Here is a 57,671-nt window from a genome sequence, read left to right as displayed (position 1 = left end):
AAGATCTTGCTGTAACGCTTTTACATTCACCCTATAGATGTAACGATAATCAACAGGAGAATAAATGACAAGACTCAATGTGCTCAAATTGGTCTACCTTGGCCACTCACCTCAACTGGGGCATCATTTTGATATCTTCGTCGATAACCAGCAGTTATTAACGTTATTGAGTGACTTTGAGCATCAATATGACCCGATCATTAATGGCGCCTATGTATCGGCAATCAATCAACAGGCACTGAACAGTAATTTGACTTCTTGGGGGGCAATATTCGCGCTGTTTGTGTGTAACTGTGGCGATATTGACTGTTGGCAATGTACGGTCAATATTGAGTGTTACAACGATATCGTCTGTTGGCATAACTGGGATAACCCTAGCAGAGATTGGGACTACCGCCTTTTTCCAGCACTTAGCTTTGATAGACCCCAATACCTTCATGAGTGTGAACAAGCCTTGGCCTTCCTTAACAAACCCAACCCTGTAGAGAGATAATCGGTTTAAATAGCCCCATCACATATTCTCATTTCGCTCTTCAATACATTCTGGTGAGGCCATTTCAAACTCACGACATAAAAAAGGTCTCACTTCGTAGATTGAACACATCAAGGTATCCCGATCTAATGCCGCGCACCATCCATCCTCTGATCGCTGCATCACCTCTCCTCCCCACTCATCAATGGCGATAAAATTTTCAGGTACACCAGTCTCTGTAATTAAGATCACTTCAAGGCGGCAGCAGCAAGCCTCACAGTTAGAGCACGTGATTTCAGGTTCGGTGATTGTGGTGACTTCAATATTCATGGTTAGCAGTATGATGGTGGACTCGTGGCTATTCTAACACTGAGTTGGATATTGTCTTCCTTCTATTGCTGTTTTTTGACATTATAAACAGATACCAAGCCCTGAGGTTTCTACGTGCAATATTTAAAGATTAAAGAGACAATTTTAGAGCAAATTGAGGCTGGATTACTGATCGCGGGTCAGAAATTGCCTTCAGAACGTTCACTTTCTGAAACCTTTGACACCACAAGAGTCACATTACGAGAAGCTCTCTCTCTGCTTGAAGCCGAAGCTAAAGTATTTCGCGAAGACCGACGAGGTTGGTTTATCTCACCCGACCCTTTGAAATATGATCCTTCAACCACTACAAACTTTGATACGCTGGCCACCAACCAAGGTCGTGTAGGCCGTTCGGAGTTGATCAGTGCGAAGTTGATCCCCGCTGACCGTCAAGCGATCACCCTACTTAACGTGCCCGCACTCTCAAACATCATCAATATTCAACGAGTGAGATATCTCGATGGAAGGCCTGTAGCATTTGTTTCAACGCTAATACGCCCCGAAAAAATGCCCAAGTTATTACACCATGATGTGACAACTTCTTTAACCGATACCTATAAACATCACTACGGTATTATCTACTCAACAACCCGCTATAGAATGAGTTCTACTTCACTACTAGGCTCAACGGCTCAGCATTTACGCGCAACCACGGGAACACCTGCTATGCTCATTGAACGTTTGAATATGGATCAAAATGGACAGATAATCGATTGCCAGCTTGAATTTTGGCGCCACGATGCCATCTGTATCGAATCCAACATTGAACTGAAACTCGATTAAATACTTATCGCTTTAGACAAATCATATTCCCTAAAGAGGTCACTGTGCGCCAACTCTGGTATCTACTCGCTCTACTGCTCGCCATCTTTCTATTGTGGGACTTCCCCCTATTTTACCCGCTCAAGATTTTAGTAGTTTTTTTCCATGAATCGAGTCATGCCCTAGCAACTCTACTTACCGGAGGATCGGTGAAAGAGATGGTCATTCAACCTCAAGCCGGGGGACACGTTATCTCCTTGGGTGGAAACCGTGCCATCACTCTTACCGCAGGTTATCTTGGTTCTCTCCTATGGGGAGTTTGCATCTACTTACTGGCCATCACCAGTAATCGGGATAGAGGTATTATGATGAGCTTAGGTGGTGTACTCATCGTAATCACTCTTATCTATATCAGTAACTCTTTTGCGTTCTTTTTTGGTTTAATCACAGGCGCAGTAATGATAGCGAGTGGCAAATGGTTAAGTATGAAAATCAATGACTTTATTCTACGAGTCATAGGCTTAACCAGCATGATGTATGTTCCACTAGACATATATAGTGATACCATTTTGCGTTCTCACCTTCGCTCAGATGCCAGAATGTTTGCAGAAGAGTTCGGAGGAGCAACCGTTATTTGGGGGACAATTTGGATTGCTATTAGTCTGTTGGTTATTTACAGGTGTCTCAAATGGAGCCTAAAGCGACAATAAACATTTAGTTGCAATTGAGAATCATTTTTGTTTAGATCTAGAGAAGTTATTCAATAGGACTTCGAAGATGGATTTACAACAGAGTTGGACCAAGTTTTTGCATGGCGAACAGCTAATGGACAGTGGGCACTGGCAACAAGCCTGCTGTATTTTCCAAGAGGTAATCACTGAACTTCCTATCCATTTTGAAGTGGCAGCTCAAAGTGACGAGGTTAAGCCTTGTCAGTTACACTGCATCTTGAAAGGATTCTCAGATTCAGCCATCTACCAATCTGAGATATTAAATAAGTTTGGTCGCCAATCTCTAGCCTATGACGCTCTAAATACGGCTTATGGTCACTGTCAATTTTGGAAATATAACTCCGATTTTCAACACATACTGTGCGCCCTTAATAACAACGCCAACCACCTATTCCAGCACATCGAACAGCTCTGTCAAGCGCAGCTCAACGTATCGTCACCTGAAACCCTCTGGAAAAACCGACTATACGATGCTCAGCAAGCCCATAAAAACTTCAATTTGATGCACACCGTTCACCACTATCCTGGCAGCCAACGATCAAGTCATATGGCCAGTTAATCCAATTACCCTACACGGAAGTCAATTATCATGTCACATCACGACGCACCACTTTTAGATGTCTCTAACCTTAATGTCAGCTTTACCACTAATGATGGAATTGTCGATGCGGTAAAACAGGTTAACTTTCAACTGTTCAAATCCGAAACACTTGCCATTGTGGGTGAGTCCGGTTCCGGTAAGTCTGTCTCTACCAATGCGATTATGCGCTTATTGCCTGATAATTCGATCGTTAACCCACAAGCCAAAATCAGTTTCGAAGGGCAATCCATTTTGGATCTTAGTGAAAAACAGATGCAGTCTATACGTGGTGATCGTATAGGGATGATTTTTCAAGAACCAATGACCTCTTTGAATCCATTTATGCGGGTCGGTCAGCAAGTTGCAGAAGCCATTCTTTGCCACCAGAAAATCACTAAGTCTAATGCAAAAAAAAGGGTTCTGGAGCTTTTTAACCTTGTTCACCTCCCGCAGATCGAAGCGGCTTACAGTAAGTTCCCTCACGAGTTTTCGGGCGGTCAGCTGCAACGGATTATGATAGCCATGGCACTGATTAACGAGCCTGACATATTAATCGCCGATGAACCTACCACTGCATTAGATGTGACTGTTCAAGCTGAAGTGCTCAATTTAATTAAGGAGATACAACAGAAAATGGGCATGGCCATTTTATTCATTACTCATGATCTCGGAGTGGTAAAACATCTTGCAGACCGAGTCATTGTAATGAAAAAAGGAGAGATTGTTGAAATCGGTGAAGGTGAAGCACTCTTCGCCAACCCTCAGCATGAATACACAAAAATGCTGATTAACTCCGTACCTCGCGGCAGCAAATTACCCACTCCAGAGTCTGCTCCCACACTGGTTGATGCTAAGGATGTATGGGTTCGTTATCTCATTAAAAGCAGTTTCTTTGGTCACAAACATGAGTATTTCGATGCAGTCAAAGGGATCAGCTTAACCTTAAAACAGGGAGAAACCTTAGGTATCGTTGGAGAATCTGGCTCAGGAAAATCAACCCTTGGACGGGCCATTATGGGCTTGTTACCTTCTGACGGCGAAATTCGAATTAAGAACCAACAAATCAGCACCTTGTCTGAGAAAGAGAAACGATCCTTAAAACGAGATATTCAAATGGTTTTCCAAGACCCATACGGATCGCTCTCACCTCGCATGACTGTCGGTGAGATCATCTCAGAGGGGTTAACCGTTCACTACCCTAAAATGAAAGCACCTGAACGTTTGAAAAGAGCTCGTATCGCCTTAGAAGAGGTGCGTCTTGAACCCAGTGCTATCAATCGTTATCCCCATGAATTTTCAGGCGGTCAACGACAACGTATTGCCATTGCTCGTGCTTTGATTTTAGAACCCTCATTTATCTTACTGGATGAGCCAACTTCTGCCCTAGATCGCTCGGTTCAACTTACGGTCATTGATCTGCTAAAAGATATTCAGCAACGACGAAATATCGGTTACCTGTTTATCAGTCATGATTTAAGTGTAGTGAAAGCACTCTCTGACAGGGTAATGGTGATGCAAGATGGCGAAGTGGTTGAACAAGGGAGTGCTGAACAGATCTTCCATCACCCGAAAAACGGCTACACCAAAAAATTAATTGCTGCCTCTTTTGAATTAGACGAGGATGCTGCTTAATGAATCACAATGAGTGGCCATAAAGGTCGCTCATTTTTATCGTTTAATCACTCGGTGTTGAATCAACTCTGCCCAACGCTCAATAATCTCCTCCACGACCCAATGCAATACCTTGCCTTTATTGGAACTTCGCCAACCAATATAAAATTGCGTCTTTCTCGGTTTATAATCCATTTTTAATTCGACCAACTCACCGCTCTCTAACAGATGTTTTACTCGATATTTGGGCACATTGCCCACCCCGACTCCATGACAGTGCGCCTCGATTTTGTCAGACATCGTTGGCACTCGAATAATTGTCTGGCTGATAGGCAGCCCAACATTAAGGTGCGCTAAATTCTTCGCGCTATCTCTAGCAATTACTGAGCGGAACTGCTGTAATTGTTCAAAAGCAATTGGGGCATCAAGTTGAGTCGCAGGATGAGTGGCAGCCGCAACCATAATGCTTTCTACCTCGATCAGAGGCTGCGCAGTGATCCCTTTGTTCGATGGAGGTAAATCCGGGGCGCCGATCACCAAATCAACACTGCCTTCGATCAACGAATCCCAACAACCGGCCAGCACTTCTTCAAAAATATTGAATTCAATATCCGCGTAAACTTGATAAAAGTCATTCAGCACCGGATACACTGACGACACAGGAAAAAAAGTCTCTACGGCAATGTTTAATCTAGGTTCCCAGCCACTGTCTACTCTTTTTGCACTTTCGGCGAGTGCTGTGGTTGCTTCTAAAATCCGACGTCCTTCATTCAAAATCTCAAGACCGGCTGGGGTTAATAGTGAACGCCTTCCATCACGTTTAAACAATGTGATGCCTAAATCTTGTTCTAACTTTTGAACGGTATAGGTGATTGCAGAAGGCACACGATAGAGTTCAGCTGCCGCGGATGCAAAACTGCCCTTTCTATCGATTGCATCAATCACCTCTAATGATTCGATGGTGATAACTTGTCTCATATTCGTCCCTCCTCGGTGGTATTTTAATTATTCATATATATTGAACAATAACATCATTTTTTTCTGATTTTTATTCAATTTAACCTCGCTACACTTAACGTATTCAAATAATTAAGGTGACGTTATGACTGCATTGAATTTGGTAAGAAGTATTTCAGATGTTTTTACCGCTCGTGATAGCCACGATGGCGATGGCGTAAAGTTAAAACGCGTCTTCTCGTTTCAGCCACACACCACTTCAGCGTCTCTAGACCCTTTTTTGTTGCTTGATGAGTTCTCCTCTGATAATCCCAATGATTATATTGGCGGATTCCCCGAGCACCCTCACCGCGGTTTTGAAACGGTCACCTACATGATTGAAGGCTTAATGGAGCACAGAGATCATCTAGGGAATATTGGACGGTTAACACCGGGAAGTGTTCAATGGATGACCGCTGGAAAAGGGGTTCTTCATTCGGAGATGCCGAAACAAGAAGCTGGGCTTTTAAGAGGCCTGCAACTGTGGGTCAACTTACCCGCAGAGCGTAAAATGCAGCCCGCGGCCTATCAAGAATTCTCTGCTGAAGAGATGCCACTGACTACGTTAAACAATGGCACTTCAGTTAAGGCGATTGCAGGAAACACCGTCATTAACCAGCAGGAAATCGAAGGTGTCGTCACCCAAATTGCTACCCAAGCTCTCTATCTTGATATGGCTATCCCTATAAATCAGCAGGTTACCATCGACGTACCAGCCAGCCATACCGTGCTCACATATCTGCTCGAAGGTGAGTATCAGAGCCCAGAAGGCAAGGTCCTTCAGGCACATCAAATGGCGAAATGGAAAGATGGCGACCAGGTGACAATCACAGCGACAGAGCACGGAGCTAGGCTCATCTTTCTATCTGGTGAGCCAATTAATGAACCCGTTGTTCACTACGGGCCTTTTGTTATGAATACCTCGCGCGAGATAGATCAAGCCATCAGTGACTTTCAAAACGGCACATTAACCGATTAAGGAGAAATAAAATGGGACTTTTAATAGATGGAAAATGGGCAGATCAATGGTATGACACCAAATCTAACGATGGCAAATTCGTTCGAAGTGAAGCGCAGTTTCGCCATTGGGTAACCCATGATGGTCGTGCAGGTCCAACTGGTGATGCTGGCTTTAACGCCGAGGCTGGGCGCTATCACCTCTATGTCTCCTTGGCTTGCCCATGGGCTCACCGCACCTTACTATTCCGATCACTAAAAGGATTAGAGTCGATGATCACGATCTCAGTGGTGAATGCCTATATGGGAGAGCAAGGTTGGACATTCACCCCCGGTGACGGCGTCATTGAGGATTCCCTTTTTCACAGTAACCACCTTCATCAGATCTATACCCAAGCCGATCCCAACTACTCTGGCCGAGTGACAGTACCTGTACTTTGGGACAAAAAACGCAACACCATTGTTAGCAACGAATCTGCTGATATAATTCGAATGCTAAACAGTGCTTTTGATCATCTTGGGGCTAAAGCAGGCGATTTCTACCCAGAAGCACATCGAGAAGCGATCAATAAGGTTAATGATTATGTCTATCCAAACATCAACAATGGCGTATACCGAGCGGGCTTTGCCACCACACAAACTGCCTATAATGAGGCTGTGACCGAGCTGTTTAATGCATTAGACACTCTTGAGCAGCAGCTATCCATCAGTCGTTATTTAGTGGGTGATACCATTACCGAAGCCGATTGGCGATTTTTTACCACTTTAGTCCGTTTTGATGCCGTTTATGTCGGTCACTTCAAATGCAACCTTAAACGTATTGTCGACTACCCCAATTTATGGGGATACTTACGCGATCTTTATCAGCAAGATGGCGTAGCAAGTACCGTAGACATTGACTATACCAAAGCACACTACTACGGCAGCCATACTATGATTAACCCAACTGGGGTGATTCCTCGTGGACCAGTGATTGATTTTTTGACTCCACATCTACGAAGCTAGTGCTAACGGCTTGAAGGCGATAGCTTTCAAGCCAATAAAAAGGTAGAGTTTGGCTAAGAATATGGAGATCAACTGTTTATGCCGACCACCTTAACCACAGCAGTGAACAACCTTACCCGACTTATTCTCGCGGCCAGTTTAGCTTACCTCGGATACAGCATTATCCACATTAGCCAACAAGTCAGTAAGCTAGAGCCCATCATCAAAGAAGTGAATGATGTTCAACTGCAAATCCCACAAATATTACAACGTGTCGACAATATCACCGCTGAAATCCCGTTAATTTTAGCCCAAGTAGAGTCGGTAGTGACTCAGGTTGACCCTATCCTACAACGCGTTGATGACATCACCGAGCAAGTTCCTCTATTGCTGGAACAGATCCATGCTGTGGAACAGCAGATCACCCCGATCCTTGTTGAGAGCAAACAGATCCGAAAAGCGATTCCGCCTGTATTGAAGCAGGTCGATAGTACTAACAAATCCGTACAGCAAGTATCTAAACAAATCCCAGCCATTCTCAAAGAGAGTGCAGCCCTTCGAGCAGACACACCAAAAGTCATCGCAGAAGCACAGCTATTAGTGGATAACGTAAAAGAAGCGGGTAAAGAGGCATCAGAAGGAGTGGTATCTGGCGTATTAAGTGGCATTTTAAAAGCACCACTTTCAGTATTACCAAGTATTACCACCCTATTTTCAGGTGTCGACCTTAGTGATAAAGACCAACAATTAATGAATGAAGCGGTTCTCAGTACCCTCGTTAATAATAAGATTGGAGAAAAGAACTCTTGGTTTAATAGCAAAACGAATATAGCCGGAGAAGTCACTCTTCTACCAGCCAAACAAAATAGCTCTACCTGCCGAACATTACAGATTGAACTTAAAAAAGCACGTCGAACCATTAATAGTGAAAAAATCGAAGTGTGCCAAGATAGTAATGGAAAATGGGAAGTATAATAAAATAATCAAAGAGTTAAAATATCTGCTTATCTATCCTTTCACATCTGCGCGTGTCTCATAAATAACACATATTTTCAAATGAGATACGCACCCCAAATCATAATAAAAAAACAGAGTCATATTAGGTGACATCCCTATATCATTCATATACTAAATGACATATCCATGACATATGCCTTATTTGTATAACATATGATTCATGAAACCTGCGTTATGATAATACTAAAGGTATAAATGCATTACTTTAAATTCTCTGTATTCTCAATTCTATTATTGCTCTCGTGTTCAAAAACGACATACGCCTCAATTATGGCTCATGATGAGTGGAAAAACGCATTTAACCTTCTTAGAACCTCCAACAAAAATGAAGCGATCGCTATGCTCTCCGAGCACTACTTAACTCTTTCACCTGGTGCTGAACGTATCTTTGTTTCCATGCATTTACACGCAATCTCATCAAAAAAAGACCCCTTAAGATTTGCACCAAGTTCATACCTTCCTAATAGCTATGAAACAATCGAATCTGAAATGAGCCAAGTCATGTACTTTGAAGATCATGGCCAGAATCTCTATGCCGCCCAGCTGACCAAAAGGCAGCTCGATAAAGCCATTCGAATAAAAGACGATGACCTAGTTGCATTACTCTCGTTACAGTATTGCAAAAACAACATTGAGTTACAGCGTCACCAAGTGGCGCAGGAATATTGTGAAGATGTACTGGAATTATTACAAAGTAGTGGCAAGCACTTTCTCGATATCCGCTGGGTCTATCACCTTTTAGCCATCAGTTATCAAAAATCTGGCGAGATTGATAATGCCCTGCTGGTAAATAGAATGATTGCGAAGTATGCCTCGGTAGCCTCCGATGAATATCCGTATCACCCTAAAAGTAACCACCTCGTTAATCTTGATGATAGAAGCACTGTAGAAAATTATCTTCAACAATCTTTAGAGCATGAGATCGAACGATTAAGAGCAGAGCAGATCCAACATCTACAAACCACTGAATTAATAACCCTGCGCCAAGATGAACTCTTATACCGCTTAGCACTATCAACCTTGCTCATTTTAGTTGTTATTATCCTTGCTTCACGCTTTAGACTGAAATACATCTCAGAAAAAGATCAATTAACAGGCTTGTATAATCGAAAAACGGCTTTTGAAAAAATCTTAAAATTCAGTGCATCTACCGGAAAAACCCACACTTTAGTCCTGTTCGATTTAGACCATTTTAAGTCAATTAATGACACTTACGGCCACCCTACTGGTGATATCGCCCTCAAACATATTGCTAAAGTTCTGGGTGAGCCGATGATGAAAAATGACTTTATTGGAAGAATTGGTGGCGAGGAGTTCTTCATCTTTTTGAATGGTTGCGGTAAAGATCTTGCTCGAGAACGCGTCGAATCCTTACGAGCACGACTGGAAAAAAGTTCTTTTACTTCACATGAAGGGAAGAAACTAAAGATAACAGCCAGTTTCGCCTATATTACCTCAAACACCATTAATCATGACTTTCAAAGCGCTTATCACATTCTGGATGAGGCGTTATATCATGCTAAGCGTACCGGAAGAAACTGCGTGATTGACGCCATTAACGACCCAATCACTGCAGCTAGGACCAAAGATCGCCCTATTGAACACACATTAGTCGCCGAGGTGGAATAATATCTGCTCTACCTAAAACTACTTTTTGCTTTGGTGGTAATCCATTATCGTTGTCCGATACAGTGCCAATAACGTCTCTGAATCGACAGCCACACCCACTTGCTGTGAACGGCGCTCGGCCCAGTCATCAATTGGGAACTTCTGTTGTTCGAATTTTTGCAGTGTTAACCCTTCTGCCGGACCATCAGTCACCACTCTGACCGGGCCATTACGGGTCGTAAATAGCTCAGGGTTAATCACGTACGCAATGGCCGATGGATCATGAACATGACACCCTTCATAACCTAACCGATTAGCATAAAACCTGAGATAGTAGCGGCTAACATCCCAGATAAACAAACCAGCCTCTCCGGCCTTATCTTTCAAATCATCGAGATAACTCGCCGTAAACACACTTTGCTGAGTTACATCAAGGCCAATAATCACCACGGGCCAATCTGCGCCAAACACAATATCCGCCGCATGAGGATCATCGTGAATATTAGCTTCAGCATACGGAGTTACATTCCCACGGTGACCATTCTCACCAAATGCACCGCCCATCACCACCACCTGTTTCACTAATGATGTTATCGAAGGATCAGCTTGCAACGCCAACGCCAGATTAGTCAGTGGCCCAATGGCAACCAACGTGATCTCCCCTGGATTCGCATGAATCGTATCAATCATGTATTGAAATGCAGGACGCGGGTCTACAATAGCGTGTTTTGGTTCTGGCACATTCAAATCACCAAAACCAGATTCTCCGTGTACAAATACTGTTGGCCCAACAGGCGGTCGAACCAATGGCTTGTCCGTTCCCATAGCAACATCATACTTGCAATCGAACTTCTCTTTCAAATAGAGCGCATTGCGCGTGCCGTTTGCAATGGTGGCGTTGCCATATACCGTCGTCAATGCCACAAGAGTGATATCCGGACTGGTCTCGGCAAACAAAATCGCCATCGCATCATCAATACCCGGATCCGTGTCTAAAATAATCTTATTGGTCATTGGCTGGCTACCCTGTTAAACGATAGGAATGAGAATGAAAGATTATAACGCTATTCCTTCAACGTTCAGTGAGGGACATCCACAAACGCCCCCAAAAACACCAAATGATGAGAGTAAACTCCTTGTAAGGACAGACACCTCAAACACTAAGAACATCATGTGTCTGTCCCTTCAAATTATGCCTTCAAATTAATAATTACTAGTAACCGAACGGTTCAATTTCTGAAACAACCAACCCAGAGCCATGAGAGATGCCCCTAACCCTAAAAAGCTAATGGCACGCCAGAATCCGTCCAGTGTTCGCACATCCCATAGGAATACTTTCAGGGCTACACAGGCCAAAACGATAAGGCCAATGCGCTGTACCGTTAGAGCTTTTCGGGTTACGCCGCCCCACGTCAGTACCCCGCCAACAACCAAACCTGCTACCGAGTAACTGAACAGTTCAGCCATACTGGTTGGCACCCTCATTGTCATCGACACAGGTTGCCAGAACTGACGAATCGACATCCCAAGCCAAACCGCACCGAGTGTGAAACCTAACCCTGCCACTACATAGTGAGGGATGCGCAGGGTATTCCAACCCCTCACTACAGTGGCGATCAAGACCGCTGCAGGCAGCAACCAACCCAGCGTTAGCATGTTAAAAATAGGCATCGCTTCTGCGGACACATTCGATACCAACAGTGGCGACTCAAACGTATTGAGCGCGACAACTTGTAGGGAAAACGCACACCACAATAGATAGCTGTAACCTTGATACACAGATTTAAGCTTCTGCGCAAACTGGCTGCGGTAGCTGTATACCAAGCCCATCACTAAGGCTTGGTTGGCAAACACCACCATCGAGGTGAAATCAAAGTAATCTAGATAGCCATAGTCCCCCGTCAACCAGTAATTGGTTTGGGTAAATAGCACCATTAGAAACACATGCAAAAAGGCCCCTTCGAACCAATTAGCCAGCTCGCCATCCGCTCGCTGCATTATCGAACGAGCGTAAGCCAAAATCATCAACGAAGGTAAGTAACTGATCATCACCCACGCCCAATGCCCCGCCACCATCGGCTGCCAATCTGGAATAAACGGTAACAAAGTCAGACGTATCACCAATATGATCATCGCTACTTTGATGGCCCAATTCGCAGGGAGGAATAATCTATGTTGTGCTTGTAGTGCCATCATCGCCACTTGCGCCGAAATAATCGTAGTGAGCCATACATCGCTTAACCAAACCAATGAGATCCCTGCCACCATGGCGTGCACAATAGCAGAACACGCTTGCGACAAGTCTTTCAATCGTAAACCAAGGTAACCATAGCAACCTGCAACTAATGCAGTAAATAGAGTCCAAACCCATACATAACTTTCGATACACTCATGAGCGTACATCAGCATGCTTAATGTCATAACAGGTGCAAGCACCAGCAGATAAAGGCAGGTGAGCCGTGTTCGATCACCACCTTGTACTTGGCTCAAGGTTCGCCAACCGATCAGGCCGATACTCATCGCTAACGCAGTCAATATTAATGATGGGCTGTTCGTCATGGAGAAGGTATCAAGCGCAATCGAGAGCAACACTACCGATACAGAGGAGGCAACCATTGCTGGCAGAAATGGCCTCAACGACCACCCTTTCCGCAGTGCTGGGAGCCATACGATCGCTAATAAAACCGCGTACAGATACGCCAGTTCCAGTGTAGAAACCTCTTCCAACCTCTCCACAGCGGCAAACATCAACACCACCACCATCAACGAAGTAGCAATGGGAAGATGAGTCCATTTTCCTTGGCAGTGACGATAACGAAGCAACAACTGCCAGCCCAGTCTAGGCACCGCATAAATAAGGTATACAGTGAGTGAGAGGAATATGGCTAACCAAGGAAATAGGGACTCCCTTGGCATACTCTCAATCATAATCAGCATCCACAACACATGTGGTAGCGCGATACTTGGCGCTAACCATGCTCGGCGCACCCTTTGCATTAATACCGTAGCCGCCAAGGAAATTGCGCTGAAGTACCCTGCCAGTAAGAGGTAATTCGGTTCAGTTCCCCCAATCCATAATGGTGCGGTATACCCTCCCACTAAGCCAAGTATTGCCATCAAAGGCCCTTGGCGTAAAGAGAGCCCCAAACTAGAAAACGCCGCCACCGCCAAAATCAGTAACGACAAAGTCGGAGACAGCAGCTGATAAAACACAAACGCGAAAATGACTGTGCAATAAATTCCCGTTAATCCTGTACTCGTAATCGCAGCTGGAACATAAGTAAACCCTTGAGCCCGCTTCGAACGCTCTGGATCTTTCTGCTCTCTACGATGGAACCAAACCCCTGCCATCAGTGTGACAAGAGAGAGTACAAAAGCGATGGTCACGCGCACTATTGGAGAGAATTCGATATGGCTACCAATCACTTGCACCAAATAACCACCACCCACTAGCATGGCTAACGCCCCCACCCAAACCAACCAGTTCTCTTGCAAACTGGTAAGCAGTTTATTAGGTTTTCGTTCAGCGCTTAGATTAGGTTTTTGAGACGCACGAGGGGGCTCGCTACTTTTGACACTCATCGGATGAACCATCGGAGGTGCTGGAAGGCCTACCTCGGCCTGGGCCTCATGTTGACTATCCTGTTCCACAGCTGGTTGGCCAAAATCTGATAACATCAGCCTTCGCATGTCTGACAGTTCATCATGCAGCTGAGCAATCTTATCTTCAAGCTTCGAAATCCGCCCGGCCGATTTCAGTACGACTATGACCGCGATAACCGCCACAACTATTGCCAATTCATTAAACAACCGCTTTCTCCCTATCCATGGTGGTGTTTCTTACTGGGACATATATGGTCACCTCGCTAAATGCAAGGCAATGTTCTTTTTCTTAATCACTGTTGATGTCTACATATTGTCGGCCATTGTTGTGGGTAAACAGCAGTGGTTCACGGTCTTGCGACATATATCCGGCGTCTTTATGGCATTCATTTTACCGCGCCCTAATGAGATACAAATTGACGTCTTATCCTCCTATACAGACGCATGGTTTTGATAACCGCTGTCCCTACCAGGTTTTGAATAAGACAAACCGTTTAATTCATCACTGTTATACCGTTWAAAAAAGTGTTGAGTATTKCGCTAWTTAGCGCAAGCTAATTTGCCATCATAAGGTGTTTGTTTCGAGAGTACCGCCCAGATAATTCGGGCCAGTTTATTCGCCAATGCAACCGTAAGCTTACARTCATGTGTTCGTTTTTTTAATTGTTGAAGCCACTTACTCAGTGGRTCATTYTTTCTGTCACACCAGTTTATTACCGTTCTGGCACCTTGTATAAGAAGCTTTCGTAACGTGGCATTGCCCCGTTTGGTTATTTTACCCAAACGATTGTGYTCTCCACTGCTGTATTGRGATGGCGTTAATCCRAGCCATGCGGAGAGTTGGCGACCATTTTTAAATTCATTGATGCTGTTTATAGAGCCTAAAACATTGGATGCGATAATCGGTCCAACACCCGGAATATCTGATAGAAGTTGATAATCACTATGCTGACTTGCGCAGCTTACCATCTGCTCAGTAACGTCTTTAATTTCTGTGGTTAACTGTTTTTGACGTTCGTAAAGCCTGTGAATGAATGATCGAGCAACGCTCGATAACTCATTATCAGGCTCTTYAAGACAATAAGGAATGGCAGCCATTAAATTTGCTTTAGTCTTTCCAGTAACGACGCCGTACTCTGCTAAAAGCCCCCTCAGTTGGTTTAAGTTAGCGGTACTTTGTTTGATCAGCTGCTCTCTAATTCGTTGAAGAGATTGAATATCTTGCTGCTCAATCGTTTTTACGGCGACAAAGTGAATCTTGGGACGTTGTGAAGCTTCAGCGATGGCAAGGGCGTCATTAGCATCATTTTTGTTTCCGATTAAGAAGGCTTTGACCAGCCTTGCCGGAATTAATTTGACGGTATGCCCCAGTTTTTCAATTGCTCTTCCCCAGTGATTAGAGCTGTAGCAAGCTTCCATCACAACTAAGGTTGGGCTAAATTGTCTTAAGGTATGAAGGAGCTTGTTTCTAGAGACTTTTTTATTAGAAACCAGCGTATTTTKTTGATCTAATAAGGCAATTTGAAAGACATTTTTTGCCAAATCAATACTAATGAGCTTATATTTCATAGTGGTCACCTCTGTTGTTGATTCTGTCGAACCTTAATCATGGCACATTGCGATGCCGAGACAGAGGTGACCATCTCATCAGACACCTTAAGCACCTACATCAATATTACAACTTCAGTGTTTTCATTAATTACACACCAAACTCTCACTGACTCGCATCCATTGTTAATGCCACTATACCTAGCCAGTTTTCACATTACACTTCTAAAATATTGAAACTTTACAGGACTCACAATAAATGACGGTTCCAAGAAGCCAGCTTATCTGCTCTGAAGCCACACCTTATTACCACATTGTATCGCGGTGTGTGAGGCGCAGTTATTTGTGTGGTGTAGACGCAGTCACGCAACAAAGCTTTGAACACAGACGTCGTTGGATTGAAGATAAACTCAAAGAGCTCAGTACCGTTTTTTGCATTGATATCTGCGCTTACGCCATCATGAACAACCACTACCATTTAGTGTTGAATATTGATGCTGATAGCGCGAAAACCTTACCTGAAAAAGAGGTCGTTGAGCGTTGGTGCGCGCTGCATGAGATGCCCGTTTTGATACAACGCTATATATCACAGCAACACACTTGTACCGCGACAATTGAAGTGTGCCAGCACATCATTGCAGAGTGGCGTGAACGATTATCGAGTATTAGTTGGTTCATGAAAATTCTCAATCAAACTATTGCGCGTCAAGCCAACGAAGAAGATGACTGCACTGGGCATTTCTGGGAGGGACGATTCAAAAGCCAGGCGCTGCTGGATGAAAAAGCACTGCTAACGGCCATGGCTTATGTCGATTTGAACCCCATTCGAGCCACTATGGCGGACTCGCTTGATACCTCTGATTACACCTCAGTCAAAGAGAGGCTTGCTGCACTTAAGGCCAATCAACTAACACCACCCTGTTTGCACCCTTTTATTGGAAATCCAACTAACGAGATGATTAAAGGCATCCCCTTTCGGTTGGATGATTACCTTGAATTGGTAGATTGGAGTGGCAAACAGATAAGACCCAACAAACGAGGGGAGATTGATGCCTCTGCTCCACCCGTTTTACAACAATTGAACGTTGAACAAAAAGAGTGGCTCAAGCTCTGTACTACACTTGAGCAAAACCGAGCCAGTATCGTAGGAGAGGTAAAATCATACTCTCACGCCATTCATAAATTGAAACGAAAACGAACCACCGGGCTTAAAATCACCACTGCTGCATAACGAAACTTCGCAACACACGATAAACTCACCTGAAAACCAAGAACAGACGTTTTTTACGTAAAATTCACGCTATTTCGATGCTTTTAAGAACCAAACTCCCACCGATAACATAAAAATTGGTAGGGTGTTATCGGATGGGTTTGCGCTTCGCTGTGAGTTTTACTTTTTTATAGGGTGCCTGTCCCTGAAGAGAAGAGAAAAGAGAAAAAAATACCCAGCACTTGGCTGGGTATCTTATCTCTTTATTTAAAGATGGCTTACTCTTGGAAAGTCACCACCTGCTTTTCAAGCTCAATCACTTCAGGTTCTGGAATATTCTCATCTGGGTAGGCCGCTCTGACTTTATCGCTCAGTGCTTTCGGGAACACTTGATAAAGCACTCGAGTCGAAACGGTTAATGGGTATGTCACCTCAGTTGGCAGTTCATATTTTTCATGGCGAGTTTCACCCGATTTGATACGGGTATCTTGCCCAATTTTCACATAACGCCAGAACTTCAGACCGACAGGTTTACCTTCTTCGTCGACACCAATTTTAATGAATCGACGTGCTTCTTTTGGAATAAACCCATCTTTCATTACCCCAGACTCAAACACACGCTTCCCATCCATATCGGTAGCAATGATCTCTAACCACACTTGTCTGCGAGCACCGCCCGGCATGTCATGGCCTGAGTTAACATTGGTCACATTGGCAGTAAAGGTACTCCCTTGTTTTTCGACTGACAGGGTTAATGCCGTACGCAGAATATCGATACTCATCTTCTTATGTTCTGGATTTCGCATTCCGGTAAAGAAGTAATTTCCCCCGACAAAATGGTGTGACCTCATGTCTTTTTTAATGGGCCCGTTATCGGTAGATTGTCCATCAACACGATTATCAAAATCCGTCACATCTTGAGTCATGTGGCAGTCGATACAAGTTTTGGTCTTACTTGGATCTTGTGGATTATTAAAGGGTGATGCCAACCACTCTCCATAGTTATCATTAATTTTAGCGCCAGGCCCCGTGGTAAACTCATTATGGCACGTGGCGCAATAGAGTGAGTCTTGATAGAGATCGGGCTTTGAATACGACGCTTTATGCGGTTCAGGAAATGCATTAATCTGTTTCTGCTCTAACCATTTCAGCATCGCAACTTTGGTATCTTCAAAGATGTAACCTTCTCGATCCTTCAAGTTAATGGTCATGTCAGTATTACCACCCGCATTCTCTGCTTTGGTGACTCGATGGCAGAATACACAACCAGTACCGCGTTCATCGACCGATTTTCCGTGAGCATAGGCCTCTTTTAGTGACGCACCATTTTTTTCCCACATGTCGCCATAATCATCGAGGCTTTTGTTGGTGATTTGATCATTGATGATCGCTTGCGGTGCATGACAACCCCGGCAAAGTGTTCTGAACTCTTCCCCTTCCTCTTTTGCAGCAAAATCCTCTTGGAAACGGTAATAAGGGTGGTCCATGTTCATGCCATGGTTAGAATCTGCCCACTGGTCGTAGATAGTCGCATGACAGTCAGCGCACTCAGCAGAATTTAACCACTGATCAGGGTGCGTATATTTGCTTTTTTTGTCATCAAGACGCAGCCAAGTTGAGAGGTATGGCAAGTTATGCGGTTCTTTAATGTATTCGTTCAGTGCCATCATCTGCTTGGCTACCTCAACAGGTGGGTTATAGACATCTACCATTACGGGCTTGCCATCACGCGGATCACCTCCCATGCCACCTTGTGTTTTTTGAATCATATCGATATAAGCAGCGACCGGATCACCCGCTATCATTTTGATGGGATCAACGTGCCCTGTGATAGCATTTTCAAATCGATCTTTTGCTTCGTTGCCATCTTTCATCAAGAAGCGGTTGGTAAAATTAAAACCATCTAGGTGACAAGAGTTACAACTCATCCAAAAATCACCAGCAATGGGGTATTCACCGCCCTCTGTGGTATTGGCTGAATTAAACAGTCGTTTACCCTCACGGATAAGAGGAGCAATGGGATCATTACTCACTAACGATGCAAATCTCTCTTGGGTCAATTTCACCTTACTGAAGGGTCCAGGTTTACCAATATCGAAGGTTGAAATATCCAGTGAAATTGCTTTTTGAACAAACAACTCCTGGCCAGAAATTAACAGTGCTTTGGGATTATCACCAGGGACATTACGATATATTTGTGTCGCTTTAACTCCACCTTGGAACTTTTTACGACGGTGGCGCTTTTTATTGGTTTTCCCCTGCCTTGAAAGATCAAACACCAGCAGGTCTTCTGATCCAGACAACGAGAAAATGACTTTTTTACCATCTTCACTGAACGCCCCATCATGTGGGTTAGAGATAATTCTTAACTGGTTGCCACTCTCAATAATGTTGATCTGTTTGAATAGTTGTTTACGCTCTTGTTCGCGCTCTTTCTCTTGACCTTTTTCGAGGTCAATAATCGAGATGGTGGGAAACACCGTAGATTGAAATTGGAAATCGTGACCAAAAGACCAGAGTACGTGAGGCAACCACACTTCACTGCCATCGGGTGAAATGATGATGTTATCCAACAAGCGCGGCTTACCTTGCGGAACCGATTTAGTCTCATTTTCAGGGCTATCAGCTAACTGGATGATCTTGTCTAATTGAGGTTGAGCACCGGTCACATCATAAATTGACATTTGGCCTGTCATGGAATGAGTAACCAGTAAACGGCCGTCGTCGGTAATGGCTAATCCACGTGGGGTTGGCCCGGTATCTAGCTGTTCAATGAGGTCACCGTCAGCACTCAATACTAATAACTTATCCTGTTCAAAAGAGGTGGCGTAAAACTGATCGGTCTGCTGATTATAAATAACGCCGAATGGACGAGAAGGCGTAGGAATTCGTTTTAGCACTTCTAAACTTTTTGCATCCAACAGTAGAAGTTGCTCTCCTAGATAGTCTGAGGCCAGTAACTTATCTTCTTTACCATTGAGCGCAATTCTACGAATATCTTGTCCGACGAAAGATTCGCGCACTCTTTCACCTGATGCTTTATCGATGATAGAGATTGAACCAGTATCAAAGTTAGCACTTACTATCTGTTTCGCATCGTGAGTAAAAACCATTGAACTGCTTTTTACTGATGCCATTACATTATGACTGAATGCGATAAACGCAAGGGACAAACAGACAGACCATAAATTCAACTTACTGCTCAACATAACTCGCCTTACTTCTTATTCTGGTTGTTATTGATAGGGTTAACCACAGGCTCATAAACGGCATAGAGAAACAAACTTCTCTCTGCTGGAAACCTGGCCATGAACGACGCTTTTAAATGGTAAATACGTTCCTTTAAAGGGCTTGAGGAAATACGCCACACACTCGCCCCTTGCTTGGCATTTGCTAACAGTTGCGCTTCACTACTCGAGTAATACATATCATAAACCGACAACTGCTTAAGCTGATTACGCAGCAGATTCACACTGTAGTTGGTACCCACTACCTGCCGGTTCTCAGCTGACAGCTTGATATAATCAACGGCCTGCTGTATCGGAGTATCTCGGCTCACAACTGTTGAAAATGGCCCTATGCTGCTGATCACTAATGTCAGTGTAATGGTAATGATTAGCATCCGTCTTTTTATTTCGGATAAGTTTACCAGATAAAGCTGCTGATAAAAAATGACCAAAGACAATAAAAGGACAGGCACCAGATGTCGAACATTCTCAGGGTTTTGGGCAACCAAGATATATGCTGCGTAACTCAGAGCTAACCAGCCACACTGCTGCACTTTATGATGACGAATAAAAGGGGCACTGCACATGGCTGCTACCATCACTACTGAGACTAGCATGCCAAAACTGCTGCGTGCTTGATGCGTCCAACTCATCAGTGCCGAGCTATCCCCCGCACTCGTATTGCCCCAAATATCAAAATGGCCTTGGGTAAAACGGACGCCTTCATCAAAGTACGCCATGCCATCACGATTGAGTAAAAATAGCGCGCTAATACCCCCAATGATCAGAATAGGGGTTGCAGCCTCAACAAACGCGCGACCACGATATTGATAACTCACTAGCAGAGGTAAAAATGCCAGCGCTAAAGGGAGATAAGAGGGACGCGTCGCCAGCATGAGCCCAAGAAAAAGGCCCACAGACCAGCTTCTTTGGGTGGGATAGAAGTGGCAGACCAGCGCCATGAAAAAGAACATCATGGCGGGCGCATCAGTTAATCCACTAAGTGCCTGTCCCGCTAATACGGGCTGCGAAATTGTCGTGAGCATTACCGACATCGCGACCCATAGTGAACCTGATAGTTGATAGCCTATCACCGCGAGCAGAATGGGAATAATTGCTGTGGCCGCCACACTAACAGCAATAATGGCTTGAACATCACTGGCCGTGAAAAATCGGCTTACGCAACTCAACAGATAAAAACCGGGATAGCCGGGAAAATGTGGGCGAAACTCTAATACACTGTAATGCTCAAGTGCTTGGGAGAAGTGAAACGCATCATCGCTGTTTAGCTGCCATCGAAATTGAGCCATCCATAACAACCAACTCCCCACTACAAACAATGAAAAGAGAGCCACAAGAGTTTGTGGCTGTCTCGTTGTGATGCTCCACATTACTGTTTAAATTGAGCCAAGGCTTGCAATAATTTGCTTCGTTCAGATTGAAACATCGTAGGATCTGCAGGCGCTTGTCCTACGCCAAACACTCCTGGGTTACCAATGGATTTAAGCAGACCCGAAATCGCTTCACTTGATTGTAAGCGCAATTCACCTGAGAGGTTTGGTGATAACAGGTCTAAAAACAGCTTACTCTTTACCACAAGTACTTTAGCCACTTGGTAATCATTTAAGTTGCCTTGCGCACCATCTAAACGACGGACAATCTCTTCGTAAACGGCGGTATCCAATAAAGCGGAAATGGCATTCGCATCTTTTGCCACAATCGCACGTTCAAAAGCACTTTGCAGATCAACGTTATGCTCTTTCTTCAAGTAATCGAGCTCGTCGCTCAGTTTATTTACCTCACTGGTAACTTGTGTGTAATCTTGAGCTGATAATGCTATTAAGATCGCTTCTCGGCCATCAATGACAGGCTCTTTCCCTGCAGCAGCATACGAGTAAGCATTGCCATTTATGCTGACCAAGGTGAGCAATAATCCAATAACGGTATTGATGAATGTCTTCATTGTGTTCTACCTTATGCCACACTCTGGTTTTCAATCACGGTCTTTTCATTTCTAAAATCAAATATTTCTCGGCGGCGATCCACCCCATCCGTAACGGATTGAGCTGCCATCATTCCCATCTCCATGGCCGTATCAGTGAAGATATAGCGGAAAGTGCCTTGTCGGCCAGACATAATTAAATTATCAAACTGACATAAGTGAGTGATGGCTTTCTCTCTTTTTGCCTGATAAGTCATGTCCATTAGCGGATAAGCATGTTCAGTATAAGCGGTAAAGAACTCGCCACTGTTGAGCTTAGGATCCACGCCTAAGCTGTCTAAATCGTCTAATACTCGCTGTTGCAATTTTTGACCTTCCATGTTCCAAATTTCATCATCCTTATTACACGGAATTTCAATCATTACTGACGTCTCCCCCTCTGGTGCCATAAACGATGAACGGCGTTTAGGTTCTTGCAGACGGGTGCCAAGAATGTGCGGATCCGAGAGGTATTGCCAGGTATTATCAGAGATATTCTCGGTTGCCATCGGCATATTCATAAACCGCAACGATCGGTACTCTAATCCAGAATCAAAGCCAGTCAGTTTACAGACATGTGAGATAGGAATAGTGGCAATGACATGATCACACTCAATACTGTCACTGACGCCGTCTTGCATGTATTGCACAGCGCTGATCCGCTGCTGCAAGTCACGCTTATCAATATTGAATCCAGAGACGTCTGACTCTAAACGAATCTCAACGCCTTTCGCCTCAAGCTCTTCAGCAAGACGGGTGTAAAGCTGGCCAAAACCCCACTTTGGATAACGATATTGACGGGCGTAAGTACGTGGTGTGTCGCCTTTTTGTGGCAACAGTCGACGCACTACATCCTTTAAATTCATCAAACTAATACGCTGTGACGCCCAATCACCCGACAGATTTTTCGGATCAATACCCCATAGTTTTGCGGTATACCCTTCGAAAAAATTCTTGTATAAGGTTTTGCCAAATCGACTCTCAATCCATTCAGCAAAACTCACTTCGGAACGATCCTGTGGCTTACTTCTTGCCAGCTGCTTCAGAAGGTCGAATCCGCCACCGATCAGTAGCGATAACGGCGCATTTTTGAGTAGATCTTTAATCGCTAATGGATAAGCATAGATTCGACCACGATAGCGAATCACACTTTTTCGTTGAGAGTAGAGCAATTCATCGCCCATTAATTTATCAACAAAATTCAATAAATCTGGATTTTTGGTAATAAAACGGTGACCGCCAAAGTCGAAGAGATATTCCCCTTTTTCACCTTGAAAAGTCTGGGTCGCACACATACCACCCACTTTGTCATCTCTGTCTAATAGGGTGACTTTATATCCCGCTTCAGACAGATCCCATGCCGCCATTAAACCCGCTGGTCCCGCACCTAAAACGACGACGTGTTTCTGTTCTGTTTGTTTTGTATTGCTCACTTTCCATAGCTCCGATTCCACATCACTGAAAATAGCGACATATACACTACCCACGTCGATAATTGCAGCAAACTCGGTGACGAGTTATAACCAAACAACGCTCTTAAAAAGGTTCCAAACACGCCTCGATCATCCAAGATGTGTGAAATATTAAATACCTGTGCGTGTACAATAGGCAGTAACTCTCCCGCCTGTAACATATTGATGGCCGATGATAGCAAGCCAGCGGCAATAATGATGATCAACAAACTGGTCCAACGGAAAAACTGCGCCAATGGCACTTTCCTCGCCCCTTTAAGCATCATCCAAACTAACAAGACCGATAACAGCAAACCAATCACACCGCCAATGATCGCCTCTTCAGCAGAAAAATCGCCCATGCCGGAATACATGAGAGCAGAAAAGAACAGAATGGTTTCAAACCCTTCTCTTAGCACCGCCAATGTTGCCAAAAAAACCAAACCGACGACATTACCAGTGCTGACCATCACATCTAGGTTTTTCTGTACATCTGCAACTTGCTGTTTGGCTTGATTTTGCATCCAGATTGCCATATAGGTCAACACGATAGTGGCAAAAATCAGGATACCTGCCATCAAGTAATTACGATAAAGATCAGTACTGAATTGATCAATGACAAACTGAAAAATCACCGCGATCACTAACGAGAGCAGCAGGCCAACCGTTGCACCAAGGTAGATATATTTATGGTACTGACGAGCATTCAGCTTGGTTAAATATGAGAGGGCAATTCCTACAATCAGAAAAGCTTCAAGCCCCTCTCTAAACGTAATTAAAAAACTGGGAAACATAAAAACTCTACTTGTTAGACAGATAACGGCGAAAATTAACAACACTCCAACGAAGTGCATGGGCAAACACAAGAGGAACGAGTAACCATGAGGTGTAAAAATGGACATTGTGCATGAACCACCCAAGTTGATTACCATTGTCTCCATAGAAAAAAAGATAGAAACCAGTCACAGAGCACAACACCAGTAACCACTCAATCAGTGTTCCTGTTTGGCGTAAAAATCGTTTCTTACTTTGAGTAAGCAAATTGCGATGACTAGACCAAAATGCACCTACAATGACAGTAAATAGAGAGACACCAACCACCATGTGTAGCAACAGCATCACTCGCTTTATCTGCCACGACACATCCAGTTGACCCCATAGCAGTAATCCACTGAAAAACATCATGTAGAGCATCATCTCTGCCCACTTATGGTGATAAGCCAATGTTGTCCACCAGCGGGTAAACTGGTTACGCAGTCCTTTCATCGCTGAGTTGTCTGCTGCCGTTATATCGATAACTGCCATCACGCACCTATTCATAGAGGTTAAGAATGGATAAAAACTCTTTTCAAACACGGATTTATTTGAAAATGGTTCYTTTTCTCATTTAAAAATAATAGAAACAACAAAGGCAGCCAACGCTGCCTTTGTATATTTTAATGGTTAAGCATTACTTAACGCTGACCTTATTAGCCATGGTCATTGCTGTGCCGTGTTTACCACCGCCTGCAATGATTTGAGGGACACCATCTTCATCAGTATCAGTGCTTTTGCTGCCTTTGATTAGGTTTTCACCTGAATCACCAACCCACTCAGATTGCTGCATGCCGCCATTGATCACGGTTTTAAACCAAGAAGTGTAACGCTCAGTCAGCAGTTGCAGCTCAAGTGCTGGAACATTTTCGCCCTCTTCATTTTTCAGATGAAGAATTGCTTCACGAAGTCCGCCTGAAATTGCGGCTGCTGTGTAAGGCGTGTGAATAGTGGCTTTACCCGGAGATTGCGCCCAAGTATTGATACCTTTATCAAACATGTTTTTCTCTACTGCAACGTAGATAGAGCGCGCTGAAGCTTTGTAGCTCTCATCGCCGGTTGCTAAGAAAGCAGCAACTAAACCACGGATAGCAGAAAACTGCGCATCCAGTGACGTATTGCTATCGACTTTGCCGCCAATCGTTAATCCGTCTACCACTAAACCTTGCTTGTTAACCAGCTTGTTCACAATGAAGTCTGCCTGAGCTTTGATCATGGCTAGCGCTTCTTTGCCTTGTGCTGATTTAAAGTTAACATCACCACCGTCTGCAGACGCGTAACCTACAGGTAGAGCATCTTGCGCACGCTGGTAGATTGAAAGTGCAACGATTGAGTAAGCTGAATCAAAAGTGCTTACCTTGTTACCTTGCTTACCGTTGTGGTATTCAGTAACAAAAGTGCCCTCTTTCTTGTTAAAGTGCAGGGCTGCAATGTTCTTAAACAGTAGGTTCGAAATGTTGCTTGCTAGAGAGAATGCATCATCACCAGCAACATCATTACTTGTTTTAGCATCTACGTTTGCTTTTGGTGCTGCTGCAAACGGTGCGCCATCAAAGACGGATAGGAAGGCAGGGTTTTGCGCCGTATTAGCGGTGCGTTGATCAGTAAATGCGTAGAACTCACTCACAGGCCAGAGTGTTAACCAGGTATCTTCCAACGTTGATGAACCATCAGTCACTTTCAGGCTCTTAATAGACGTTACGCCGTTTTTCTCGCCTTCAGTAACCGCAACTTTATGAGCAAACCAAATTGGGTCTTTCGCTGGGTTGTAGTCTGGTCCAAAAGTAACGCCCAATTTCTTACCGTTATAACCAAGTTGCTCCTGCATAATTAGCAGTTTATCAATTGATAGCTCCGTCAGAACCATACCGTTAAAGCCATCTGCAGCTGACACGCCTAAGCTGTGCTTGCCATCTTGATCCATGGTTGATGAGTCAGCTTCTACTTCTTCATCAGATTCAGTGACGTGCATACCACCTAAGAAATCTTGTGACCACATCACTTCTTTTAGAAGAATGGCACCAAGGCTTGCTGGGTTAATGGATTTGTCGAACGTTTCAGGGTTCCAAGCTAGTGACTTATAATCGCGGAAATAAGCCGGAACAACCGCTTGAATAGTTTCACTCTTGCCTTTAGCCGTTAACACTTGAATTTCATCACCGTTCACAGTGGTGGTGTCTGGTTTCTGTGCAAACTCAGGAGAGCCTGCATAATACGGCACTGAGATTGGGTACATGTTTTGTGGGATTTCAGTCGCTGGGAAACCGACTGCTTTTGCCATTTCAACAAAACGCATACCAAGGGTTTCCATCTTACCGCCACGCTTGGCGTTAATTGGACCATTAACCAAGTGAGGACCCATTTGTGACTGATAGTTAAGCGCATACATCGCTTCTTCAGAATATTCGTAGCTCTCAATACCTGCTGCAAAGTCAAACGCAGTAGGTTGGTTTGCTTGAGCAGGGTCGAGAACATCAAGATCAAGTCCTAGCGATTCAGCAAGTGGCTCACCCGACAGTTCAAATTCAGTATAAGCAAGAAAGTTTCCGGCAGGCATCAGAGTTTTATCTAATACTTTAACTTCTACAGCTTGCGCTGCGACAGAAGTTAGGATTGCAGCTGATACGGCTGCGCAAATCGCTGTTTTTTTCACTTTTCAGTCCTTTTAAAATGTTTCAACTTGTTAACCCAGTTAACAAGACAATAACCTAAGTACAAACGAGAACGATTTGTATTATACATATCATTACGGGCAATGGAAACATTCTGAAATATATTTGTGTGAGCGTATTAACAGATTAAAAAATTGCAAAAAAAAACGAGACCACTACGTGGTCTCGTTTTTTAATCAACCTAGCCAGTTGACGTTATTAGTAACCGTTTATCTCATCAAACAGTTCTGGTAAGAACAGTGATATCTGCGGTACATAGGTAATAAGTATCAAGAAGAACAATAATAGGCTCAACCACGGCAGTGCCGCTTTAATCGCCCAACCTAAACTCTCCCCGGTGATCCCTGCGGTAACAAACAAGTTTAACCCCACCGGCGGTGTCAACATACCAATCTCCATATTCACCACCATAATGATACCGAGATGGATCGGATCAATACCTAACTGGGTGGCAATTGGGAACAAGATCGGCGCCATAATAAGCAGAATCGCCGATGGTTCCATAAAGTTGCCAGCAATCAACAGTAAGATATTCACAACAATCAAGAAACCCCATGCCGGCAATCCCCACTCAATGATCGTTTCGGCAATGGCATGTGGAATACGTTCAGACGTTAATACATGAGCAAACAGCATGGCATTAGCAATAATAAACAACAACATGATGCTGACTTTAGCCGCGTCTTTAACTACGTGACGAACTTCATCATTGACCGCTGACTTAATCATAACCATTGGCAGTAACAGTAGGTTTCGAATCACAGATACTGGTGCTGATTCACCCTCTTTTCTCCATGCTGCTCCCTTAATTGGACCAATGTCACGGTAACCCCACACACTCACTAACCATGCATAAACAGCCGCTGCGGATGCTGCTTCTGTTGGGCTGGCTACACCACCATAAATCGAACCCAATACGATGAATACCAACATCAGACCACCCATGGCTTTACTGCCAGAGATGATCAGTTGCTTACAACCTGGGAACGGCTGTGATGGTAGACCTTTGATACGTGCAACAATATAGATAGCAATCATTAAAATGCCACCCATCATGATGCCCGGAATAACCCCTGCCATGAACATGCGAGACGCAGACACTTCTGTTGCTGCGGCATACACCAACATAACAATAGAAGGTGGAATCAAAATACCTAATGTACCTGCATTGGCAATCACACCAGCAGCAAAGGCTTTCGGGTAACCCGCTTTTACCATACCAACAATAACAATCGACCCAATGGCTGCTACTGTGGCTGGCGACGATCCTGAAATAGCGGCAAACAACATACAAGCCAGTACCGATGCCATTGCCAATCCACCGCGAATATGGCCAACGGAATCAATAGCAAAGTTAATCAATCTTTTGGCAACACCACCCGTTGATAGAAATGCAGAAGATAAGATAAAAAATGGGATCGCTAACAGTGTGTAGTGTTCACTGGTGGCTTCGAACATTTTCAAAGCAATGGAAGCCAATGAATCATTCGAAAACACCAAAATGGTGGTAATACTGGAAAGGCCCAACGCAATCGCAATTGGCATCCCCATAAACATACATATAAACAGCAGTGCAAACAGTAATAGAGTCGTCATTATTTGCGGTCCTCATCCTTGGTGATAGTTAAATCTTCCGCTTTAACTTGATCCGCTAAATGCATACTGTCTTTTGCTTCATCGGCAAAACCAAAACCTATGCGCGTTCCTTTTAAAACTTGTGAACCGATCACTAACAGGCGAAATCCAGTTAAACCGAAACCAAAAATCAGACAGCTCATTGCCATCCACTTCTCTATCGGAAGATCATCCATCTCGATGGCAATCATCTTCATTTTGCTTAAATAAACCCAACTGCCATATAAAAACAGACCGCAGTACACTAAACACAGAGCAATAGACAATAGCGTTACTACTCGTTGACTCTTTTTAGGAAGCAGTTTCACCACCGCGTCCACGCCAATGTGGGTCCCTTCTCTTACACCCCATGATGCGCCCATCAATACCATCCATGCCGCTAAATAGAGGGTTACCTCTTGCGCCCATAACAGACCAGTATTGAAAACAAATCGCATAATGACTTCAATGAAAACCAGCAAGGTAATCGAAACTAACAGCAGACTGATTGCGTTCTCTTCAAACCGATGCAAGCTTTTTACTAAACGATTCGACATTATTTCCCCTTAAAATAACCTGCCCTAATAGACAGAAGATGGTGCCTATTCATCCTCTGTCATCTACATAGAGCAAGTTAAAATCACAACAATAAAAACAATAAATTACATGTTAGATTTAACAGCAGCGTCGATCAGATCTTTACCGATTTCGCCTTCAAACTGATTCCATACAGGTTTCATTGCTTCCACCCAAAGCGCGCGCTCGGCATCTGTTAGGTTCACAATCGTAGAGCGTTTAGAGTCGATAATCGCTTGTTTATCCACGTTGGCTTTTTCTAATGCAATACTGTTACCGTAAGCAATCGCTTCATCCAGCGCTTTTTTTACTTGTGGACGAAGATCAGCGTCTAAGCCCATCCAAAACTCTTTAGAGGTAACGACGAAATAATCCAATACACCATGATTAGACTCGGTAATGTATGGTTGAACTTCGAAGAATTTTTTCGAGTAGATGTTTGACCAAGTATTCTCTTGTCCATCAATTGCTCGAGTTTGCAGTAGGGTAAATACTTCAGAAAATGGTTTTTTAAGAGGGACAGCATCTACCGCTTCAAACTGAGCAGCCAGTACATCAGATGACATAATACGGAATTTCTTACCTTTCACGTCGCTTGGTACTTTAATTGGATTACTCGCTGATAACTGCTTCATGCCGTTATGCAAATAACCTAACCCGACTAAACCTTTTTTATCCAATGCATTTAACAAACTTTGACCTGCTGGCCCTTGTTGGAAACGGTCAACTGCTGCCATATCTTTGAAAAGGAAAGGAAGATCAAACACCTGCAGTTGTTTGGTGTATTTATTAAACTTCGAGAGTGACGGAGCCGCAATTTCAACATCCCCAAGCAACATCGCTTCCAGCACCTTATTATCACCAAACAGCTGTGCGTTAGGGTAGACATTCACTTCTACTTTACCTTTCAAGCGCTCATCCACTAGCTGCTTAAATTTAAGCGCCATTTGACCTTTTGGCGTATTTTCAGCTACTACGTGTGAAAACTTAATTTCAACTGGAGCAGAAAATGCGGCTGCTGATGTCATGCCTATTGCTAATGCTAATCCAGTCAGTGTTGTCTTTAACTTATTCATTTCTAAACATCCTTTTATTAGCCCTTCAAGGGAGTTTGGTCACTTGTGTGCATAATTACACTCAATGTTAACTACAGGTTAAATATAGCGAGTAAATGTTAATTTAAAAGAGAGGGAAGGGTTAAATACAACGTGCACTTTTGAAAATGCGAACTGAATAAATAAAAATGGGTAGGATCTGACACATTGAAAATTAACCATAGTAATCTTTATGTGATTTTTGTTAATAATTAACAATAAATCGTTAAAGGATTTATCATTCAGGCCGAATTGATAAGTTCCACAATAAGAGAGTTTTTTCGTACTACACTGAAGTAAGGCTTTTACTTTCAGGAAAATACACAAGAGGTGTTCCATGAAGTTTAATCACAAGGTTGTTGCCAGCTCTTCCATTATCGTATTTGCGGCAATGACTATTATGTCAGTTTGGCAATCGATGCAGGTCTCTAACCACATCGAACAGATAGTGCAAAAGAGTACCGATGAAATCATATATGGTCTACAAAGTACCATTGATGTACAGCTAAAAGAGAAAGCCCATATGGCAGATTACGCCAGTAAGCTAATCTCAGATGATTTTTCACAAGAGAGCGCCAGCAAAATCATTAATAAATCTAATATTAAAGAGTCCTATCTACTTGTAGGTATCGGGATTGATGCTGATGGTTCTAACTTTAGTAATGATTCCACATGGGATCCAGGCTCTTCGTGGGACCCACGAGTAAGACCTTGGTACATTGATGCAAAAGCGGCGGGAAAGACCGTGGTAACCGCACCCTATGCCGACTCAATGACCAAAGAGATTTTAATCTCTGTCGCCTCTCCCCTTTTGGATAACGGTACTTTTTTTGGGGCGATGTTTTTTGATGTTAGTTTGGCGGATTTAGGGGAGAAGATGAAACAAGTCTCTCTATTTGATGCCGGTTACGCATTTTTAGTCGACTCAAAAGGCACTATCATTACCCATCCGCAGAAAGAGCTGTTGGGCAAAAATATGAGTGAGTTTTTAGGTGACAATAAAATTGAGTCTGATACTCGACTTGTGACATTGAACGGTAAAGAGACTCTATTAACCTTCAAACAAACTAATACCCAAGATTGGTATGTAGGTGTAGTCATTGATTATGATATTGCCTATCAGTCAATTAGTGATCTGAGAGATGGTTCTATCATCTTTACCTCGCTGGCTGTTATCGCCTCTCTGTTCCTATTAATGTTTATATTAAAAACATTAATGCGACCATTGACCGTGCTAAACGACGCCATGTTAGATGCAGCTTCCGGACAAGGAGACTTAACTCGTCGTCTGGATACTAATACCGACGAAGAGTTCTCTGTATTAGCCACTAACTTCAATTTGTTCACCGAAAAGTTGCAAACCTTAATCACAGAAACCAAAGCGATCAGTTCTGACATACGCCAAAGTACTGAAAAAACCGCCCAAGATTCTGAGTTATCTGCCACCGACATCGCTAACCAGTTAGCCGAGGTTGAGCAGTTAGCGACAGCCATGAATGAGATGGCGACCACCTCATCGGATGTAGCTGGCAACGCACAAGGGGCAGCAACTGCCGCTCAAGAAGCCGATACCGCTGCCGCTGAAGGCGTAGAAGTCGTGGTACAAACCACCAATGTTATTGATTCACTATCAGGTCAAATTGACCAAGCTGTGGATGTGGTACAAGAGCTTGCTAATGCGACCGACAACATCGAATCGATTCTATCGGTCATTACCGGAATTGCCGATCAAACCAACCTACTAGCCCTTAATGCTGCCATCGAAGCAGCGCGTGCTGGTGAGTCTGGTCGTGGTTTTGCGGTGGTTGCTGATGAGGTGAGAACTTTAGCTCAGCGAACCCAAGAGTCGACCACTCAAATTCGTAATATGATTGAGCAACTGCAAACGGGTGCGTCACAAGCTGCCAGTGTGATGAAGCAATCTAAGTCACTGGCGGCTGAAACCGTTGAAAAAGCGACTGAAGCTGATTCATCACTGAATAAAATCCGCGATGCCATTATTGCCATCAACGACATGAACCTACAGATCGCCTCTGCCGCCGAGCAACAGAGTCAGGTTGCCGAAGAGATCAATACCAACACCTTTAACATTCGAGACCTTTCTGAACAGGTATCTGGACGTGCTCTAGAGTCCGCAACCGAGATGCAAACTCAAGTGTCAAGAGTGCAGCAACAGGGTGATATATTAAATAAATTCATCGTATAACGTTAGATAAACAGCCACAAAAAAGCCCCAGAAAGAGACTTAGTTACGTTCTCTCTGGGGCTTATTTTTAATCGTCTTCTACCACATCAAATCATCCGGGATCTGGAAGTCGGCGTATGGGTCATCTTCATCCACTTCTGTTGCAACCGTTTCGTTATTTAAGACAATAATCGACTCATCACGCTGGGCAATTTTGTCCGCAACTACTGCTGGGATCACTTCATAACCGTCATTAAAATGGACTATCGCTAAGAGACCAGCCACTAATTGTGCTTGAGTCATCTTGTCTACATAGATCTTCTTAACCGTGTTCTCATCCGTAAAGTTGTAACCAATGTCACCCTCTTTACGATCAATCAAGTTCATCTCAATAAGCTGCTTAATTTGGTAAGCGACGGCTTTTTGCGCCGCATCACTATCGCGCTGACGGTTTAACTCTTTATCTCGCTCCAGCTGCGCGGTTTTATTCGCCTCAACTGCCGCTTTTGCCTCTTTGGCTTGAGTACGCGATTTTTTAGATGATTTAGCAGTTTTCTTTAATTTTTTCTGATTCACAAGACCCGCTTTTAACAGCTGCTCTTGTAGGCTTAACTTGGCCATGTTGACTCCGAGGTAAATGTCACGATGAGTGCGATAACGACTCTGTTTTATGGCTGAATAATGACATTTATCCCACACCATTTTCAAGAGAAGAGTGCAATTTTCTCTTGAAGTGTATAAGTTAATGACATTAAGCAGAGCAGGGATGAATTATGCCACAGGGAAACCGCAGAGAAGTTGCTTTAATTGAGGATGATGAAATCGTCCGCACCGCCACCACTCAATGGTTGCAGCTTGCCGATTATCACGTCACCGCTTTTGCAGATGGTAACAGCGCATTAGAAACACTGTCACCCAGCTTTCAAGGTATTATCATCAGTGATATTCGCCTTCCCGATATAGATGGTTTGCAGCTGATGCCTAAGCTGTTAGCAAAATTCCCCCACATTCCGATCATTTTGATCACCGGTCATGGCGACATCGATATGGCGGTGCAAGCGTTACAAGATGGGGCATTCGATTTCTTTGAAAAGCCATTTGACCCTGATCGCTTATTGGTAAGTGTCTCACGAGCTCATGATGCATTAACACTGCAAGATGACTCAAAAGATCGCAGTGAATACCTACAACAAATAAGCGGACTCGAAAAAATCGTTGTCGGTCGCAGTCAAGCTATGAACACCCTACGAGAACAGATAGTAAAAATTGCCGCCATTGACACCAATGTCATCATCTATGGTGAAACAGGCTGTGGTAAAGACTTGGTTGCCACCTGTCTGCATCAATTTAGTCAGCGTTCAGCGGGAGAGTATGTGCCTATTAACTGCGCCGCTATTCCAGAGCAGCTGTTTGAGAGTGAACTTTTTGGTCATGAATCAGGGGCATTTACAGGGGCGACCAAAAGACGAATTGGCAAACTTGAATATTCCGATAAAGGAACGCTATTCCTTGATGAAATTGAGAGTATGCCTGTTAACATGCAAGTAAAAGTGTTACGTGCCCTACAAGAAAACAGTGTCGAGCGATTAGGGGGCAATCAAGCGATTCCACTTGATCTCACTGTTGTTGCTGCAGCCAAAGAGAACCTACTTAACCACCTTACCTTTCGACAAGATCTTTTTTATCGCCTAAACATTGCGCAACTCTATCTGCCGCCTTTGCGAGAGCGCCAAGAGGATATCCTGCTGTTGTTTGATTACTATTTACAAAAAACCAACAGCGCATACCGCGCCGTTAGCCCTAGCGATCAGCAAATCTTACTGTCCTACTCTTGGCCTGGTAATGTGCGAGAGCTAAAAAACATTGCCGTTCGATATGCTCTCGATGATGAGCTTACGGTGGGTGAGATCCTAGCGACCAAACCATCTACGGCCACCGATGTTCACCACACTCAGCTCTCTCTTGCTACTCAAGTGCAAAACTTTGAGCGCAAGGTGATTGCCGAAGCACTGAATCGCTTTAACGGCAGTATCATCGATGTCATGAAAGAACTCGATTTACCGCGCCGTACGCTAAATCAGAAAATGGTCAAATACGGCATTAACCGTTCGGACTACGTAAAAATACCATAAGCCATTTTTTGCCGATGGCCGCTTTTTCGCCTTTTTTTACAGAACAAGCATTGACGGTGATCACACAAACATCACCGCAACAATTTATTTACGTATAAAAAACATAAAACTCACAACCAATCGGCTGTTTTTTGCTTATCAAATCCAGCGTAAATAGGCCATTTTTTTCTCACTGATAGTAGCAAAGATTAAAAATCCCATATTTTACAACGTGTTAATTTATGGCATTACGCTTGCAATACTCATTGTGAAGGTACAAATTTGCTATCAACAAGGAGATTGAGATGTTTAATCGCACCATAGTTAAATCATTAGCACTAGCAACTGCCATTGTGGCCTCTTTTGGTTCACAGGTTCACGCCGCTGAAAAAACCAGTTACATTCTGGCGACTGCATCTACTGGGGGTACTTACTACCCAGTTGGGGTTGCACTTGCTACATTAAGTAAAATTAAACTGGAGCCTAAACAGCACTTCTCTCTATCTGCAATCAGTTCTGCGGGATCGGGTGAGAACGTCAAGCTATTAAGAGAGAACGAAGCACAATTTGCGATTTTACAAGGCTTGTATGGCGCATGGGCATGGAACGGTGAAGGCAAAGTCAAAAGCTCCGGTCCACAAAAGCACCTACGTTCAGTGACAATGCTGTGGCAAAATGTTGAGCACTTTGTCGTTCGTTCTGAATTAGCAAAATCAGGCACTGTGTCTGATCTGAATAACTTAGACTCTAAGAAGTTCTCAATCGGTAAGAAAAACTCTGGGACAGAAGGTTCTGGTCGTCAAATCATGTCTGGCCTAGGGGTAAAGCCTGACAACTTTAACCTAGCCTATCTAGGTTATGGCGCCAGTGCTGATGCGTTACAAAATGGGGCCATTCAAGGGATGAATACCCCAGCAGGTGTTCCTGTGAGTGCGGTTACTCGTGCTTATGCGGCTCTTGGTGATAAAATTACTGTGCTCAACTTTACCGACGAGCAGATCAAGCAAGCGAACAATGGTTACCAACTTTGGACTAAGTATGAGATCCCAGCAAACACATACCCTGGTCAAACTAAACCTATCAATACCATTGCTCAACCAAACTTCTTAGCCGTACGTGACGACATCAGCGAGCAAGACGTTTATATGCTAACTAAAACAGTCTATGAAAACCTACCGTTCTTGAATGGCATCCATAAAGCAACCAAAACCATGGCCATTGAAAACGCCATTGCAGGTTTGCCAGTACCGCTACACCCAGGTGCAGCTAAGTACTACCAAGAAGTTGGCGTTAAGATCCCATCTCACCTTATCGTGAAATAGATCTCTATTGTACGACCATTGAGCGCTCTCTTGTGATCAGAGAGCGCCCATTCAAAAAAACATACGATTTCGACTTACCCATTCAATTACCTATACAACACTAAATGAGTTATTAAACGCTGCTTTTATGTCGTTTACTCAGGAGTTATCATGGCTGATACCCACTCTACCGCAGACAAGCCCGAACCGTCTGAATTAGATCTACAACAATTTGAACTGCCACAACGAACCGACTTTCCGTGGTTAACCACTCTCATCTCAGTGACAGGAGTGATTCTTGCTACCCTGCATATCTGGTTTAATACCTTTGCCACCTTACCTGAATTGTGGGTTTCTGCGACGCACTTTGCGGGCTTCTCTGTTATTTGTGCCCTATGGTATCCAGCACATCGTTCATTCAAAAACAGCAAGTGGGCACTGGCTTTTGACATTTTATTGGCCGTTATTGCCATCGCTTGCCTTATCTATATTACTCAAGCGGAAGATGCCTTATATGAGCGAGGAGTGAAGTTTGTCACCAGCGATTGGGTCTTCTCTATTTTGGCCATCATCGTGGTACTTGAACTTATTCGCCGTACGACAGGCTGGTTCATTCCTGTTTTGATTATTATTTCATTAAGCTATGTGGTGCTTTGGGGGAGTTGGGTCAGTGGTATGTTCCACTTCCCTGGCCTCACCGCCGAAACCTTGCTCTATCGAAGTTTTTACAGCTCTGAAGGCATGTTTGGCCCCATTTCGCGAATAAGCTGGAGTTATGTCTTCATGTTTATTCTTTTTGGCGCCTTTTTAGTTCGCTCTGGTGCGGGAGATTACATCATTGATGTGTCGCGCGCTGCTGCCGGAAAAATTACTGGTGGTCCCGGTTTTGTTGCGGTACTTGGCTCAGGTTTAATGGGGTCAGTGTCCGGTTCCAGTGTCGCCAACACAGTATCGACTGGGGTGATCACCATTCCTTTGATGCAAAAAGCAGGCTTTCCTGCACGATTTGCCGCTGGGGTTGAAGCTGCAGCCTCAACCGGTGGTCAGTTGATGCCTCCGGTTATGGGTGCTGGCGCATTTATTATGGCCTCTTATACGCAAATCCCCTATGTGGATATCATCGCCGTCTCTATTGTTCCTGCAGTTATTTACTTTCTGTCGGTGGCTTTCTTTGTTCGTATCGAAGCAATGAGAAGCAATGTGCATCAGATAAAAATTGCCTCCGTTCCAGTCTTTAAAACATTGATTTCTGGCTGGCACTACCTGATCCCCTTGGTTGTACTGGTCAGCTTGTTAGTCTCTGGCTTCACACCAACCTACGCCGCAGGTATTGCTATTATTTCAGTGGTGGTTGCTTCTTGGTTATCCCCTAACAAAATGGGACCTAAAGCAATATTTGAAGCGATGGCACAAGGCGCGAGAAACATGGCCACGACTGCCCTGCTGCTTACCGGCATTGGGTTAATCGTTAACGTCATCGGTACTACCGGTATTGGTAATACGTTCTCATTAATGATCAGTGAATGGTCAAATGGCAGCTTATGGATGATGATGCTATTGATCGCCTTAGCCTCTCTGATTTTAGGTATGGGGTTACCGGTTACGGCCGCTTATATTGTACTGGGCACGTTATCTGCGCCTGCTTTGTACCAACTAATTGCCGAAGAGCAACTGCTGCAACTGATCGTGAATGGTGAACTGCCCGAACAAGCAAGGTCCATTTTCATGCTTGCCGCCCCCGACAAGATGGATGCTCTTGCAGCACCAATGGCATTGGCGGATGCTCAACACCTACTGACTCTAGTACCGAGTGACTTTATGGGTACGCTGCTTGAACAAGGGATTGGATTAGAACAGGTTGGTCTGGCACTGCTGGCTGCCCACCTCATTATCTTCTGGTTATCTCAAGACAGTAACGTCACACCACCTGTCTGTTTAACGGCCTTTGCTGCGGCAACCATTGCCAAAACACCACCAATGCGCACCGGATTAACCGCGTGGAAGATTGCAAAAGGACTCTACTTAGTGCCGGTATTAATGGCTTATACCGCTCTGATCAGTTGGGATATCACTACAGTACTTACCATCGGTTTCTTTGCTGTATTTGGTACTTATGCCTTGATTGCGGCAATGGAAGGGTATTTAGAGAGTGCATTAAATATTGGGTTACGTGCCCTATCGTTGGTCTCGGCTATTCTGCTCTTATGGCCTGATATGCCGTTGCTAGTACGAGTGGTTGGGTTGGTTATCTTCTTATCACTGTTTTTCTACAGTCGTAAAAACGAAGTGGCCATTAATAACCTAACGGCGAATAGTCATTAAATAAAAAAGCAATTAAGCCACTTTAAATAGTAGGGAGAAGGTCATGCCGCCACCGGTGTGATTATTTCTCCCGCTAATCGTTCCATACATCTCTTTCACGTTGTTCAGCGTTATTGCCAAACCAAGTCCCAAACCATCACCTGACTGTTTTTTGGTATAAAAAGGTTCAAACAGGTGTTGCAACGTATCACTGTCTACTCCACAACCGTTATCGATAATCTCAAGCTTTACCTCTGTATCTGAGTGCTGTGTTGCTGAAATAGTCAAGCAGGGGTCGGTGACACTAGACAACGCATCCACTGCATTGACGATCAAATTACCCAGCACTTGCGATAAGCGTCGATTATTGCCTTGGATCGCCGGAAGTTGGCTTGGCATTCGAACACGAACATCCACATTCTCAAGCGGTTGTTGGTGAATACGTAACGTCTCTTGCAACACATCAGCAATAGAGATCGCCATTAAGGTTTCGGGCTGATTATAGGCAAACACTTTGAGTTGGCTGGTCATGCCCGCCATTCTGTCCACTAAGCGGTTAACCAAACTCATATTAGAGAGCAACAAATCCGTTTTATCTCGCTCAATCAACAACGCACTGCTTGAGAGTAGTGTTTTGATGCCCGTCAGTGGCTGGTTCAACTCATGAGTAATCACACTCGACATCTTACCCAGTGCCGTCATTTTGCTGTTTTGTACCAATTCATCTTGTGCGGCTTCTAACGCAGAGGTACGCTCTAGCACTCGAAGCTCTAACTCACTATTGGCCCTTTTTAGTGCATTTTCCGCTTTTTTTCGTTTACTAATATCCAAAATGGTGACAATGAATCCAATTTCGGTCTGCTTAGGCAGTAATGTCATGGAAAACAACACAGGGAAGCGCGAACCATCACTGCGCATTGCCATCGCTTCGACATCAGTAATATCAATAATATCTCGATGTTTGGGCAACTCTTTTAACAGCGTCATTACAGCGCTGTTACCACTGAAGGTTTCAAACAACTGCCACGCATAAATGTCACTGGCTAACGCATCAGACAACGAAAAATAGCGCAATCCCGTCGGGTTGATGTAGCTGATTTTCCCCGTTTGGTTAAGTAGCAACAGACCGACATTGGTTTTACTGAATACCCCTCTCAATCTATCTTCAGATTCAGCAATCAATGTTTGAATCTGCTGTTTCGATTTCAACTTCTGCTGCCGCTCATACATAAACAGCGCCATAACAAATAGCAGTGCTAACACAATCACACTGGCAAAGCCGACCCAATTCACCATCTGACTGACACGCTTAAGGGGCGTTAAATAGTAAATGTGCCATTTCAGATCATCAAATTGCACAATCTGCACTAAGAAAGCATCGTTATTGACTGTGAGGGCTTGAGTTTGGGTACCATCGTAGAAACTCAGCGGTGAGAATATCACCGATTCTGACTGATTCAATAACGCTGGGGTTAAGGTTTTACTGCTAGAGAGGAAGAACTTGTTGCTGTCATCACTGATCAATACCCGCTCGTTAGAAGCCAACCATGAATCTGACAGTTTATCTAGATCGACCCTTGCCACCGCAATACCTATCAACTTAGAGTCGGTATAAATAGGGGCCGCCAAATAGTACCTTGCTTCCGTTTCCGCTAGATAGTTAAAGGTGATGATCTCCCCATCGGTATTAGAGACTAATTGCGCAATCGCGAGACCGTCCTTAGGATCCCACTCCAGCTTGTCTCGGCTTGACGCTTGTAACTTCCCTTGTAAGTCGAGTAAGAACCACCCCTTAGTATTGGCGGCTTTATCGAGTTGTGTGAGGTATTCGTCTACACTCTTTTTCACGCTACTATCGCCTTGGATAAGACGTAAACTCGATTGATGTTCGGCAATTAGGTACGGGAGGTGGTGAAAGCGAGATAAGGTTTGTCGAATGTCCCCAACATAAGTGAGCAGTCGGTCGGCGCCCTGTTCGTGAGCCTGTTCTAGGAGCAAAGTACGGGTGATGAACCGAGTGGTAAACATGCCTATAGTCACACACAATACCACCACCATCAGACCTAACACTCTTTTCATTGTTAACGACATATCCTTGTCCTTAATGCACGCTTGCTATGATCTACTTATATGATTTACTCACTGCAATCATCGTTATAAGTGAGAGTGTAACTACGAGACAGATCCGCACTCTGTCTTGGTTGATACTTCACAAAACAGCGGCTTGGTACCCCCTCTTCATGCAGCTTATCATTTGAACCTTTAATGATGAAATAACTCATCCCATCAAAAATTTTCATTTCAAAATTGTCTGCGGTGATTGGCATTTTACCAATGCCGTCAGCGTTTATGGTTGGGGTTCCGTAGGTGATCTCAATCCCTTCTAAAAAGATCGGATCTCGACCCGTAACATTGGCGCTTTTCTCTAACCCATGGATTACTGACTTGGCATAAACCTGATCGACACTGGCTTTAAGGTTAGCATTAAGCAGCTGTACAGCGCTGCTAAGTGCATCATTGTGAACCACTAAAAAACGAGGAATAGCGATAATACAAAGAATACCGATCACGATAATGGCAGCAAAAAGCTCAATGCGATCCGATCTTACTCGCTTTTTCATTTATCTCTCCATACAACATTTAGAGATGCAATACGCATGTCATCTACTCTTGATACCACTGTTGCTGTTGTTCTTCATCTAAGAAAGTCCAAGCAACAAAACGACTGATTTTTTGGCCTTGTGCCATCTCATACGTTTTGATCGTGACGGCTCCCAATTTGTGGAGTAACGTTTTAAAGCTACTCACATTCTCTTTTTTCGAGATCAGCGTGGTAAACCACAAACAGTGCGTTGCAAAATCGACACTCTCTTTCGCCATATCACTGATGAATTTCATTTCACCACCTTCACACCACAACTCCGCTTTTTGTCCACCGAAATTGAGCGTTGGTTTATGGCCTTTTTGCATCATCGCTGCATTTTTACTGCCGCGTTTGCTTCTATTGTCTGCGAGATTATCCAGCTTTCTTTGTGTACCTGCGTTCGCCTCTTCTTCTGATTTATGAAAGGGTGGGTTACACATAGTGAAATCGTAAAACTCTTTTTTGCCAATAATATGTTTAAAGAAGTGCTCTGGCTTTTTTTGCCATTGACACTCGATCGCTTTTTTCAACGATGGATTATTATTAGCAATAAAGCTGGCCATTTTAATCGCAACAGGGTCGATATCAGAACCAACAAAACTCCAACCATAATCACGGTGGCCAATAATGGGATAAACGCAGTTGGCACCGATACCAATATCAAGTCCTCTAACGCCTTTACCTGTAGGAATCACGTCATCACATGAAGAAGCCAATAGATCTGCTATATTATGAATATAATCTGCACGACCAGGAATCGGTGGACATAAATAGCCCTCGGGAAGATCCCAATGTGGAACTTGATAGAAATGTGCTAACAGTGCTCGATTCAGGGTTTTAACGGCTTGGGGATCAGAGAAGTTAATTGATGGATTACCATAATCATTAACAGCCACAAATTTCGCTAGATCGGGGCAAGCTTGAGTCAATTTATCAAAGTCATATTGGCCGTGATGTCGGTTTCTTGGGTGCAATTTCGAACTATTTTTAGACATAGGAGAGAACTATTAGCGAAAGAAGCCAAAATTATAGCAAATCTGTTACCGCAACGCAGCCTGTATACTTGGTCCACCGTAATTAAATCGCTCATATAACCCTTCATTATGTGTAAAATCCCATCAATCAAAACACGATAACCCTCTATTTTGTTCGAAGCAGACACCTGTCACGGCAAAACACAATAAACAGTGGTTAAGTAAATGAATATCTTTGTGTTATTTTCAAGAGGAATTGTATGTCCGTCGAAAAATACAGACAATCGCTAGTCCCACTCTGGATTAAAGTTTTCGGCTGGTTGTTTGTCGGTCTCGCCCCTATCGCTATCTTCTCTTTTTTAGTCGCTGTCTATACCATGAGTGGCGAAGCCAATATAGACTTCCTCGGGTTTAAACTCACATCATTGGAACTCACGCCAGACTTAATTGCTATTATCGGATTTGGTTCTTACTTTGCTTTTTGTACTTATGGGTTGCTAAAAGGAAAAAGTTGGGCGGTCAATACAGGCTTAGTCAATGGCTACCTTGGCTTAGGTTTGTGTCTCTTTTACATCATCGACAATAGCAGCTCAGACTCATTAACGTTGCGTTTTGAACCCTTCTTACAGATCCCCTTTCTGATCGTTATGCACTCCATTAGCAAACGATGGAGTGAGGCAGCAAATAAGATTTATTGATGCCCCAAAAATTGGACAATCCCCCCTAGAATCATCAACGTTCTAGGGGAGACTATTCAAGGACTGTATGCTTACCTTTTTAACTTCAACACATTATCGATATCTTGCGCAGAGTGACGTTCCAACACCTGCTCCCACTCTTCACCAAAGGAACGATTAACGATACGCCCACGTTGAACCGCTTCACGAGAATCAATCTGTTTCGCCCAACGTACCACGTGAGTATATCTCTCCACCTGCAAGAACTCTGCAGCATTATAAGCTCGCCCTAAAACTAGGCTGCCATACCACGGCCAAATCGCCATATCCGCTATCGTGTACTCTTCCCCTGCGACAAAGCTGTTATTAGCTAACTGCTTATCCAACACATCTAACTGACGCTTAACTTCCATAGCGAAACGATTTATTGGGTACTCCTGCTTTTCATCAGCATAAGCATAAAAATGACCAAAACCACCACCTAAAAATGGCGCAGAACCTTGTGCCCAAAACAACCAATTAAATGTCTGAGTACGAGCAGGGCCGTTTTTAGGTAGAAATTGCTCAAACTTCTCAGCAAGGTGAACCATAATCGACGCGGATTCAAAAACGTTAATATCTGAATCACCTGATTTATCCACTAAAGCGGGGATTTTTGAATTTGGATTAACCTCAACAAACCCTGTCGAAAACTGTTCAGCTTCACTAATATTAATAAGAAAAGCATCATACTCAGCGCCTTTAATTCCTAAGGCCAGTAGCTCTTCGAGCATGATAGTCACTTTTTGACCGTTAGGTGTACCAATCGAATAAAGCTGTAGTGAGTACTCACCGATTGGCAGTTCTCGTTCAAACCTCGCACCCGCTTCAGGGCTATTTATGTTTGCCCATGCATTTCCACTGCTTGCTTCATTTTGCCAAATTGTTGGTGGTACATACTCGTTGTTATTCATCGTTTCTCCTAAAATCGTGCAGTACGAAGTTCAATTCCGTTATTGTAGAATGGATTATTAATTGGGTTAACTTTGAATGTAGACCAATTGAGTAACAAAAGAGTTTCATTATTCTGAATTGTCTGTGTGTAGCTATGTTAAAATATCAATCAACTAGAAATACCATGTATCGCGCTTTTCGCAACTAAACAATCTCACCTCTATCACTGGAAATGTATGTCTATTCCTCCTTGTCCAAACTGTAAATCAGAATTTGTTTACCAAGATCAAAATCATCTCATTTGCCCAGAGTGCGCTTATGAATGGAACCCCGCTGAAGTGCTTTCCGATGAAACGTTATCATTAAAAGACGTCAACGGAACCTTATTGACAGAAGGCGATAAACTCACCATAGCCAAAGATCTGAAAGTGAAAGGTAGTTCTCAAATACTCAAAATTGGAACTAAAGCCGTTATAAAACGTATTGTTGACGGAAAAGATCACCAATTCGACTGCAAAGTGGATGGCGTTGGCGAAATGATGATAACCGCCAAGTTTGTAAAAAAGGCTTGAAGCGTCAACAACAACACTCCAATGAATTAAAATACGACTATCCTAGTTAATGCGTGGTAAATTAGTGTTCCAAATGTAGCCAAAAGGTTAATAAGAGCATGACAAGTTTTAACGTGGTATTAGATTTTTGGTTCAATGAGGTCACTCCGTCCCAGTGGTGGGTTAAAGATTCAAGTTTTGATGCTCTTATTTCAAAGAAATTCTTAGCGTTACATGAACAAGCCAATCAGTGTGAGCTATTTGATTGGCGACATTCTGCTAAAGGGCGACTCGCGGAAATCATCGTTTTAGACCAATTCTCAAGAAATATATTTAGAGATACGCCACAAGCATTCTCATCAGACCCACTCGCATTAACTCTGTCACAAGAAGCGATCTCTTTGGGCATGCATAAGGATCTCAATGACGTTGAGCGAAGCTTTCTCTATATGCCATTCATGCACAGTGAATCATTGAAGATTCATGATGTTGCATTAGAACTATTTAAAGAGAACGGTGTGCAATCTAACATTGATTTTGAAATAAAACATCGGGATATCATTGTAAAATATAGCCGATACCCGCACCGAAATTCAATTCTAAACCGTACTTCTACTGCCGAAGAGATTGAGTTCCTCACTCAGCCGGGCTCTTCGTTTTAAAAGCACTACCTATCACTCATTATCAACTAAATAGGGGCAGTTGTGACAAGAAGAGTATTTGTTTTAAGACATGGTGAAACTCAGTTTAACGCTGAGAAGAAGCTACAAGGTCACTGTAACTCGCCACTAACGACTAAAGGCACCGCACAAGCACACAATGTTGGAGCTTCCTTAACCAAGTATTTAGGACATCAAGAGTATCGCGTTTATAGCAGTCCTTTAGGTCGAGCAATACAAACCGCGCAAATTGTTTGTGACGAGATTGGCCACCCTAGCTCTCAAATCATTGAAGACTCGAGATTAAAAGAGTTTATGTTAGGATCTTGGGAACAAAGAACCGTACCAAGTTTAGTCGCAGAAATGCCTAACTTATTAAATGATAAAGATTGGTATTTGAAAGCACCACAGGCTGAGTCTTATGAATCGGTCAAAACAAGGCTCTTGTCTTGGCTTGCGGAACGTCCCGAGTCTGAGGACATTGTCGTGATTAGCCATGCTCTTACTGGTATTGTGTTACGAGGAATCTTACTCAATTTGAGTTATAACCAAGTCTGGGAACAGGACTTACCTCAAGATGCCTTTTTCAAGATTGAACAAGGGTCTGTAGAGCGAATTAACTGCGTAATAGAGACGCCTGTCCCCTAAGTCACGTGCCTAATATGGAGTGTAGTGTGTTCGGACCCAACCCTGATCATAAAGAACCAATGACTGGATTTCCTCAAGTGGGTTATTTGAAAAACTTTATTGATAACGAACATATCATTGTTGGTGATTACACCTATTACGACGATCCCGATGGCCCTGAGAATTTTGAAAATAATGTGCTTTATCACTTTCCGTTTATTGGTGACAAATTGATTATTGGCAAGTTCTGCGCCATAGCAAAAGATGTCAAATTCATTATGAATGGCGCAAACCACAAGACCTCTGGTTTTTCATCTTATCCATTTTATATTTTTGGCAACGGCTGGGAAAAAGGCATACCTAAAGAGGGCGAGTTACCTTTTAAAGGCGATACCAAAATCGGTAATGATGTCTGGATCGGATATGACGCCACCATCATGCCAGGCGTGACCATTGGCGATGGAGCCATTATTGCCAGTAAATCGGTAGTAACAAAAGATATCCCCGCTTACTCCATTTATGGGGGAAACCCCGCGGAGCTTATTAAAGCTCGATTTGAGCAGTCTGTGATTGAGGAATTACTTCGTCTGGCATGGTGGGATTGGTCAGCGGCAAAGATCACCGCTAACCTTGAGGCAATTATGGGTTGTGATGTAATTGCACTTAAAAGCGCCGAATAAAAATAATCATACTGATATCGAGCAATATTTCATTACTCGATATCACTCTTAATATTGACCTCAAATTCTAAGATATCTCCCGGTTGGCATTCCAATGCTTCACACAACTTATCCAAAGTCGACAACCTAATCGCTTTGGCTTTGCCATTTTTCAATACTGACAAATTTGCTTCGGTGATGCCCACTTCTTGTGCCAATTGCTTTAAGCGCATTTTACGCTTAGCCATCATGACATCTACATTTATACGAATAGACATGGTTACCCCCTAAATGGTGTGGCTATTTTCATCAGATAAAAGATATCCTTCTTTCATCACCCAAGAGATGATCAAAATAATAAAACCCAATACAATATTTAAAACGTCCATCCCTTCAAAGCCAACGGCCAATACTCTCTCGCCAGGTGGATTGTTAAATGACAGTATCACTGACATGAGTGCACCATATACGACAGATGCTGCTACCCAGTAAAACAGGCTATAACCCAGTTTTTGATAGCTCAATGTATTATCTAAAGAGAAGATCTCATTCCGTTCGTAGTTTTTAAAGAGATGAATGAGCACTTTTAATGCGTACATAATAATACCGCATAATAATAAGCTTGCGATAGACGCGAACAGGCGTGTAGAAGCTGTCAAGGGTAATTGAGTATAACCACTCACATCAATGGTGTTCTCGATGATGCCTAATGTCGTCAAGAAATCATACTGAGTGTCGACAGTTAACCAGTAATAACACACAGCAATTGGGGTAAGAACAAATAAACATTGAAAAAAAACACGTACACGACGGCTCTGTTTTTGAATCTTAGACATAGTAATAACCTCGTAAATTTGATGAGGCCATACTAGAACATAACAAACCGAAGAGCAATAATAAATTATCGTTTAACGATAATTTATTATTGCTTAATCCCTGAGCCACCAACTTAACGTACCGATTATAAACTGTCTAGCAGACGCTCAGCCGTACTAACTTCAAATACCTTTGGTGCTTCAACATTCAATGCAGTAACGACCCCATTATCAATAATCATCGAATATCGTTGTGAACGTACACCACCAAAACCTTCGGTATCTTTGTCCAGACCGAGTGCTTTAGTAAAGCTGGCATCACCGTCTGCAAGCATCATCAACTCTGAAGCATTCTGCATCTCGCCCCAAGCGTGCATAACAAAAGCATCATTGACCGAAACACAGGCAATAATATCAATACCTTTCGCTTTAATCTGATCAGCCAGTGTGACATATCCTGGTAAATGCGCTGCCGAACACGTTGGGGTGAACGCGCCAGGTACCGCAAAAAGTGCCACTTTCTTACCTGAAAACAACGTCATAATTCGATGGTCTATTAACCCCTCTTCGGTTAACTGACTCAAATTAGCAACGGGTAAGGTTTGTCCAACTTCGATCATCTGATTGTCCTTAATTGAATGAATCTGTTCACAGTTTAGTCGTTAAGGTTGAGCCTAACCACCACCCTCTTTCGCTATCTCTAGCAGAGTCTGATATTTTTTTCCTATCCCCTGCCAAGTAAAGTGGTCTAAATTGAGCGTACGAATAGGTTGCTCACTGGCCACCACCTCTTCAAGTTTTCTACGTAACTCATCGATGTAGTACTTTCGATGTTCTACCGCAATATTATCAATTCCCTCAAGCTCAGGCATCGAAACAAAGTGAACCCTCCCACTTTGAACAATGTCCTCACCCAGCGCCCCACGTAACCCAGGAAGATCGTTCACAATAACGGTCATTCCAGACGCAAGGGCTTCAATAACCACCATTGGGAAACCTTCGTAATACGAGGGAAGTACGAGAATGTGGCCTCCCTTCATTTGTTCAGCTAGGAGGTGCTGTTCGGTTCTGCCAAGAAGATCGACACGCTTGTTTAGTTGGTTCGCTTTTTCTTTAAGGGTCTCGCCTTCACGGCCACTAATACCACCAGCAATCTTCAAGATAATAGTCTGACGATCAATATCCGCACCTTCATAAGCATCCAGAAGTTCATCAACCCCTTTGGCGTACGCTACTTTACCTACATACCAAATCTCTTTGCTTGCTCTCTTCGAATCATTATTGCCAAACAATGTTTCATCATAACCAAGGCCCATTACTTCAATCTTGCGATGGTCGATAGAAAAAACATCCGCAATTTGATCTTTTTGTCTTTCGTGAAGTGCACAAACTCTATCCAGCGTCGCTATCTGTCTTTTAATGTAATCAGTCTCTAAATCGTGGGTCAAAAGTTGGCGAATATCTGTCGCATGGCAGACCCCAATCACTTTACTGTCAGTAAAGACCTCTTTCACCATCGAAGTAAGAAGATAAAGGTGATGACTGACCACGACATCAGGCGAGAAGGCATGATTAACCTCGATTAAGCGCTCTCTAAAAGCCGATTTCCACCGCTGTAATTTATCCCCTCTTAACTCACGATAGATCGTGCTGTCATAGGGCATTCTGTCACTCATTCCCGCAACCGGGAAATCCAATGCCCCTTGCCGAAATACCACTGGATAAAACGGCACCTCAACCTGAATGTCATCGTCTCTGTCTATACCCGCGATAAGAGCTTGCTCGCAGTCACCGAGCTGTTTAATCAGATTTTTTACATATACCCCACTGCCTGTATCTTGGGGTTTTTGGGCTATTACATGTAATACCTTCATACCTTCCCTACTGATTTATACACTACCCAGCAGTACCTCTGCTATATATCACTTCCCTTCCGTGAAGCCTTTGAATATTGCAACATTTTACTCAACAGCCAAAATTACCACGAATAACAGTAGGTTCACCATTACCGTAATACTTACACTTTTATACCAAACGTTTTTGCTAGCTCATAGACATTAAAATTCCCTCTAAGGTCCATACCAGTATCACGGTTTTCATTATTATCTGATAGAACCTTGAAGTCACTTTTACTTGTTCTGCTAAAGTGTCCTTCATCAAGAAAAGTTTCTTCAATTATGGTGACCTTACCCCCATATTTTTGTTGCCAATAGAGCAAACCGGCGCCATGATCCCAATGTTTTTCTAGACGAGTTTTAAATTCAATTTCATTCGGGCAGTTAGGGTGAAAGGCCCAACCTTGCCACATGCTACAACCATGATTAAATATATCTTTACTGGCCTTATTAGTAATACAACCTGCTAACTCAAAGAGTTTTGTTGGTTTAGGAAAAAATCGTTGTAGCCATTTATATTTTATTTTAGTCAGGTTCGTCATGGCGATTTCACCATCAGGCAGAGATTTGAATATATCAGAAAGGTGAGCCATTTTTGGGGGGCTAATCAAAAGATCGGAATGAAAAAATGCTAACCGCTCCGCAAATAAAAAAATAAAGTCTAACGGTAAGTGCATGTAAAAAATTGGTAAGTTTAACCCTTGATTAAAGTCGACTAAAACAGCGCCTTCAACAAGCTTTGTTGGCGCCCCACTTCGAGGATCATAACCAACAACCGGTGTCCAGCCAGCTTCAATCACCATCTTCTGTTGTACGTATGCCCAGTCTTCATCGACACTCCATACTAACCAGGGATATTCAATACCTGAAATGGCCTTCTTCCATTCATGTGCCGCCTTATAAAGATCGTCGAGACTTAGCGTATTTTCATATTGCATATTTAATGCCTGAAATGCTCGCCAATTCGCATTCCCAAGCCGCTTTAGTAATCTATCTTTATCAGTGAAGGTTGTGTCCTGATTCCCATCTTTATTTGAATTATTGATAGTCGTCTTAATATTGTTATTTATAAAAACTGGCGTATTCATCATAGCTCCGTTGATAATTCATCCAACAATAATATAACCAATACATTAACTTATCTTTAACTTAATTCAATAATTGTTTTCAATTTGTCTCAATAATAACGCGAACATTTAAAGGAAATACAATTCCCAGAGTAGTGTTATTTATAAATATATAAATCGGCATTTTTCTTATAACACTAACGAGAAAACTGATCAGACCAGTACGATCGAGATCTCTTTTTTGACCCATAAATGTTAAATCATTTAACATTTTCTGTAACGTAGAGTGACTCGGCAACGCTAATAGGAATCACAATGAGCCACTCACTGTTTAAATCTAATCTCATGCTTAAAGTTTTTGGCTTTTTCAAAGTCCCCCTGATCTTTTGGTGCAGACCGAAAATCATCGCCATGGACGAACAGACTTTAGCGGTTAGAATTCCGTTATTACGCCGGAATAAAAACCACCTTAATAGCATGTATTTTGGCGTGTTAGCCGTTGGTGCGGATGTCGCGGGAGGGTTTTTAGCCTTTCATAAAGCCAATAACTGTGGTCGAAAAATTTCATTAGCGTTTAAAGATTTTGATGCTAAGTTTCTTAAACGCCCTGAGGCAGATGTCGTATTTACCTGCAGTGAAGGGGCCGTGATTGACCAGATGCTGGCTGAAACCTTTCACAGTAAAGAACGAATTAATAAGCCAGTACAGATCGTAGCTACCTGCCCCTCTATCAGCGGTGATGAACCTGTCGCACTCTTTACCTTAACGTTATCTATCAAGGTTATTGATTAATCATCATATTTAGGCCTGAGAAAATGGCTCAATAGCGTTAACGATGACTATTCAACCTACAGTTTTCATGATAATTTCATTATGATCTTATTATATGGATATTGTCATGTTTCGGCGATCTTCTCTCTCATTGTTGCTTATGTTGCTTGCCAGTTCTGCCTACTCTGAGCAGAACTTTTCGGCGATCAACCGATTTGAGAAAATTTTCGCTGCCACGGTTGTATTAACGGATAGCAGTGCCATCACTTTTGGTATTACTGACTTTGATCCTAGTGAGTTCGTCTCACTGCCCGGTGATGGTGACATTGAGCATCCCGACTCCGTTGAACTACGCAAAAAAATCACGGTATACTCCTTCCCTTACACCTACGAGTTCCCAGACGATAACGATGACTGGAGCCAAAGCATTACTGGTCGAATCGCCTATTTGCGTGTTGATCAAACGACGGAATTTTTTGAGGCTCAAGGATTAACCCCAGATCAAAATAAAGATGAGGTGGTTGCAGCCTATTTCGAATACGCTCAAGAACACCGCCTCTCTAAAGGGTGGTCATTCGGTTACGGCGTGGGGAATCACCTCATGTATTACGCCAATACCTACTCCTATCGAAATCAAATCAGTGAAGAGCTGAAACCGCGTTTAGATGGGACATTTTTAAATACCTCTACCAACACTTACCTCATAGAGCCGACGATAAAATTCATCTACCGAGAACCTACAGATTGGGGAGAGTGGCGATTTGATAATCACTACTACTATTTTTATGGCCAAGGCTTCGGAGGCTCTTCTGAGGTAAGTAAAGAAGCAAACCCTGAAGGCTGGCGTCTGATTAATATGCTACAAATGACTTATCAGCTAACGGGAGAAAATGCGTTTGCTCAATCACTATTCCTACGTGGTAAGCGCGTGGATGTGGGTGGTGATATAACCTCAAGTTTTGGTACCCACCACTATTTAGAAGCCAGTATTGGTTGGTTACTCAATACCACAAACAAACTCCCTTTTTTAGATAATGTAGGGATCGGATTTAATTTTAATTATGGCAGTGCACTTCGTGGCGGCAGTATCGTTCTGTTCTATAACGAAATGTAATTGTCGCAGAAAATAAAGTGTCTATCCTGCCATAGCGATTCACCGAAAAATTCCAAAAAAAAAGGATTGGCTATAGGCCAATCCTTTTTCATCAATCATTTGACTCGATAAATTACTCGTAATCTGAAGCGTAAGTCTCTTCATACGTGTGCGAGTAAAGCTCAAACAAGTTACCAAACGGGTCTTCTAAATAAACCATTTTCGCTTGCTTGCTGTCGTCTTCTGGATGGTAGCGCATAATGTCCATGCGAACTTTACCGCCATACTGTTCAGTACGCTCAATCACGCCAGTAAAGTCGTCAGTTTGTAAACAGAAGTGAAAGATACCTAAGCGAGAAAAATCCACTTCATGGCGCTCTTGACGCTCTTTCATCTCAAACATTTCAACGCCGATGCCGTCAGAGGTAACTAGGTGTGCAATGTTAAAGCCTTTAAAACCTTCACCAAATACAGCGATACACATACGACCAATAGCAGATTCTCGCTCTTCGATAACTTTAGTATTGTTCATCACAATTTTTAGGCCCAGCGCTTTGGTGTAAAACTCAACCGCTTTGTCCATATCGCCAACCATGATGCCTACGTGATTCATTTTCATAATCTGCTCCAATCTCTAAGAATTCGTTTTGTGTTTTGTTTCGATAAAGAGAGTATAGGGAAGAGTTATCATTTCTAAAAATTATCATAAATTATCAAAATAATAATTTTGTGWTATTAATGAGATAAGAGATGGCTCCTTCAGTGTCTGTCCTTTTATAAAAAAACCCAAAGAACAGCGTCTTTGGGCTTGGTAAAGTGTGGATTATGTATCTCAGTCGATTACATGTATTTGTCGAAGAAACTAATGATGGCCTGTTCTGCTTCTGGTCCATCCGGACAGTGACCTGAATTACCGTAGTATGCCACTTCACCTTTTGTTGAAAGACCTGCGGTATATACCATCTCTTCTGGTGGGTTTACCATGTCATCTTTAGTGTTAATTGCCAGTACAGGAACATCCGTTTCGTTAGCTTTAAATCCTTTCGTCTTCAGCGCTAGCGGAATCGTCCACTCACCGTAAGAGTTCAAATCACTTACATCTTTTACACCAATACGGTAGCCGTAAGACATTGATGACATCAGCGGAGCATGGTGGAATACTTGTGTATCAGTCAATACATCAGTCACCACGGCACAGCGTGCAACACCAGCTTTTAGCTCTGGCGTGTTCAGGACGAATGTCATCAGTGGTACACCACCGCCCGATGAACTCAATGCGCCAACATTGCTGCTGTCTAATTTCGTATTTGATTTCACATAAGCCAATGCGGCTTGGTGTGCCTGATCTTCTTTGCCAAGTTCAATAATGATGTTGTTGTTCAGGCCGCCACCAGGAATATCAAACGTAAGAACAGCAAAGCCCTCTTTAATTAACCCCTCAATCGCTTCACGGTGCTCGGTCAAAATTTTATCGACGCCGCCAGTGTAAAGAATAACACCCGGTTTTGTCTCATCCTTTGGAGTGTGTAATAGGCCAGTGATAGTACCACCATCTGGAAGCGGCATTTCTACTCGCTCTACATCAATAGTTTTACTCAATGACTCAGCTTTAAGGTACATCTCTAAAGAGCGCTCAATTGCTCTGTTTTCGTGCTCAGTCAGGTGGTTCGGGTATGACGCAATCAAGTACATCATGGACGCCTTGCGATATGAGTCATAGTCGCTTGCTGATTTTGCAAAAACATCTGCAGCTTGGGTGAACTCGTATGTCCAGTGACCTGCATCATTGGTGTTGATGAAGTCGCGCAGCGGTTCACCTGAGTCAACTTTTTCTAGGATTGTTCGAATCTCTTGCTCTGGAACAATATTTTTCCAATCTTCCATTCTTAGCTCACGGAACCACTGAGACTGATCGGCCTCTAGCGCTTGTTCACCACGGAATTTTTCATGTGTATCGAGATTGTTTGCCGTTGCGCCAAATGCAGTTAGGCCAAGTAATACGCTTAGGGTGATCAATTTCTTATTCATTTAATTCTCTTCTTATGTAAATGGATAAATTCAATACGTGTAGAGTATTCTCACCGATGTCGAAAAAATGTCATTGAACCTTCTGAAGAACAAATAAAAATGAAATTCAAGTGTCTGTCCCAATTTAAATTACCAATCAACAAAACTTAAGTGGCTGTCTTAATTGTATTTTTATTGAAAAATGGATTGTTGATATGATTTTACCTGTTAACATTAAGTCAAAACCAATAAAAAAATATTGAGAGAAATTACTATGTTGTGGATTGACATATTCGCTAACCTAGCGCTAGCAACGTTCGTATTGCTAAAAACAGAGTCCTACCTGTATTTTTGCCTATTTGTATTCTGCTACATCATTGTCACGATTGCCGTGTATGTATATGAAGAGAGCTGGTTTAACACGTCACGTAACCCTTTCGTTTGGATCATAAAAGACGTCACCGGCTTAGGATTAACCCTACTCCTTCATTGGCTTATAGAAACATTTTCAAACATTACTCAAAAGATTGCTGAACTCGGATACTCAATAAGTAAGGGGGACAAAGAGAGCATAGAAAGGGCAGGAAAAGCGGTGCAAGATACATTACTACCCGATCCTGAGAGCGTCAATTTGCAGCTTGAACATATAGATACCGTCATCACTGATCTGGCTTCTTATAATGGCCTATTTGGCTATAGCGCCATTCAAATGACGTTACTCGTCTATTTATTGGTGAAAATCATTTGGATCATTATTTATTTTGTAAAGAAATAAAGTTAAATGCTAATAAGTATTAAGTGTCTGTCCTGATAGAGATTCAAATTACTCGTTGGTAATGTAGAGTCGATGATTCATTTCAATTTCGTCGATGAATGACGCTTCAACACCCTCATGAGTAGCAATCTTCCTCCACTGCCTTACTGCTGCACTCACTTCATTCAAAATTTTAACGGCATCCTTTCTTAAGGATTGGGGAACCGCGCCTAATAAGTCTTCTCTCACAAAGTTATTCCGTTTCCCATTTATCGACAATTGATGGCTGTCCACCCAAGGAGAGCCAGGTTTATAGCTGTAAGCTAAGTCAAATGCTGGTGCTAATTCCCATCTCCTCTGCTCATTTAGGATAAAACCCCAGTTTTTGCTGTGGTCATCATGGTTACGAGCGATCACGTTAAAAGCCATGCGTCTAAAAATCTCCAAAGCGGCCATTCGATCTAAACGCATCGCTCGTATTAGGCTGAATAACTCTTCATAACTGTATGAACCCGGTTTTTTAAAATCAGCATGATCCATCGCGCACAAGGATTGGTAATGCACCTTCTTATTCCTGTTACGATCAAATCGCTTCGTCATAAAATGGGCTCGTCCATTCTCTCTTAAGAGCTCACAGTGTGAGATCGTTATGCCTGCTTCTTGTGCCATTAAATAGTAGGCGTACTCCATCAATCCAAACCCTTTTGGATCACCGAAAACCTCACTGATAGAAGAGCGCTCTACAACACCATCAAATTTAATAAGAAAGTGTTCGAAATCTTTTGGGCAATCCACTTGACCTGAACGAATCTGCGTCCGCTCTCTGTTTACCGAAATAACGGCCTTGGCACGTGCACCACCCGCCGATGTACCAACTTGTACGATACTACTTAAAGCTTGTTCAGTCCCATCCGAATCAGTGATATCTTCATGGATATTGTTTCTCTGATCGAGTACGGATTGTGCCATTGAAACCAGAGAATCCATTACAATGAGATCGCTACTATTTTTTATATTTGTTGTAAGTGCTGGGGTATACTCTAATGCCCCCATACCACGAGAACCTGTATAAAGCAGTCTCTCTAAGGCACTAAAGGATGGCGAACTACGCCCTTGCCGAGCAAGCCAAGCATTTATTACTGCATTACCAAAATCATCAGGTAAAGTATCTGCAAATGCGGCAGGAAGCCCTTTATAGGTAGGGAAACCCAAGTTAGGGAAGCTAAAAATACCACTTTGTAATGGAAGCTGTTGTGAAATTGCAAAGCCATTTCTTAACCACGCTGGAAAATATTCAAAACTCACCACTCCAGTGGTGGAGTTTTCCGCTAATGCGCCGACATCCTGATCAAAAATGGATACTTTAGCTGTATTGTATTTTTCAGTTACCAATCCAGATTCTCCTTATCATCCTCTATATTCTTTTTAGGAGTTACAGCCTTGACCCTCTGACGCAACTTTCCTTTCATTTGTAACAACTGGACAGGGCTGATATCTAAATCTGGTAAGAAAGCGTCCACTCCATCTAACGCTTCTAATACTCTTAACACTTTTATGATATTGATTAATGTTGCTTTACCGTCAATCATATTTTGATATGTAGAGCGACTGATTCCCGCTTTTTGTGCCAACGCAGATTGAGTGAGCGGTATACGGTTATCTAATCTTCTTCTCTCAATTCTACGTCCTACTTCTATTGAAAGCGTTTCATCAGAAGTGGCGTAAACATCATTTTTCATACTATGACCTAAATTTGAATCTTTATCTGAACATATGTTTATTATGACTTAAATTTAAGGCTTTACAAGCAGCCTTATCGGTCCAAAGAATCATCATTATGACTTAAAAGGCAATCTTTATACTTATTTATCACTATTAATGACTTAAAAATAAGGCATTATGAATTGCAAAGAAGTTGAAGTGTCTTGTGCTATTTATTTTTTGCTACATCATTGTCACGATTGCTGTGTATATATATGAAGAAAGTTGGTTTAACACGTCACGTAACCCCTTCGTTTGGATCGTTATTTTTTTTGTAAAGAAATAAAGCTCAATGCTAATGAGTATTAAGTGTCTGTCCTGACAAATCACAAATCTCACTTCAAAACTTAACTCTGCAACAAACCCAGCTTGAAGCGGTAAAATTATTGTTATCGCTGACAATTAATGATCTGTTGATACAAAAAGTATTCTTCACCTGGGTTAGAATATCTGTTAAAAATACACAAACGTTAGGTTAAGAAATGAAATATCGTATAGGTTTGTTGTTCTTTGTAAGTGTATTATCTACAGCAGGTGAGTTTTCTCCAGTAGATCCACCTGTAGAGGGATGTCCGGGAAATTTCTTTACTCAAAAAGCTCGAGTTTTTGATATCGTGACGATTTGTGCGACCTCATTGGTACCCAAAGATAAACTCAAGCATGCTGCAAATGTGGCAGCACAATGGTTGGACAATGATCAAAATGGACAGATTGATGAACCCAGTCTTATCGCACCGTTGCGAAGCAACCATGCCACTTTGTTAATGAGTAAATCAGGCTTTAACGATAAAGCATTTGAGACCTTTGAACCTTATCTTGATCCTATGATTGGACAAGATTTATCGGCTGACGAAACGACACCCGTTTTGGGGCGAGACGCGTCGCAAGAGGAAATACATCATCTGATAGTGAATGCTGGATGGCAACCTTACTTACCTTCTGTTTTTAGTGATAAAAAAGCCAAACAAAGCGAGCTTTATCAACAGTGGCTAATTGCAGAAAAAAAGGGACTGTACAGCTATGATGACACAACCTGTGATGATGCCTGTAAAACAATAGAGTTCTTTTACTTAGCAACAGCTGCTTATCTAGGTTCAGGTGCAGATTTGGAAAGTGATGAAATGCGAGTAAAAAATCGCGAAGAGTTAAAATCCTCATTGCCTGATTTAGCCTTATTAATGGAGTCCAATCGCTATCATTATCCGATTCATATATGGCCGGATGGTAATTATCGTTACTCAGAGAATATTACTTTAACGTCGGTTAAAGATGACTAAAAAGACGCCTAATGTCGGTGGATAATAAGGTTAGTCGCTTTTGGCTCTATCAGTTGAGATGAACGGGGTAGGTAAGCTAAATTACTTCCGCCTCTTTGTGAGTTTGCGCAATATAACCGAGTACAATTTAATCTGAGAATTACCTAACTTTTCTTAATGATTGTAGTATCTATATATGTGTGACAATACTGGAACTAACGCTATGAGAGCACCATTTCAGGTACTAATATTCCCATACAAATTTGAAAAAGCAGAACCCATCTTCTTGATTGCTTGCCGAACAGACAACGTTAACCGGTATTGATTGGGTTCAATTAGATTCTATGTGTATGCTACCTAGAGTTTTTTATTCTGGTTATGATAAATGGAGCGACCACCTTTATGTGATACCAGAATACTCATTCTCTGTGCAGGTTTCGGGTAAACCACAGTTATCTTCCGAACATACAGAGTTTCTCTGGTGTAAGGCATCTGAAGCTAGCAAACTTCTCAAGTATGATTCAAATCGAATGGCTTTATGGGAGTTATGCGAGCGTCTTAAATTTCATCACATGAACACCTAAAAAAAACGAATCTACCCCTTTTCGAGTTCGAGCAACCAATCATCCACATTTGGCAGCAGAGACTCCTTCAATAAGGGATCTGTTTTATTCTTTATACTCTCGCCAATAAAAACGTCATAAAACTAAATTAAAATAATTAACCAAAATACAAGACAACGGTTTATACATGA

53 protein-coding genes and 1 pseudogene (1 of these 54 running past the window's edge) are annotated in these 57,671 nt (G+C 42.9%); 24 read left to right on the top strand and 30 right to left on the bottom strand.

Going from position 1 to position 57,671, the window contains the following annotated elements; translation table 11 throughout:
* Nucleotides 1–87, bottom strand: partial view of a hypothetical protein gene (locus L4C32_RS01150; RefSeq protein ID WP_428195015.1) — the 5' end (the start) only. Its footprint begins 234 nt before the window's first position; only the first 87 of its 321 coding nucleotides appear in the window; its start codon is at nucleotides 85–87; its stop codon lies beyond the left edge, outside the window.
* On the opposite strand from L4C32_RS01150, the gene L4C32_RS01145 reads away from it, so the two are divergent.
* Nucleotides 65–493, top strand: coding sequence for a hypothetical protein (locus tag L4C32_RS01145; RefSeq protein WP_428195014.1), 429 nt, complete (start codon nucleotides 65–67; stop codon nucleotides 491–493). The genes L4C32_RS01150 and L4C32_RS01145 overlap by 23 nt on opposite strands.
* 18 nt (nucleotides 494–511) lie before the next feature.
* Here the strand turns inward: L4C32_RS01145 and L4C32_RS01140 are convergent, their stop codons facing one another.
* A complete protein-coding gene (locus L4C32_RS01140; protein ID WP_428195013.1) occupies nucleotides 512–802 on the bottom strand; it encodes a YkgJ family cysteine cluster protein in 291 nt (96 codons plus the stop codon).
* Nucleotides 803–916: 114 nt separating this feature from the next.
* Between L4C32_RS01140 and phnR the strand changes: the two genes are divergently transcribed.
* The 4 genes from phnR to L4C32_RS01120 all read left to right on the top strand — a co-directional run bounded on the left by phnR (nucleotide 917) and on the right by L4C32_RS01120 (nucleotide 4,546).
* Nucleotides 917–1,624 carry a phosphonate utilization transcriptional regulator PhnR gene (gene phnR / locus L4C32_RS01135; protein ID WP_428195012.1) on the top strand — a complete coding sequence of 236 codons (708 nt, stop codon included), beginning with the start codon at nucleotides 917–919 and terminating at the stop codon, nucleotides 1,622–1,624.
* A gap of 44 nt (nucleotides 1,625–1,668) precedes the next feature.
* On the top strand, nucleotides 1,669–2,313 hold the full coding sequence (locus tag L4C32_RS01130) for a M50 family metallopeptidase (RefSeq protein WP_428195011.1): 645 nt from the start codon (nucleotides 1,669–1,671) through the stop codon (nucleotides 2,311–2,313).
* A 67-nt stretch (nucleotides 2,314–2,380) separates the two neighbouring features.
* The gene (locus tag L4C32_RS01125; RefSeq protein ID WP_428195010.1) at nucleotides 2,381–2,893 is read left to right on the top strand and encodes a hypothetical protein; all 513 of its coding nucleotides are present in this window, start codon (nucleotides 2,381–2,383) and stop codon (nucleotides 2,891–2,893) included.
* 30 nt (nucleotides 2,894–2,923) lie between these two features.
* Nucleotides 2,924–4,546 (top strand): ABC transporter ATP-binding protein, encoded by a 1,623-nt coding sequence (locus L4C32_RS01120; protein WP_428195009.1) that lies wholly within the window; start codon nucleotides 2,924–2,926, stop codon nucleotides 4,544–4,546.
* 36 nt (nucleotides 4,547–4,582) lie between these two features.
* On the opposite strand, the gene L4C32_RS01115 is transcribed toward L4C32_RS01120, so the two are convergent.
* The gene (locus L4C32_RS01115; protein ID WP_428195008.1) at nucleotides 4,583–5,503 is read right to left on the bottom strand and encodes a LysR substrate-binding domain-containing protein; all 921 of its coding nucleotides are present in this window, start codon (nucleotides 5,501–5,503) and stop codon (nucleotides 4,583–4,585) included.
* A gap of 124 nt (nucleotides 5,504–5,627) precedes the next feature.
* On the opposite strand from L4C32_RS01115, the gene L4C32_RS01110 reads away from it, so the two are divergent.
* The 4 genes from L4C32_RS01110 to L4C32_RS01095 all read left to right on the top strand — a co-directional run bounded on the left by L4C32_RS01110 (nucleotide 5,628) and on the right by L4C32_RS01095 (nucleotide 10,108).
* Nucleotides 5,628–6,500 (top strand): pirin family protein, encoded by an 873-nt coding sequence (locus L4C32_RS01110; protein ID WP_428195007.1) that lies wholly within the window; start codon nucleotides 5,628–5,630, stop codon nucleotides 6,498–6,500.
* 11 nt (nucleotides 6,501–6,511) lie between these two features.
* Nucleotides 6,512–7,483, top strand: coding sequence for a glutathione S-transferase family protein (locus L4C32_RS01105; RefSeq protein ID WP_428195006.1), 972 nt, complete (start codon nucleotides 6,512–6,514; stop codon nucleotides 7,481–7,483).
* 78 nt (nucleotides 7,484–7,561) lie between these two features.
* Entirely contained in the window at nucleotides 7,562–8,437 is an 876-nt protein-coding gene (locus tag L4C32_RS01100) for a hypothetical protein (protein WP_428195005.1), read from the top strand.
* A gap of 237 nt (nucleotides 8,438–8,674) precedes the next feature.
* Nucleotides 8,675–10,108 carry a GGDEF domain-containing protein gene (locus L4C32_RS01095; RefSeq protein WP_428195004.1) on the top strand — a complete coding sequence of 478 codons (1,434 nt, stop codon included), beginning with the start codon at nucleotides 8,675–8,677 and terminating at the stop codon, nucleotides 10,106–10,108.
* Between the two features lie 18 nt (nucleotides 10,109–10,126).
* Here L4C32_RS01095 and L4C32_RS01090 read toward each other — a convergent pair whose 3' ends face one another.
* The 3 genes from L4C32_RS01090 to L4C32_RS01080 all read right to left on the bottom strand — a co-directional run bounded on the left by L4C32_RS01090 (nucleotide 10,127) and on the right by L4C32_RS01080 (nucleotide 15,259).
* The gene (locus tag L4C32_RS01090; RefSeq protein WP_428195003.1) at nucleotides 10,127–11,101 is read right to left on the bottom strand and encodes a nucleoside hydrolase; all 975 of its coding nucleotides are present in this window, start codon (nucleotides 11,099–11,101) and stop codon (nucleotides 10,127–10,129) included.
* Nucleotides 11,102–11,290: 189 nt separating this feature from the next.
* Nucleotides 11,291–13,897, bottom strand: a complete 2,607-nt coding sequence (locus tag L4C32_RS01085; protein ID WP_428195002.1) for a DUF2339 domain-containing protein — start codon at nucleotides 13,895–13,897, stop codon at nucleotides 11,291–11,293.
* 333 nt (nucleotides 13,898–14,230) lie between these two features.
* Nucleotides 14,231–15,259: an IS110 family RNA-guided transposase gene (locus tag L4C32_RS01080; RefSeq protein ID WP_428195001.1), complete on the bottom strand. Its 1,029-nt coding sequence runs from the start codon at nucleotides 15,257–15,259 to the stop codon at nucleotides 14,231–14,233.
* Nucleotides 15,260–15,497: 238 nt separating this feature from the next.
* Here L4C32_RS01080 and L4C32_RS01075 point away from each other — a divergent pair, with 238 nt between their 5' ends.
* On the top strand, nucleotides 15,498–16,469 hold the full coding sequence (locus L4C32_RS01075) for a transposase (protein WP_428195000.1): 972 nt from the start codon (nucleotides 15,498–15,500) through the stop codon (nucleotides 16,467–16,469).
* Between the two features lie 257 nt (nucleotides 16,470–16,726).
* Here the strand turns inward: L4C32_RS01075 and L4C32_RS01070 are convergent, their stop codons facing one another.
* The 10 genes from L4C32_RS01070 to L4C32_RS01025 all read right to left on the bottom strand — a co-directional run bounded on the left by L4C32_RS01070 (nucleotide 16,727) and on the right by L4C32_RS01025 (nucleotide 29,858).
* Nucleotides 16,727–19,657, bottom strand: coding sequence for a multiheme c-type cytochrome (locus tag L4C32_RS01070; RefSeq protein WP_428194999.1), 2,931 nt, complete (start codon nucleotides 19,655–19,657; stop codon nucleotides 16,727–16,729).
* An 8-nt stretch (nucleotides 19,658–19,665) separates the two neighbouring features.
* Nucleotides 19,666–20,985: a hypothetical protein gene (locus tag L4C32_RS01065; RefSeq protein ID WP_428194998.1), complete on the bottom strand. Its 1,320-nt coding sequence runs from the start codon at nucleotides 20,983–20,985 to the stop codon at nucleotides 19,666–19,668.
* A gap of 80 nt (nucleotides 20,986–21,065) precedes the next feature.
* On the bottom strand, nucleotides 21,066–21,638 hold the full coding sequence (locus L4C32_RS01060; protein WP_428194997.1) for a hypothetical protein: 573 nt from the start codon (nucleotides 21,636–21,638) through the stop codon (nucleotides 21,066–21,068).
* 11 nt (nucleotides 21,639–21,649) lie between these two features.
* Nucleotides 21,650–23,089, bottom strand: a complete 1,440-nt coding sequence (locus tag L4C32_RS01055; protein WP_428194996.1) for an FAD-dependent oxidoreductase — start codon at nucleotides 23,087–23,089, stop codon at nucleotides 21,650–21,652.
* On the bottom strand, nucleotides 23,086–23,901 hold the full coding sequence (locus L4C32_RS01050; RefSeq protein WP_428194995.1) for an FTR1 family iron permease: 816 nt from the start codon (nucleotides 23,899–23,901) through the stop codon (nucleotides 23,086–23,088). The genes L4C32_RS01055 and L4C32_RS01050 overlap by 4 nt, the downstream gene beginning before the upstream one ends.
* A gap of 7 nt (nucleotides 23,902–23,908) precedes the next feature.
* Nucleotides 23,909–24,412, bottom strand: a complete 504-nt coding sequence (locus L4C32_RS01045) for a hypothetical protein (protein WP_428194994.1) — start codon at nucleotides 24,410–24,412, stop codon at nucleotides 23,909–23,911.
* Between the two features lie 145 nt (nucleotides 24,413–24,557).
* Entirely contained in the window at nucleotides 24,558–26,573 is a 2,016-nt protein-coding gene (locus L4C32_RS01040; RefSeq protein ID WP_428194993.1) for a hypothetical protein, read from the bottom strand.
* Nucleotides 26,574–26,790: 217 nt separating this feature from the next.
* Nucleotides 26,791–28,188, bottom strand: coding sequence for a TRAP transporter large permease (locus tag L4C32_RS01035; protein WP_428194992.1), 1,398 nt, complete (start codon nucleotides 28,186–28,188; stop codon nucleotides 26,791–26,793).
* Entirely contained in the window at nucleotides 28,188–28,763 is a 576-nt protein-coding gene (locus L4C32_RS01030; RefSeq protein WP_428194991.1) for a TRAP transporter small permease, read from the bottom strand. The genes L4C32_RS01035 and L4C32_RS01030 overlap by 1 nt, the downstream gene beginning before the upstream one ends.
* A gap of 105 nt (nucleotides 28,764–28,868) precedes the next feature.
* A complete protein-coding gene (locus L4C32_RS01025; RefSeq protein ID WP_428194990.1) occupies nucleotides 28,869–29,858 on the bottom strand; it encodes a TRAP transporter substrate-binding protein in 990 nt (329 codons plus the stop codon).
* 355 nt (nucleotides 29,859–30,213) lie between these two features.
* On the opposite strand from L4C32_RS01025, the gene L4C32_RS01020 reads away from it, so the two are divergent.
* Nucleotides 30,214–32,082, top strand: coding sequence for a methyl-accepting chemotaxis protein (locus tag L4C32_RS01020; RefSeq protein ID WP_428194989.1), 1,869 nt, complete (start codon nucleotides 30,214–30,216; stop codon nucleotides 32,080–32,082).
* A 78-nt stretch (nucleotides 32,083–32,160) separates the two neighbouring features.
* Here the strand turns inward: L4C32_RS01020 and L4C32_RS01015 are convergent, their stop codons facing one another.
* Entirely contained in the window at nucleotides 32,161–32,682 is a 522-nt protein-coding gene (locus tag L4C32_RS01015) for a DUF2058 domain-containing protein (RefSeq protein WP_428194988.1), read from the bottom strand.
* Between the two features lie 152 nt (nucleotides 32,683–32,834).
* On the opposite strand from L4C32_RS01015, the gene L4C32_RS01010 reads away from it, so the two are divergent.
* The 3 genes from L4C32_RS01010 (at nucleotide 32,835) to L4C32_RS01000 (ending at nucleotide 37,795) form a co-directional block, all read left to right on the top strand.
* Nucleotides 32,835–34,193 carry a sigma-54-dependent transcriptional regulator gene (locus L4C32_RS01010; protein ID WP_428194987.1) on the top strand — a complete coding sequence of 453 codons (1,359 nt, stop codon included), beginning with the start codon at nucleotides 32,835–32,837 and terminating at the stop codon, nucleotides 34,191–34,193.
* Nucleotides 34,194–34,477: 284 nt separating this feature from the next.
* Nucleotides 34,478–35,494: a TAXI family TRAP transporter solute-binding subunit gene (locus L4C32_RS01005; protein WP_428194986.1), complete on the top strand. Its 1,017-nt coding sequence runs from the start codon at nucleotides 34,478–34,480 to the stop codon at nucleotides 35,492–35,494.
* Between the two features lie 150 nt (nucleotides 35,495–35,644).
* On the top strand, nucleotides 35,645–37,795 hold the full coding sequence (locus L4C32_RS01000; RefSeq protein WP_428194985.1) for a TRAP transporter permease: 2,151 nt from the start codon (nucleotides 35,645–35,647) through the stop codon (nucleotides 37,793–37,795).
* 12 nt (nucleotides 37,796–37,807) lie between these two features.
* On the opposite strand, the gene L4C32_RS00995 is transcribed toward L4C32_RS01000, so the two are convergent.
* From L4C32_RS00995 to rlmF, 3 genes are read right to left on the bottom strand one after another with little or no spacing between them, the layout of a single operon-like run.
* Nucleotides 37,808–39,865: an ATP-binding protein gene (locus L4C32_RS00995; protein WP_428194984.1), complete on the bottom strand. Its 2,058-nt coding sequence runs from the start codon at nucleotides 39,863–39,865 to the stop codon at nucleotides 37,808–37,810.
* Between the two features lie 44 nt (nucleotides 39,866–39,909).
* Nucleotides 39,910–40,395 carry a hypothetical protein gene (locus L4C32_RS00990; RefSeq protein WP_428194983.1) on the bottom strand — a complete coding sequence of 162 codons (486 nt, stop codon included), beginning with the start codon at nucleotides 40,393–40,395 and terminating at the stop codon, nucleotides 39,910–39,912.
* A 43-nt stretch (nucleotides 40,396–40,438) separates the two neighbouring features.
* Entirely contained in the window at nucleotides 40,439–41,413 is a 975-nt protein-coding gene (gene rlmF, locus L4C32_RS00985; protein ID WP_428194982.1) for a 23S rRNA (adenine(1618)-N(6))-methyltransferase RlmF, read from the bottom strand.
* A 239-nt stretch (nucleotides 41,414–41,652) separates the two neighbouring features.
* On the opposite strand from rlmF, the gene L4C32_RS00980 reads away from it, so the two are divergent.
* Nucleotides 41,653–42,090 carry a hypothetical protein gene (locus L4C32_RS00980; protein WP_428194981.1) on the top strand — a complete coding sequence of 146 codons (438 nt, stop codon included), beginning with the start codon at nucleotides 41,653–41,655 and terminating at the stop codon, nucleotides 42,088–42,090.
* Between the two features lie 71 nt (nucleotides 42,091–42,161).
* Here the strand turns inward: L4C32_RS00980 and yghU are convergent, their stop codons facing one another.
* Nucleotides 42,162–43,022 carry a glutathione-dependent disulfide-bond oxidoreductase gene (gene yghU, locus L4C32_RS00975; RefSeq protein ID WP_428194980.1) on the bottom strand — a complete coding sequence of 287 codons (861 nt, stop codon included), beginning with the start codon at nucleotides 43,020–43,022 and terminating at the stop codon, nucleotides 42,162–42,164.
* A 216-nt stretch (nucleotides 43,023–43,238) separates the two neighbouring features.
* On the opposite strand from yghU, the gene L4C32_RS00970 reads away from it, so the two are divergent.
* From L4C32_RS00970 to L4C32_RS00955, 4 genes are all read left to right on the top strand, one after another.
* The gene (locus tag L4C32_RS00970) at nucleotides 43,239–43,574 is read left to right on the top strand and encodes a zinc ribbon domain-containing protein YjdM (RefSeq protein ID WP_428194979.1); all 336 of its coding nucleotides are present in this window, start codon (nucleotides 43,239–43,241) and stop codon (nucleotides 43,572–43,574) included.
* A 98-nt stretch (nucleotides 43,575–43,672) separates the two neighbouring features.
* Complete coding sequence (locus L4C32_RS00965) at nucleotides 43,673–44,215, top strand: DUF924 family protein (RefSeq protein ID WP_428194978.1); 543 nt, start codon at nucleotides 43,673–43,675, stop codon at nucleotides 44,213–44,215.
* A gap of 42 nt (nucleotides 44,216–44,257) precedes the next feature.
* Nucleotides 44,258–44,860 (top strand): histidine phosphatase family protein, encoded by a 603-nt coding sequence (locus L4C32_RS00960; protein WP_428194977.1) that lies wholly within the window; start codon nucleotides 44,258–44,260, stop codon nucleotides 44,858–44,860.
* Nucleotides 44,861–44,874: 14 nt separating this feature from the next.
* Nucleotides 44,875–45,519 (top strand): Vat family streptogramin A O-acetyltransferase, encoded by a 645-nt coding sequence (locus L4C32_RS00955; RefSeq protein ID WP_428194976.1) that lies wholly within the window; start codon nucleotides 44,875–44,877, stop codon nucleotides 45,517–45,519.
* 32 nt (nucleotides 45,520–45,551) lie between these two features.
* Here the strand turns inward: L4C32_RS00955 and L4C32_RS00950 are convergent, their stop codons facing one another.
* The 5 genes from L4C32_RS00950 to L4C32_RS00930 all read right to left on the bottom strand — a co-directional run bounded on the left by L4C32_RS00950 (nucleotide 45,552) and on the right by L4C32_RS00930 (nucleotide 49,296).
* Nucleotides 45,552–45,776 (bottom strand): helix-turn-helix domain-containing protein, encoded by a 225-nt coding sequence (locus L4C32_RS00950; protein WP_428194975.1) that lies wholly within the window; start codon nucleotides 45,774–45,776, stop codon nucleotides 45,552–45,554.
* Between the two features lie 9 nt (nucleotides 45,777–45,785).
* On the bottom strand, nucleotides 45,786–46,334 hold the full coding sequence (locus tag L4C32_RS00945) for a DUF2975 domain-containing protein (RefSeq protein WP_428194974.1): 549 nt from the start codon (nucleotides 46,332–46,334) through the stop codon (nucleotides 45,786–45,788).
* A 125-nt stretch (nucleotides 46,335–46,459) separates the two neighbouring features.
* Nucleotides 46,460–46,933: a peroxiredoxin gene (locus L4C32_RS00940; RefSeq protein ID WP_428194973.1), complete on the bottom strand. Its 474-nt coding sequence runs from the start codon at nucleotides 46,931–46,933 to the stop codon at nucleotides 46,460–46,462.
* Nucleotides 46,934–46,987: 54 nt separating this feature from the next.
* Nucleotides 46,988–48,187 carry a glycosyltransferase family 4 protein gene (locus L4C32_RS00935; RefSeq protein WP_428194972.1) on the bottom strand — a complete coding sequence of 400 codons (1,200 nt, stop codon included), beginning with the start codon at nucleotides 48,185–48,187 and terminating at the stop codon, nucleotides 46,988–46,990.
* 143 nt (nucleotides 48,188–48,330) lie between these two features.
* Nucleotides 48,331–49,296 (bottom strand): hypothetical protein, encoded by a 966-nt coding sequence (locus L4C32_RS00930; protein ID WP_428194971.1) that lies wholly within the window; start codon nucleotides 49,294–49,296, stop codon nucleotides 48,331–48,333.
* Between the two features lie 294 nt (nucleotides 49,297–49,590).
* Here L4C32_RS00930 and L4C32_RS00925 point away from each other — a divergent pair, with 294 nt between their 5' ends.
* Both L4C32_RS00925 and L4C32_RS00920 read left to right on the top strand, forming a co-directional pair.
* The gene (locus L4C32_RS00925) at nucleotides 49,591–50,067 is read left to right on the top strand and encodes a PaaI family thioesterase (protein WP_428194970.1); all 477 of its coding nucleotides are present in this window, start codon (nucleotides 49,591–49,593) and stop codon (nucleotides 50,065–50,067) included.
* A 106-nt stretch (nucleotides 50,068–50,173) separates the two neighbouring features.
* Nucleotides 50,174–51,160, top strand: coding sequence for a Solitary outer membrane autotransporter beta-barrel domain (locus tag L4C32_RS00920; RefSeq protein ID WP_428194969.1), 987 nt, complete (start codon nucleotides 50,174–50,176; stop codon nucleotides 51,158–51,160).
* Nucleotides 51,161–51,272: 112 nt separating this feature from the next.
* On the opposite strand, the gene L4C32_RS00915 is transcribed toward L4C32_RS00920, so the two are convergent.
* Together L4C32_RS00915 and L4C32_RS00910 are read right to left on the bottom strand one after the other, a co-directional pair.
* Complete coding sequence (locus tag L4C32_RS00915) at nucleotides 51,273–51,758, bottom strand: VOC family protein (protein ID WP_428194968.1); 486 nt, start codon at nucleotides 51,756–51,758, stop codon at nucleotides 51,273–51,275.
* Between the two features lie 221 nt (nucleotides 51,759–51,979).
* Nucleotides 51,980–53,167, bottom strand: a complete 1,188-nt coding sequence (locus L4C32_RS00910; RefSeq protein ID WP_428194967.1) for an alpha/beta hydrolase — start codon at nucleotides 53,165–53,167, stop codon at nucleotides 51,980–51,982.
* A 253-nt stretch (nucleotides 53,168–53,420) separates the two neighbouring features.
* On the opposite strand from L4C32_RS00910, the gene L4C32_RS00905 reads away from it, so the two are divergent.
* Nucleotides 53,421–53,921, top strand: a complete 501-nt coding sequence (locus L4C32_RS00905; RefSeq protein WP_428194966.1) for a hypothetical protein — start codon at nucleotides 53,421–53,423, stop codon at nucleotides 53,919–53,921.
* Between the two features lie 48 nt (nucleotides 53,922–53,969).
* On the opposite strand, the gene L4C32_RS00900 is transcribed toward L4C32_RS00905, so the two are convergent.
* Complete coding sequence (locus L4C32_RS00900) at nucleotides 53,970–55,292, bottom strand: type II toxin-antitoxin system HipA family toxin (RefSeq protein ID WP_428194965.1); 1,323 nt, start codon at nucleotides 55,290–55,292, stop codon at nucleotides 53,970–53,972.
* On the bottom strand, nucleotides 55,286–55,639 hold the full coding sequence (locus tag L4C32_RS00895; RefSeq protein WP_428194964.1) for a helix-turn-helix domain-containing protein: 354 nt from the start codon (nucleotides 55,637–55,639) through the stop codon (nucleotides 55,286–55,288). Before L4C32_RS00895 ends, L4C32_RS00900 begins: the two co-directional genes overlap by 7 nt.
* A gap of 504 nt (nucleotides 55,640–56,143) precedes the next feature.
* Here L4C32_RS00895 and L4C32_RS00890 point away from each other — a divergent pair.
* Both L4C32_RS00890 and L4C32_RS00885 read left to right on the top strand, forming a co-directional pair.
* Nucleotides 56,144–56,938, top strand: a complete 795-nt coding sequence (locus L4C32_RS00890) for a hypothetical protein (RefSeq protein WP_428194963.1) — start codon at nucleotides 56,144–56,146, stop codon at nucleotides 56,936–56,938.
* 202 nt (nucleotides 56,939–57,140) lie between these two features.
* Nucleotides 57,141–57,501, top strand: a pseudogene (locus L4C32_RS00885) (NUDIX hydrolase).
* Nucleotides 57,502–57,671: the final 170 nt, after the last annotated feature.

Source organism: Aliivibrio kagoshimensis, assembly GCF_050337105.1.
Lineage (GTDB): Bacteria > Pseudomonadota > Gammaproteobacteria > Enterobacterales > Vibrionaceae > Aliivibrio_A > Aliivibrio_A kagoshimensis.
Note: the sequence above shows the minus strand (reverse complement) of the source record. Positions and strands in the feature narration are given on the sequence as shown.

Coding starts and splice junctions, on each gene's coding strand:
- L4C32_RS01070 (WP_428194999.1), bottom strand. CDS start 19,657: ATGTTGAGCAGTAAGTTGAATTTATGGTCTGTCTGTTTGTCCCTTGCG.
- L4C32_RS00905 (WP_428194966.1), top strand. CDS start 53,421: ATGTTGTGGATTGACATATTCGCTAACCTAGCGCTAGCAACGTTCGTA.
- L4C32_RS01140 (WP_428195013.1), bottom strand. CDS start 802: ATGAATATTGAAGTCACCACAATCACCGAACCTGAAATCACGTGCTCT.
- L4C32_RS01045 (WP_428194994.1), bottom strand. CDS start 24,412: ATGGCAGTTATCGATATAACGGCAGCAGACAACTCAGCGATGAAAGGA.
- L4C32_RS01125 (WP_428195010.1), top strand. CDS start 2,381: ATGGATTTACAACAGAGTTGGACCAAGTTTTTGCATGGCGAACAGCTA.
- L4C32_RS00915 (WP_428194968.1), bottom strand. CDS start 51,758: ATGAAAATGAATCACGTAGGCATCATGGTTGGCGATATGGACAAAGCG.
- L4C32_RS01065 (WP_428194998.1), bottom strand. CDS start 20,985: ATGGCTCAATTTCGATGGCAGCTAAACAGCGATGATGCGTTTCACTTC.
- L4C32_RS00965 (WP_428194978.1), top strand. CDS start 43,673: ATGACAAGTTTTAACGTGGTATTAGATTTTTGGTTCAATGAGGTCACT.
- L4C32_RS01035 (WP_428194992.1), bottom strand. CDS start 28,188: ATGACGACTCTATTACTGTTTGCACTGCTGTTTATATGTATGTTTATG.
- L4C32_RS01145 (WP_428195014.1), top strand. CDS start 65: ATGACAAGACTCAATGTGCTCAAATTGGTCTACCTTGGCCACTCACCT.
- rlmF (WP_428194982.1), bottom strand. CDS start 41,413: ATGTCTAAAAATAGTTCGAAATTGCACCCAAGAAACCGACATCACGGC.
- L4C32_RS01075 (WP_428195000.1), top strand. CDS start 15,498: ATGACGGTTCCAAGAAGCCAGCTTATCTGCTCTGAAGCCACACCTTAT.
- L4C32_RS00990 (WP_428194983.1), bottom strand. CDS start 40,395: ATGAAAAAGCGAGTAAGATCGGATCGCATTGAGCTTTTTGCTGCCATT.
- L4C32_RS00930 (WP_428194971.1), bottom strand. CDS start 49,296: ATGAATACGCCAGTTTTTATAAATAACAATATTAAGACGACTATCAAT.
- L4C32_RS01005 (WP_428194986.1), top strand. CDS start 34,478: ATGTTTAATCGCACCATAGTTAAATCATTAGCACTAGCAACTGCCATT.
- L4C32_RS01050 (WP_428194995.1), bottom strand. CDS start 23,901: ATGTTTCCCAGTTTTTTAATTACGTTTAGAGAGGGGCTTGAAGCTTTT.
- L4C32_RS00945 (WP_428194974.1), bottom strand. CDS start 46,334: ATGTCTAAGATTCAAAAACAGAGCCGTCGTGTACGTGTTTTTTTTCAA.
- L4C32_RS01120 (WP_428195009.1), top strand. CDS start 2,924: ATGTCACATCACGACGCACCACTTTTAGATGTCTCTAACCTTAATGTC.
- L4C32_RS01090 (WP_428195003.1), bottom strand. CDS start 11,101: ATGACCAATAAGATTATTTTAGACACGGATCCGGGTATTGATGATGCG.
- L4C32_RS01015 (WP_428194988.1), bottom strand. CDS start 32,682: ATGGCCAAGTTAAGCCTACAAGAGCAGCTGTTAAAAGCGGGTCTTGTG.
- L4C32_RS01100 (WP_428195005.1), top strand. CDS start 7,562: ATGCCGACCACCTTAACCACAGCAGTGAACAACCTTACCCGACTTATT.
- L4C32_RS01115 (WP_428195008.1), bottom strand. CDS start 5,503: ATGAGACAAGTTATCACCATCGAATCATTAGAGGTGATTGATGCAATC.
- L4C32_RS00995 (WP_428194984.1), bottom strand. CDS start 39,865: ATGTCGTTAACAATGAAAAGAGTGTTAGGTCTGATGGTGGTGGTATTG.
- L4C32_RS01020 (WP_428194989.1), top strand. CDS start 30,214: ATGAAGTTTAATCACAAGGTTGTTGCCAGCTCTTCCATTATCGTATTT.
- L4C32_RS01060 (WP_428194997.1), bottom strand. CDS start 21,638: ATGAAGACATTCATCAATACCGTTATTGGATTATTGCTCACCTTGGTC.
- L4C32_RS00910 (WP_428194967.1), bottom strand. CDS start 53,167: ATGAATAAGAAATTGATCACCCTAAGCGTATTACTTGGCCTAACTGCA.
- L4C32_RS00940 (WP_428194973.1), bottom strand. CDS start 46,933: ATGATCGAAGTTGGACAAACCTTACCCGTTGCTAATTTGAGTCAGTTA.
- L4C32_RS00920 (WP_428194969.1), top strand. CDS start 50,174: ATGTTTCGGCGATCTTCTCTCTCATTGTTGCTTATGTTGCTTGCCAGT.
- L4C32_RS01105 (WP_428195006.1), top strand. CDS start 6,512: ATGGGACTTTTAATAGATGGAAAATGGGCAGATCAATGGTATGACACC.
- L4C32_RS01010 (WP_428194987.1), top strand. CDS start 32,835: ATGCCACAGGGAAACCGCAGAGAAGTTGCTTTAATTGAGGATGATGAA.
- L4C32_RS00935 (WP_428194972.1), bottom strand. CDS start 48,187: ATGAAGGTATTACATGTAATAGCCCAAAAACCCCAAGATACAGGCAGT.
- L4C32_RS01095 (WP_428195004.1), top strand. CDS start 8,675: ATGCATTACTTTAAATTCTCTGTATTCTCAATTCTATTATTGCTCTCG.
- L4C32_RS01030 (WP_428194991.1), bottom strand. CDS start 28,763: ATGTCGAATCGTTTAGTAAAAAGCTTGCATCGGTTTGAAGAGAACGCA.
- L4C32_RS00890 (WP_428194963.1), top strand. CDS start 56,144: ATGAAATATCGTATAGGTTTGTTGTTCTTTGTAAGTGTATTATCTACA.
- L4C32_RS00925 (WP_428194970.1), top strand. CDS start 49,591: ATGAGCCACTCACTGTTTAAATCTAATCTCATGCTTAAAGTTTTTGGC.
- L4C32_RS00895 (WP_428194964.1), bottom strand. CDS start 55,639: ATGAAAAATGATGTTTACGCCACTTCTGATGAAACGCTTTCAATAGAA.
- L4C32_RS01110 (WP_428195007.1), top strand. CDS start 5,628: ATGACTGCATTGAATTTGGTAAGAAGTATTTCAGATGTTTTTACCGCT.
- L4C32_RS00970 (WP_428194979.1), top strand. CDS start 43,239: ATGTCTATTCCTCCTTGTCCAAACTGTAAATCAGAATTTGTTTACCAA.
- L4C32_RS00955 (WP_428194976.1), top strand. CDS start 44,875: ATGGAGTGTAGTGTGTTCGGACCCAACCCTGATCATAAAGAACCAATG.
- L4C32_RS01025 (WP_428194990.1), bottom strand. CDS start 29,858: ATGAATAAGTTAAAGACAACACTGACTGGATTAGCATTAGCAATAGGC.
- L4C32_RS00980 (WP_428194981.1), top strand. CDS start 41,653: ATGTCCGTCGAAAAATACAGACAATCGCTAGTCCCACTCTGGATTAAA.
- L4C32_RS00950 (WP_428194975.1), bottom strand. CDS start 45,776: ATGTCTATTCGTATAAATGTAGATGTCATGATGGCTAAGCGTAAAATG.
- L4C32_RS01000 (WP_428194985.1), top strand. CDS start 35,645: ATGGCTGATACCCACTCTACCGCAGACAAGCCCGAACCGTCTGAATTA.
- yghU (WP_428194980.1), bottom strand. CDS start 43,022: ATGAATAACAACGAGTATGTACCACCAACAATTTGGCAAAATGAAGCA.